47 protein-coding genes and 1 tRNA gene (2 of these 48 cut by a window edge) are annotated in these 57671 nt (G+C 69.5%); 28 read left to right on the forward strand and 20 right to left on the reverse strand.

Translation table 11 applies throughout. The annotated features are described in order from the left end of the window. The 4 genes in view from CA982_RS13525 to CA982_RS13540 are tightly spaced (at most 4 nt apart) and all read left to right on the forward strand, a layout consistent with a single transcriptional unit that may run on beyond the window. Positions 1-1290: the 3' portion of an extracellular solute-binding protein gene (locus CA982_RS13525; RefSeq protein ID WP_208617946.1), read on the forward strand. Its footprint begins 123 nt before the window's first position; 1290 of the gene's 1413 nt are visible here — the last part of the coding sequence; its start codon lies off the left edge, out of view; it ends in the stop codon at positions 1288-1290. Further along, the gene (locus tag CA982_RS13530) at positions 1287-2483 is read left to right on the forward strand and encodes a sugar ABC transporter permease (protein WP_086535832.1); all 1197 of its coding nucleotides are present in this window, start codon (positions 1287-1289) and stop codon (positions 2481-2483) included. Before CA982_RS13525 ends, CA982_RS13530 begins: the two co-directional genes overlap by 4 nt. Before the next feature lie 4 nt (positions 2484-2487). After that, on the forward strand, positions 2488-3318 hold the full coding sequence (locus tag CA982_RS13535; RefSeq protein WP_086535833.1) for a carbohydrate ABC transporter permease: 831 nt from the start codon (positions 2488-2490) through the stop codon (positions 3316-3318). A gap of 3 nt (positions 3319-3321) precedes the next feature. Further along, positions 3322-4497: an ABC transporter ATP-binding protein gene (locus CA982_RS13540; protein ID WP_086535834.1), complete on the forward strand. Its 1176-nt coding sequence runs from the start codon at positions 3322-3324 to the stop codon at positions 4495-4497. A 28-nt stretch (positions 4498-4525) separates the two neighbouring features. Here CA982_RS13540 and CA982_RS13545 read toward each other — a convergent pair whose 3' ends face one another. Together CA982_RS13545 and CA982_RS13550 are read right to left on the reverse strand one after the other, a co-directional pair. After that, positions 4526-5383 carry a chromosome partitioning protein ParB gene (locus CA982_RS13545; RefSeq protein WP_086535835.1) on the reverse strand — a complete coding sequence of 286 codons (858 nt, stop codon included), beginning with the start codon at positions 5381-5383 and terminating at the stop codon, positions 4526-4528. Further along, positions 5373-6062, reverse strand: coding sequence for a metallophosphoesterase family protein (locus tag CA982_RS13550; RefSeq protein WP_086535836.1), 690 nt, complete (start codon positions 6060-6062; stop codon positions 5373-5375). The genes CA982_RS13545 and CA982_RS13550 overlap by 11 nt, the downstream gene beginning before the upstream one ends. A gap of 58 nt (positions 6063-6120) precedes the next feature. On the opposite strand from CA982_RS13550, the gene CA982_RS13555 reads away from it, so the two are divergent. The 3 genes from CA982_RS13555 (at position 6121) to CA982_RS13565 (ending at position 7803) form a co-directional block, all read left to right on the forward strand. Continuing rightward, positions 6121-6705, forward strand: coding sequence for a suppressor of fused domain protein (locus tag CA982_RS13555; RefSeq protein WP_167383358.1), 585 nt, complete (start codon positions 6121-6123; stop codon positions 6703-6705). Positions 6706-6886: 181 nt separating this feature from the next. After that, positions 6887-7603: a HemK2/MTQ2 family protein methyltransferase gene (locus CA982_RS13560; RefSeq protein WP_086535837.1), complete on the forward strand. Its 717-nt coding sequence runs from the start codon at positions 6887-6889 to the stop codon at positions 7601-7603. Then, on the forward strand, positions 7600-7803 hold the full coding sequence (locus CA982_RS13565) for a CDGSH iron-sulfur domain-containing protein (RefSeq protein ID WP_086535838.1): 204 nt from the start codon (positions 7600-7602) through the stop codon (positions 7801-7803). The genes CA982_RS13560 and CA982_RS13565 overlap by 4 nt, the downstream gene beginning before the upstream one ends. 39 nt (positions 7804-7842) lie before the next feature. On the opposite strand, the gene CA982_RS13570 is transcribed toward CA982_RS13565, so the two are convergent. From CA982_RS13570 to CA982_RS13580, 3 genes are all read right to left on the reverse strand, one after another. Next, the gene (locus tag CA982_RS13570; RefSeq protein ID WP_086535839.1) at positions 7843-8865 is read right to left on the reverse strand and encodes an iron-containing redox enzyme family protein; all 1023 of its coding nucleotides are present in this window, start codon (positions 8863-8865) and stop codon (positions 7843-7845) included. A 156-nt stretch (positions 8866-9021) separates the two neighbouring features. After that, the gene (locus CA982_RS13575) at positions 9022-9663 is read right to left on the reverse strand and encodes an HhH-GDP family DNA glycosylase (RefSeq protein WP_086535840.1); all 642 of its coding nucleotides are present in this window, start codon (positions 9661-9663) and stop codon (positions 9022-9024) included. Between the two features lie 64 nt (positions 9664-9727). Further along, entirely contained in the window at positions 9728-10813 is a 1086-nt protein-coding gene (locus CA982_RS13580; RefSeq protein WP_086535841.1) for a magnesium and cobalt transport protein CorA, read from the reverse strand. Between the two features lie 40 nt (positions 10814-10853). Between CA982_RS13580 and CA982_RS13585 the strand changes: the two genes are divergently transcribed. Together CA982_RS13585 and CA982_RS13590 are read left to right on the forward strand one after the other, a co-directional pair. After that, positions 10854-11474, forward strand: coding sequence for a MarC family protein (locus CA982_RS13585; protein ID WP_086535842.1), 621 nt, complete (start codon positions 10854-10856; stop codon positions 11472-11474). Positions 11475-11543: 69 nt separating this feature from the next. Beyond that, positions 11544-12521: a type 2 periplasmic-binding domain-containing protein gene (locus CA982_RS13590; RefSeq protein WP_086535843.1), complete on the forward strand. Its 978-nt coding sequence runs from the start codon at positions 11544-11546 to the stop codon at positions 12519-12521. A gap of 76 nt (positions 12522-12597) precedes the next feature. On the opposite strand, the gene CA982_RS13595 is transcribed toward CA982_RS13590, so the two are convergent. Further along, entirely contained in the window at positions 12598-13428 is an 831-nt protein-coding gene (locus CA982_RS13595) for an SDR family NAD(P)-dependent oxidoreductase (protein WP_086535844.1), read from the reverse strand. A gap of 29 nt (positions 13429-13457) precedes the next feature. Beyond that, positions 13458-15020 carry a flavin-containing monooxygenase gene (locus tag CA982_RS13600; RefSeq protein WP_086535845.1) on the reverse strand — a complete coding sequence of 521 codons (1563 nt, stop codon included), beginning with the start codon at positions 15018-15020 and terminating at the stop codon, positions 13458-13460. A 172-nt stretch (positions 15021-15192) separates the two neighbouring features. On the opposite strand from CA982_RS13600, the gene CA982_RS13605 reads away from it, so the two are divergent. Further along, complete coding sequence (locus CA982_RS13605; protein ID WP_244176258.1) at positions 15193-15792, forward strand: TetR/AcrR family transcriptional regulator; 600 nt, start codon at positions 15193-15195, stop codon at positions 15790-15792. A 15-nt stretch (positions 15793-15807) separates the two neighbouring features. On the opposite strand, the gene CA982_RS13610 is transcribed toward CA982_RS13605, so the two are convergent. The 4 genes from CA982_RS13610 to CA982_RS13625 all read right to left on the reverse strand — a co-directional run bounded on the left by CA982_RS13610 (position 15808) and on the right by CA982_RS13625 (position 20799). Beyond that, complete coding sequence (locus CA982_RS13610) at positions 15808-16287, reverse strand: DUF4383 domain-containing protein (protein WP_086535846.1); 480 nt, start codon at positions 16285-16287, stop codon at positions 15808-15810. Positions 16288-16412: 125 nt separating this feature from the next. Then, positions 16413-17822 (reverse strand): condensation domain-containing protein, encoded by a 1410-nt coding sequence (locus CA982_RS13615; RefSeq protein ID WP_086535847.1) that lies wholly within the window; start codon positions 17820-17822, stop codon positions 16413-16415. A gap of 6 nt (positions 17823-17828) precedes the next feature. Continuing rightward, complete coding sequence (locus CA982_RS13620; protein ID WP_086535848.1) at positions 17829-19325, reverse strand: condensation domain-containing protein; 1497 nt, start codon at positions 19323-19325, stop codon at positions 17829-17831. A gap of 16 nt (positions 19326-19341) precedes the next feature. After that, entirely contained in the window at positions 19342-20799 is a 1458-nt protein-coding gene (locus tag CA982_RS13625) for a condensation domain-containing protein (RefSeq protein ID WP_086535849.1), read from the reverse strand. Positions 20800-21364: 565 nt separating this feature from the next. Here CA982_RS13625 and CA982_RS13630 point away from each other — a divergent pair. The 3 genes from CA982_RS13630 to CA982_RS13640 are packed head-to-tail and all read left to right on the forward strand — an operon-like array spanning position 21365 to position 24114. Then, positions 21365-22366 (forward strand): ATP-binding cassette domain-containing protein, encoded by a 1002-nt coding sequence (locus CA982_RS13630; protein WP_086535850.1) that lies wholly within the window; start codon positions 21365-21367, stop codon positions 22364-22366. After that, positions 22363-23190, forward strand: a complete 828-nt coding sequence (locus tag CA982_RS13635) for an ABC transporter permease (protein WP_086535851.1) — start codon at positions 22363-22365, stop codon at positions 23188-23190. Before CA982_RS13630 ends, CA982_RS13635 begins: the two co-directional genes overlap by 4 nt. Positions 23191-23235: 45 nt before the next feature. Further along, on the forward strand, positions 23236-24114 hold the full coding sequence (locus tag CA982_RS13640; protein ID WP_086535852.1) for a glycosyltransferase family 2 protein: 879 nt from the start codon (positions 23236-23238) through the stop codon (positions 24112-24114). A gap of 25 nt (positions 24115-24139) precedes the next feature. On the opposite strand, the gene CA982_RS13645 is transcribed toward CA982_RS13640, so the two are convergent. After that, positions 24140-25459 (reverse strand): glycosyltransferase, encoded by a 1320-nt coding sequence (locus CA982_RS13645; protein ID WP_244176260.1) that lies wholly within the window; start codon positions 25457-25459, stop codon positions 24140-24142. A gap of 113 nt (positions 25460-25572) precedes the next feature. Between CA982_RS13645 and CA982_RS13650 the strand changes: the two genes are divergently transcribed. Genes CA982_RS13650 through CA982_RS13665 form a run of 4 tightly spaced genes read left to right on the forward strand, consistent with a single transcriptional unit; the run spans position 25573 to position 31137 of the window. Further along, positions 25573-26958, forward strand: a complete 1386-nt coding sequence (locus tag CA982_RS13650; RefSeq protein ID WP_086535854.1) for a glycosyltransferase — start codon at positions 25573-25575, stop codon at positions 26956-26958. Then, a complete protein-coding gene (locus CA982_RS13655) occupies positions 26955-28433 on the forward strand; it encodes a hypothetical protein (RefSeq protein ID WP_086535855.1) in 1479 nt (492 codons plus the stop codon). Before CA982_RS13650 ends, CA982_RS13655 begins: the two co-directional genes overlap by 4 nt. 32 nt (positions 28434-28465) lie before the next feature. Further along, entirely contained in the window at positions 28466-29842 is a 1377-nt protein-coding gene (locus tag CA982_RS13660; protein WP_086535856.1) for a hypothetical protein, read from the forward strand. After that, on the forward strand, positions 29839-31137 hold the full coding sequence (locus tag CA982_RS13665) for a nucleotide disphospho-sugar-binding domain-containing protein (RefSeq protein WP_086535857.1): 1299 nt from the start codon (positions 29839-29841) through the stop codon (positions 31135-31137). Before CA982_RS13660 ends, CA982_RS13665 begins: the two co-directional genes overlap by 4 nt. A 61-nt stretch (positions 31138-31198) precedes the next feature. On the opposite strand, the gene CA982_RS13670 is transcribed toward CA982_RS13665, so the two are convergent. The 4 genes from CA982_RS13670 to CA982_RS13685 all read right to left on the reverse strand — a co-directional run bounded on the left by CA982_RS13670 (position 31199) and on the right by CA982_RS13685 (position 40916). After that, positions 31199-35011 carry a multifunctional oxoglutarate decarboxylase/oxoglutarate dehydrogenase thiamine pyrophosphate-binding subunit/dihydrolipoyllysine-residue succinyltransferase subunit gene (locus tag CA982_RS13670; RefSeq protein ID WP_244176261.1) on the reverse strand — a complete coding sequence of 1271 codons (3813 nt, stop codon included), beginning with the start codon at positions 35009-35011 and terminating at the stop codon, positions 31199-31201. 183 nt (positions 35012-35194) lie between these two features. Further along, on the reverse strand, positions 35195-39004 hold the full coding sequence (locus CA982_RS13675) for an ABC transporter ATP-binding protein (RefSeq protein WP_425269082.1): 3810 nt from the start codon (positions 39002-39004) through the stop codon (positions 35195-35197). A 101-nt stretch (positions 39005-39105) separates the two neighbouring features. Beyond that, the gene (locus CA982_RS13680; RefSeq protein WP_086535859.1) at positions 39106-39864 is read right to left on the reverse strand and encodes a hypothetical protein; all 759 of its coding nucleotides are present in this window, start codon (positions 39862-39864) and stop codon (positions 39106-39108) included. Continuing rightward, complete coding sequence (locus CA982_RS13685) at positions 39861-40916, reverse strand: glutathione S-transferase family protein (protein ID WP_086535860.1); 1056 nt, start codon at positions 40914-40916, stop codon at positions 39861-39863. The genes CA982_RS13680 and CA982_RS13685 overlap by 4 nt, the downstream gene beginning before the upstream one ends. Positions 40917-41035: 119 nt before the next feature. On the opposite strand from CA982_RS13685, the gene CA982_RS13690 reads away from it, so the two are divergent. From CA982_RS13690 to CA982_RS13705, 4 genes are all read left to right on the forward strand, one after another. Further along, the gene (locus tag CA982_RS13690) at positions 41036-42562 is read left to right on the forward strand and encodes an MFS transporter (protein ID WP_086535861.1); all 1527 of its coding nucleotides are present in this window, start codon (positions 41036-41038) and stop codon (positions 42560-42562) included. Positions 42563-42643: 81 nt separating this feature from the next. After that, a complete protein-coding gene (locus CA982_RS13695; protein WP_086535862.1) occupies positions 42644-43834 on the forward strand; it encodes an exonuclease SbcCD subunit D in 1191 nt (396 codons plus the stop codon). Beyond that, positions 43831-46815 carry an AAA family ATPase gene (locus tag CA982_RS13700; protein WP_086535863.1) on the forward strand — a complete coding sequence of 995 codons (2985 nt, stop codon included), beginning with the start codon at positions 43831-43833 and terminating at the stop codon, positions 46813-46815. The genes CA982_RS13695 and CA982_RS13700 overlap by 4 nt, the downstream gene beginning before the upstream one ends. Positions 46816-46871: 56 nt before the next feature. Further along, positions 46872-46947 (forward strand) — tRNA-Arg (locus CA982_RS13705). Between the two features lie 120 nt (positions 46948-47067). Here CA982_RS13705 and CA982_RS13710 read toward each other — a convergent pair. Next, positions 47068-47436: a VOC family protein gene (locus CA982_RS13710; protein ID WP_086535864.1), complete on the reverse strand. Its 369-nt coding sequence runs from the start codon at positions 47434-47436 to the stop codon at positions 47068-47070. Positions 47437-47577: 141 nt separating this feature from the next. On the opposite strand from CA982_RS13710, the gene CA982_RS13715 reads away from it, so the two are divergent. After that, complete coding sequence (locus CA982_RS13715) at positions 47578-48468, forward strand: alpha/beta hydrolase (RefSeq protein ID WP_086535865.1); 891 nt, start codon at positions 47578-47580, stop codon at positions 48466-48468. Positions 48469-48480: 12 nt separating this feature from the next. Here CA982_RS13715 and CA982_RS13720 read toward each other — a convergent pair whose 3' ends face one another. The 3 genes from CA982_RS13720 to CA982_RS13730 form a co-directional block, all read right to left on the reverse strand. Further along, on the reverse strand, positions 48481-48912 hold the full coding sequence (locus CA982_RS13720; RefSeq protein WP_086535866.1) for an SAM-dependent methyltransferase: 432 nt from the start codon (positions 48910-48912) through the stop codon (positions 48481-48483). A gap of 12 nt (positions 48913-48924) precedes the next feature. Continuing rightward, positions 48925-49794 carry a DUF305 domain-containing protein gene (locus CA982_RS13725; RefSeq protein WP_086535867.1) on the reverse strand — a complete coding sequence of 290 codons (870 nt, stop codon included), beginning with the start codon at positions 49792-49794 and terminating at the stop codon, positions 48925-48927. 76 nt (positions 49795-49870) lie between these two features. After that, positions 49871-50695 carry a DUF3105 domain-containing protein gene (locus CA982_RS13730; RefSeq protein ID WP_086535868.1) on the reverse strand — a complete coding sequence of 275 codons (825 nt, stop codon included), beginning with the start codon at positions 50693-50695 and terminating at the stop codon, positions 49871-49873. 150 nt (positions 50696-50845) lie between these two features. Here CA982_RS13730 and argS point away from each other — a divergent pair, with 150 nt between their 5' ends. The 6 genes from argS to rho all read left to right on the forward strand — a co-directional run. Continuing rightward, on the forward strand, positions 50846-52498 hold the full coding sequence (gene argS / locus CA982_RS13735) for an arginine--tRNA ligase (RefSeq protein ID WP_086535869.1): 1653 nt from the start codon (positions 50846-50848) through the stop codon (positions 52496-52498). Further along, positions 52495-53916, forward strand: a complete 1422-nt coding sequence (lysA, locus tag CA982_RS13740; RefSeq protein WP_086535870.1) for a diaminopimelate decarboxylase — start codon at positions 52495-52497, stop codon at positions 53914-53916. The genes argS and lysA overlap by 4 nt, the downstream gene beginning before the upstream one ends. Then, positions 53913-55253 (forward strand): homoserine dehydrogenase, encoded by a 1341-nt coding sequence (locus CA982_RS13745; protein WP_086535871.1) that lies wholly within the window; start codon positions 53913-53915, stop codon positions 55251-55253. The genes lysA and CA982_RS13745 overlap by 4 nt, the downstream gene beginning before the upstream one ends. After that, positions 55246-56331: a threonine synthase gene (gene thrC / locus CA982_RS13750; RefSeq protein WP_086535872.1), complete on the forward strand. Its 1086-nt coding sequence runs from the start codon at positions 55246-55248 to the stop codon at positions 56329-56331. Before CA982_RS13745 ends, thrC begins: the two co-directional genes overlap by 8 nt. Then, the gene (thrB, locus tag CA982_RS13755) at positions 56312-57322 is read left to right on the forward strand and encodes a homoserine kinase (RefSeq protein ID WP_086535873.1); all 1011 of its coding nucleotides are present in this window, start codon (positions 56312-56314) and stop codon (positions 57320-57322) included. Before thrC ends, thrB begins: the two co-directional genes overlap by 20 nt. A 339-nt stretch (positions 57323-57661) precedes the next feature. Beyond that, positions 57662-57671: the beginning of a transcription termination factor Rho gene (rho, locus tag CA982_RS13760; protein ID WP_086535874.1), read on the forward strand. 2048 nt of this gene lie beyond the right edge of the window; 10 of the gene's 2058 nt are visible here — the first part of the coding sequence; it begins with the start codon at positions 57662-57664; its stop codon lies beyond the right edge, outside the window.

Here is a 57671-nt window from a genome sequence, read left to right on the forward strand (position 1 = left end):
ACCTTCGCCGAGATCGGCGACAAGTGCTCGGCCGATTCCGGTGGGGCGTACAAGGTCGTGACCACACCGCTGCCCAAGGGCGCCGATGATCAGCGTCTGCAGCTCGCGCGGCGCCTCGCCGGCAACGACAGCGGCCTGGACCTGATGGGCATGGACGTCGTGTGGACCGCCGAATTCGCCGACGCGGGCTGGATGGTGCCGGTGCCCGAGGACAAGGCCGCGGAGATCTCGGCACGCACACTGGGCGGCCCGCTCGACACCGCGGTGTGGAAGACCGACGACGACGAGCGTGAACGGCTCTACGCCATCCCGTTCTCCACGAACACCCAATTGCTCTGGTACCGGCCGGATGTCCTCGCCGAGGACGTCGACCGACGCCGCCCGGCGTCGACGTGGAACGGCATGCTCGAGGACGCGCTCGTCAGCGGGCGCAACGGCGGCCCGACCTACATCATGGTGCAGGGCAGGCAATACGAGGGCCTGATGGTGTGGTTCAACTCGGTGCTCGCGAGTGCCGGCGGCCAGATCGTCGACCCGCAGGACCCCGACAAGGTCACCCTGAACGACACTCCCGAGCATCGCGCCGCCACGGTGCGCGCGCTGGAGACCCTCAAGCGCGTGGCGACCGCACCGGGTGCCGACCCCTCGCTGACCAACTCCGACGAGGGTGCCGCCCGGCTCGGGATGGAGAGCGGAGAGGCCCTGTATCAGGTCAACTGGCCCTTTGTCTTCGCCGGGATGCGCGAGAACGCGGTGGCCGGAAGCGTCGCCTTCCTCGACCTGACCCAGTACGCGAACCTCTACGCCGACACCGCGAACCCGCCGTCGGCGGCCCAGGTGGTCCCGCTCAACCGGGAGATGCGGCGGGTCTTCGACTTCGCGCCCTACCCGGGCTTCGAGGGACTCCCCACGAAGACGACACTCGGCGGCATCAACATCGCCGTCGCCAGCACGTCGAAGCAGCAGGACCTCGCCTTCCAGGCCGCGGAGTGCATCACCAGCGAGGCGTCGCAGAAGGCGTTCTCGTTCAGCGCCGGACCGCCGCCGGTCATCGAATCCATCTACGACGACGCCGATTTCCGGCTCGCCTACCCGATGGCCGACGAGATCAAGCGGCAGCTCGAACCCGAGCACGCCGCGCTGCGCCCGAAGTCGCCCGACTACCAGGCGATCTCGACGCTGCTGCAGGCCAAGTTGAGTCCGGTCGGCGCCTGGGAGCCGGAGGCTCTCGTCGACGAGCTCGCCGAAGCGGTTCAGAAGGCCATCGACGGGGAAGGGTTGATCCCGTGAGCGACAACACGACACCCGGCGACGAGGAGCGGACCGGCGACGACGCGCGGTTCCGCGCCGGCCGCCATGCCCTGCCGGACGACGCCCCACCGCAGACCGGCCCGATCCCGATCGTCGGTGACACGCCGCCGGTGCAGTCGGATCAGGTGTGGACCCCACCGCCGGGCGGGCGGCACGACGCCGGCTCTCCGGTGAGCGGTTCCGACGCCACCCGGCCCCCCGCGTCGGCACCGGCACCGGCTGCCGCCCCGGGCGCCACGGCGGTCGCCGAGCGTCCGCGTGCCGACGCTGCGCCGGCCGCACCGCGCAAGCGCAGTGAGGGCAAGGCCGCCGAGCGTCGGCTGGCCTTCTGGCTCGTCGCGCCGGCCGCGCTCATGATGATCCTGGTCACCGGTTACCCGATCGTCTACGCGGTCTGGTTGTCGCTGAACAAGATGAGCCTCTCCGCGCCCGGCGAACGGGAGTTCGTGTGGTTCGCCAACTACGCGACCGTTCTCACCGACAACTACTGGTGGACCGCCTTCGGCGTCACGGTCGGGATCACGGTCGTGTCGGTGATCATCGAGCTCGTGCTCGGCATGGCCATCGCGCTCGTGATGCACCGAACGATCTTCGGGCGCGGCACCATTCGCACCGTCGTCCTCATCCCGTACGGCATCGTGACGGTGGCGGCGGCGTTCTCCTGGTACTACGCGTGGACACCGGGCACCGGATACCTCGCGAACCTGCTGCCCGACGGCAGCGCGCCGCTCACCGAGCAGTGGCCGTCGCTGGCGATCATCGTCCTGGCCGAGGTCTGGAAGACGACGCCGTTCATGGCCCTGCTGCTGCTGGCCGGTCTGGCACTCGTGCCGGACGATCTGCTCAAGGCGGCGCAGGTGGACGGAGCCGGGGCGTGGACGAGGCTGTGGCGCATCATCCTCCCGCTGATGAAGCCGGCGATCCTGGTGGCCCTGCTGTTCCGCACCCTCGACGCGTTCCGCGTGTTCGACAACATCTACGTCCTCACCAGCGGGTCCAACAACACCTACTCGGTGTCGATGCTCGGTTACGACAATCTGTTCGGCGCCTTCAACCTCGGCGTCGGTTCGGCGATCTCGATCCTGATCTTCATCTGCGTCGCGATCATCGCGTTCGTGTTCATCAAGGGGTTCGGCACCGCCGCACCGGGTTCCGACGACGAGGGGAGGTAAGCCGTTGAATACGAGCGGAAAGTCCAAGGCCTGGTGGTCGATCGCCAACATCCTGGTGATCCTGTACGCGCTCATCCCACTGCTGTGGATCATCAGCCTGTCGTTCAAACCGGCGGGCAGCGTGACCGACGGGAAATTCTGGCCGAGTGAGTTCACACTCGACAACTACAAGAACATCTTCGAGACGAGCGCGTTCACCTCGGCGCTGATCAACTCCATCGGTGTCGGACTCATCACCACGGTCATCGCGGTGATCCTCGGGACGATGGCGGCGTATGCGGTGGCGCGCCTGGACTTCCCGGGCAAGAAGCTCCTCATCGGTGCCGCCCTGCTGATCGCGATGTTCCCCCAGATCTCGCTGGTGACACCGCTGTTCAACATCGAGCGGCGTCTCGGGTTGTTCGACACCTGGCCCGGCCTGATCCTGCCCTACATCACTTTCGCGCTACCACTGGCGATCTACACCCTCTCCGCGTTCTTCCGGGAGATCCCGTGGGAGCTCGAGAAGGCCGCGAAGATGGACGGCGCCACGCCCTGGCAGGCCTTCCGCAAGGTCATCGCGCCCCTCGCGGCCCCCGGCGTCGTGACCGCGGCGATCCTGGTGTTCATCTTCGCCTGGAACGACCTGCTCCTCGCGTTGTCGCTGACGTCGACCGAACGGGCCATCACCGCGCCGGTGGCGATCGCGAACTTCACCGGCAGTTCGCAATTCGAGGAACCGACCGGGTCGATCTCGGCCGCCGCGGTGGTCATCACCATCCCCATCATCATCTTCGTGCTCTTCTTCCAACGTCGAATCGTGGCCGGCCTGACCTCCGGCGCCGTGAAGGGATAACCCATGGCAGACATCGTTCTGGACAACGTCTCCAAGCAGTATCCCGACGGCTCGACGGCCGTGCACGGGGTCGACATCGAGATCGCCGACGGCGAGTTCGTGATCCTGGTGGGTCCGTCGGGCTGCGGAAAGTCGACGACGCTCAACATGATCGCCGGACTCGAGGACATCTCGGGGGGTGAACTGCGGATCGGCGGCGAGCGGGTCAACGAGCGTGCGCCCAAGGACCGCGACATCGCCATGGTCTTCCAGAGTTACGCGCTCTATCCGCACATGTCGGTGCGCGAGAACATCGCTTTTCCGCTGACCCTTGCGAAGATGCCGAAGGATCAGGTGGCCGCGAAGGTCGACGAGGCCGCTCGCATCCTCGACCTCGGTCAGTACCTCGACCGCAAGCCGGCCAACCTCTCGGGTGGTCAGCGTCAGCGTGTCGCGATGGGACGCGCGATCGTGCGGTCGCCCAAGGCGTTCCTGATGGACGAGCCGCTGTCGAACCTCGACGCGAAGCTGCGTGTGCAGATGCGCACCGAGATCTCGCAGTTGCAGCAGCGTCTGGGCACCACCACGGTCTACGTGACCCACGACCAGACCGAGGCCATGACCCTCGGCGATCGTGTGGTCGTCCTGCGTGGTGGGTACGTGCAGCAGATCGGGACGCCGCAGGAGTTGTACAACAACCCGACCAACGTGTTCGTGGCCGGTTTCATCGGTTCGCCCGCGATGAACTTCCTGTCCGGGCGCCTCGGCTCCGACGGCATCGAGACCGCGATCGGCACGATCTCACTCGAGGATCATCGTGCCGTGGTGTCCCGTGCCGGCGATGTGGGCAGCGGCGGAGACGTGTTGATCGGCATCCGCCCGGAGCACCTCGAGGACGCGTCTCTCGTCGATTCGACGACCCGCGGACAGGGTGCGACGTTCACCGCGAACATCGACGTCCTCGAGTCGATGGGGTCGGACATCTACGCCTACTTCAGCGTCGGCTCGAGCCGGGCGTCGAGCGATGCCCTCGCGGAGCTCTCCGCCGACTCCGGGACCGATCTCGGCGGCAACCAGCTCATCGCACGACTGTCCCCGGACTCGAAGGTCAGCCGCGGCAGTTCGGCCGAACTCTTCTACGACGCCTCGAAGATCGCGGTGTTCGATCAGAGCTCGGGAGCATCCCTGCGCGTTCGCTGAGCGGCGTTCGCGTCCTCCCGGCGGTGGGTCATCGCTTCCGCCGCCGGGAGTGGTCGAGCAGTTCGTCGAAGACGTGCTCGTCCCAGATGTGCCTGCGCACGAGACGATAACGCTCGCAGGCGACCCACATGTACAGCTCGGCGTCGCTCTCGAGGTCGGGCCGGATACCCGCGCGCCGGGCCATCCGAACGACCGGCAGGAACTCCTCACCGAACCAGCGGCGGGCGGTCTCGGTGCGGTTGAGGAACTCGCCGATCTCCTGGCTGAGACGGAATCCCCAGGCTTCGACGTTCTCGGCGAGTTCGGCGTAGTCGAACGGGAAGCTGAGCCGGATGGCCTCGGCCTGGGAGCCCTCGAGCGGCACGCGCGACAGGAACAGTCGTCGGTGGTCCTTGAGAACCAGATCCGATGTCGCGTTGATGCCGTCGGGGGAGATGCGGGTGTGGATGAGGGTGACGTAGGCGTCGATCGTGGCCCAGTTCCGTGCGATCGCGATGGACACGCGGTGGTGACCGTCGATGACGAAGTGCATCGACCCGATCCGATAGAGCTGGACCGGCGGCACCGACTCGCCGCGTCGTTGCGCTGCGGCCAGCCGTTGCCAGCGCTCACGCCCGCGTGACGAGGTGGGCCGGAAGTAGCGGTCGAAGTCCTTCGTCCGGTCGACGCTGCCGACGATCGAGGACACCTCGACCACCTGCAGACCGAGCGAGGTCTCCCCGGTCCGGCCGAGAGCGGCGACCACCTCGTCGAACGGGAGGATGGTGTTCACGTCGGCCGGCTGACGCATGAACCACTGCGCGAGGCGGGCTCGTTCGGCCTGGCGTCGCAGCCGGGCGAAGTCGTTCTCGGCGTCGGCGTCGGGAAAACCGGTGTCACGCGCCATATCTGCGCCTCACGATCTCGACCTCCCGGGTCACGGGATCGATGTCGAACTGACAGAAACCGACGACGTTCATCGACGTCGTCGACGGCCCGATGGGCAGATCCGACGGCCGTTCGCCGTAGGGATGGACATGCCCGTGGATCAGCAGTGCCGGCTGCAGCGAGCGCACCAGCGGATGGAAACAGTCGAAACCCCGGTGGGGGAGATCGTCACGGTCGCCGACGCCGCGGGCCGGGCTGTGGGTCAGGAGGATGTCGGCGCCGCGCGGCGGTGACAGGGCGGCGGTGCACCGCAGGCGGAGCGAGCGGAGCCGCTGCTGGGTGTCGGTGTACTGGTTGGTGCCACCGTTGTAGCGCCGGCTGCCGCCGAGGCCGCTGATGCGGAGCCCGGCGACCGAGACGGTGCGACCGTCGGCGTTGACGGCACCGCAGGGTCCCGGATCCTCGGCCGGAAGGCCCGCGCGTGTCCAACCGGTCCGGCCGCGCCGATAACCGCGCAGGTCGCGGTCGTGGTTGCCGGGTACGAACACGCACGGCGCGTCGCACAGCGACGACAGGATCTCGAGGTACTCGAACGGGAGGTCGCCGGCGCCGAGAATGAGGTCGGGACGGGACTCGATCCCCACGCCGAAGGTGAGGGAATCCACCACCTCGTCGGCGACAGCCAGAACCCGGACCATTGCTCCAGGCTAGAGGAGCACCCCGGACCCTCGCGCCGGAGTCGGTAGCCTGTCGGGTGTGAGCGAAGCCGTGACAGAGGTCGTCGGACGATTCCTGGAAGACCGGCTGGGGACGACGCCGCAGCGAGCGTCGGTGACGTTCCTGGGCGTCGAGCCGATCGACGTCCTGCGGTTCGCGGCCGGCGATCGCCCCACGGTGGTCTACGTGACGTCGGGGTGTGCGCGGCATCCCATGTCGGATCCCACCGACCTGCACGCGGATCCGGTCCGTGGCCCCCGCGCCGAGCTGGTCGTGCGCATGTCGTCGGGGACACCGCTGCCGGGTCTGCACAAGCGGATGGCGACGCTGGCGGCCGCCCCCGCCGTCGAGGGACTGATCATCGCCGCCGACGCACTGGTCGATCTCGGCGAACCCCTGTGGGACGGTTCCCCGTTCACCGCCGTGCTGCTCGAGGCCGACGAACTCGGCATCGTCGAACTGCCCGAGCCGATGGACCCGGTCACCATGCTCCGCGCCATACCGATCACCGCCAACGAAGCCGCCTGGGTGCGGCTCAAAGGGGCCGACGCGTTGCGGGAGGCGTGGCGCGAGGCGGAGATCGACGTGACCAGGCCCGACCGGGCATCGGCGACCCCGGCCTGAGTCGTCTCGCGGATTCCTGGCCTCCTCGCGTGGCAGCGGCGAACACATCCGTTCCGAGGTTTCGGAACGTATGACAGAGGGAACGTCTGAGCATCGAGAGCACGATCGGTCTGAGAAGGTGAGGGTGCATGGAGTCACGGGGAGCAGGGACCATCGGCACGACGGACGGGCGGTGCCCCGCGTGACACTCACATCATCGTCGCTGCCCACGGCGACGGCCCCACGCTCCGATCTCGATGTCTATCTGCCGCAGCAGGACACCCAGTTGCTGATCGACACCCTCCGGTCCCGCGGCGTCGCGGGAGCCCGTGTCCTGGATCTGTGCACCGGCAGCGGCGCCATCGCGATCGCGGCGGCGCGGGCGGGCGCGGCCGAGGTGACAGCGGTGGACGCATCAGCCGATGCGGTCGCCTACGCGCGTCGTGCGGCGGCCGAGGCCGGGGTGCGCATCGAGGTGGCCCACGGCGACCTCCGCCGTCACCGGGGCCGGTACGACGTCGTCACCTGCAATCCTCCGTACGTGCCGACCCCGCCCGAATCCGAAGCGGCCCTGCATCCGGCCGGTCCGTCGCACGCCTGGGACGCCGGCCTCGACGGCCGCGCCGTCCTCGACCCGCTGTGCGCGCACGTTCCGGATCTGCTGGTGCCCGGCGGCATGTTCGTACTCGTGCACTCGGAGTTCGCGGACGAGGACGCCTCGCTGCATGCGCTGCGCGCCGGGGGACTGACCGCCGAGGTGGTGGCCGAGCGGGTCATCCCGTTCGGTCCGGTCCTCTCGGCTCGCGCGGGCTGGATGGAGCAGTGCGGAATGCTCGAACGCAACCGCCGCATCGAGCGACTCGTCGCGATCGTCGCGGTGGCGCCGGGGGAGTCCGGCCCGGCCGGAGGTTCGGTGTGAGCGCAGACGGCAAGCGCAACGCGGTACGGGTGGTCCGCGGGGGTCCGGTGCTCGTCTCCGGACCCGTCGAAATCGAGCTCCCCGACGGCGCCAAGGTCGAATCGGATCGGTTCATGGTCGCGGTGTGCGCGTGTGGCCGCAGCAAGACCTATCCGCTGTGCGACACCAGCCACCGCAAGAAACGCCGCCGGTCGAGCTGACGTCGCACCCGCCGGCGGCTGAGCGTGCCGGCCGGGGTGTCAGATGCCCGGGAAGGCGCTCTCGCCGCTCTCCCATGCGGACAGGACATGCCGATCGAGGGCGTCCTCCACGAACAGGAAGGCGCGGATCCCGAAGATCACGTCGGCCTCGGTGTCCGGCTCGCTCCGGATGAGATCACCGACGACGTCGGTGCGCAGGATCTGCTCGTGGACCGCGTCGGCCTCGACGTGTTCGCGATAGAAACGCCGGCAGGCCTCCGGCGCATCGAGCTGCTCCAGACCCCCGAGCAGGCGCTGGGACCCCGGCGGCGAGGTGATCTCGGTGGCCGCGAGATGGCCCACCGCGGCACCCCGGTACCGGCGATGGAGTCCGAACAGCGACATCAAATTGACCGGTGTGAGGGCGACGCCGGGCACGGTGTCGAGGTAACCGAGATAGTCGGCCCGGAGGTCGGAGGCGCGGAGCAGGTCGGCGAAGAGTTCCTGGTGGACGGCGTCGCCGCGACCACCGCCGAACTCATCGAACTCGACGGCGACGTAGGCGGCCTTGGCGTGGCCCCGCAGACGCGGGATCGCCCACGCGTGCGGGTCGGCCTCTTTCAGGTGATACAGCGAGCGCAGTGCGAAGATCTGCCGATACTGCTCCCACGTCCCGGCGTCGCGGAGTCGGTACGAGGCACCGTCGCCGTCGGGGTTCTCGATGCAGAGCTCGTCCATCTCGTGGTCCGCGGAGTCCCCGGCGGCCGCGGCCGGGACGTCGCGATGCAGGGCCGCGAGGAACGACCGTTCGAGTCCGGCCCGGATCGTGAGCAGGGCGGGATTCCACTCCCATTCGGTGTCGGCGTCGGCGAACCCCACGTAATGCATCTCGTAGCAGAGGTAGAGCGCGAGCTGGAGGTCGTCGCCGTACGGGTCGGCATCCTCGACCGGCAACTCGGGGACCGTCGCCGAGGCGGGATCACCCCGGAGGAGCTCGACGACGATGGCCGACAGGGGGCCGCGCGCACTCGGCAACAGCGGGCGCCGGAAGGTCGTGTCGTGCTCCGTCGAAACGTCGACCATCGGGTCAGCTGACACCTGTGAGTCCTCCTGTCGTCTCCGGACGTCCGGCACGGCCGAGCGCGGACTCTTCCGGATAACCGAATCGGGCACGGTACAAACCTCGAGCGCCGACCGGACGACCGTGATCGTGGTCCCAGCATAGGCCCGGTGCGGAGATCAGCTGATCTCCGCGCGTAGCGACTTGTCCAGTGCGACCCGGACGAGCGCGGCCGCCAGGACCTCCGGACGCCCGTCGGCGAGGTCGGCGAGCCGCGCGGGATCCGCCGGCAGACCGAGGTCGCGGGCGGCGGCCAGCGCGCGTTTGTCGAAATACGGTGTTGCCCAGGTCCACACGGACTGGACCTCGCGCAGGAAGATTTCGGCCCCGACCGGACCGATGCCGGTGAACCCCTGGAGCAGTTCCGCCGCGCGGGACGGGTCGGACCCGGCCTCGTCGGCCAGATGACGCAGATCGCCGTGATACTCGTCGAGGACTTTCTGCGCCGCCTCGCCGAGACGGGTGGCGGTGCTCTCGTCGTAGCGAACATAGTGGCCCCGGCCCAGCGCGTCGACCAGGCTCTGCCACGACGCCCGGGCCATCTTCTCCGGTGTGCGGTAGCCGGCCGCGAACAGTTCGCGAGCGGCCGCCACCGCGATGTCCGCGGAGATCCGGGTGCTCAGGAGCAGGGCGAGCACCAACAGCTCGAACAGCGGCGACGGCGTGTTCTTGAGCGTGATCCCGGCGTCCTCCGCATAGGTGCGGCCGGCGCGGTCGAGCAGGGATCGGACCGTGTCGCGGGCGTGATCGGTGCGGGTCATCGCCCGGGAGTACCCGCCGCGGTGCCTCGGCAATCCTCCGGGTGGACGACGCGTGACGCGACGGTCACAACCAGTGACTACGACGGAAGACCACGAAGAGCGCAGCGCAGAGCGCGACCAGGCAGGCGAGGACCACGGGATAACCCCACTCCTGGTGGAGCTCGGGCATGTGATCGAAGTTCATGCCGTAGATGCCGGCCACCATGGTCGGCACCGCGGCGATCGCGACCCAGGCCGAGATCTTGCGCATGTCGGTGGACTGCTGGATGCCGACCTTGGCGGCCGCGGCCTGCAGGAGCGAGGTGAGTAGTTCGTCGTACTCGAGGACGCGATCGATGACGGTGGTGAGGTGGTCGGCGACATCCCGGAACTGACGCCGGATCTCCTTGGGCACCAGCGGGTTACCGCTCGCCGTCAGGCTCTGCAGCGGCGTCGCGAGCGGCGTCACCGCGCGACGGAGTTCGAGTACCTCCCGGCGTAGGAGGTAGACCGGGTCGATGTCGAGCGAGTGGCCCTGCCGGCCGAAGACGACCTCCTCGATGGCGGCGACGTCGGCGTCCATCCGGTCGGTGACCGCCAGGTAGCTGTCGACGACCTTGTCGGCGACGGCGTGCAAGACCGCCGTCGGGCCGAGGGCGAGGCGGTCGGGATGGGTTTCCAGGTGCCGCCGCAGCTCCGACAGTTCGGTGTGCTCGCCGTGCCGCACGGTGAGGACGAAGTCCGGTCCGGCGAAGACCATGATCTCGCCGGTCTCGACGACCTCACTCGCCTTGGCCATCGTCTCGTGCTCGACGTATTGGACTGTCCGCAGCACCAGGAACTGGGTGTCGTCGTACACCTCGAGTTTCGGTCGTTGGTGCGCGTGGACCGCGTCCTCGACCACGAGCTCGTGCAGCCCGAAGGTGGCACCCACGTCGGCCATCTGCGCGTCGTCGGGGGCATGGAGCCCGACCCACACGAAACCCTTGCCCGCCGCCCGCACCCGGGCGAGACCCTCGGTGTAGCTGACGCGGCCCGGCTGCCGTCGGCCGTCGATGTAGACGGCGCAGTCCACGATCGCCCGCGCGACCGGGACACGGATTTGCGGGAGCGGTCGGCGGTTGCGGCGCGGTGACAACCCGCGCGGACCGGGCCGGGGGAGCGAGGGCACGTGTGCCGATGCTACTCGGGGTCCTCGTACACTCTGGGACGTGTCCTTCGACGTCACGGTGTACACGACGACGTTGATCACGCTGCTCGTCATCATGGACCCGCCTGGTCAGATCCCGCTGTTCCTCAGCCTGGTCGGTCAGCGCTCACCGGAGTACCGCAGGCGTGCAGCCTGGCAGGCGCCGCTCGTCAGTCTCCTGGTGATCAGCGTGTTCGCCGTCGGCGGCAAAGCCATCCTGACCTACCTCCACATCGGGATCCCGGCACTGCAGGGCGCCGGCGGGCTGCTGTTGCTGCTCGTGGCGCTCCAACTGCTCACCGGACTCGGCAATGCCGGCACACCCACGGCGGCCGACGACGTCAACGTCGCGCTCGTCCCGCTCGGCACCCCGCTGCTCGCCGGACCGGGTGCCATCGCCGCGGTCATCGTCGGTGTCAGCAGCGTCGACGCGGGGTCGGGTGGTTACGTGGCGATCGCGGCCGCCATCGTCAGCGTGCACCTGGTGGTGATGCTCGTCCTCCGGTACTCGACGGCGCTGATCCGTGTCCTGGGCATCGGCGGCATCACGCTCCTGGCCAAGATCGCGGGTCTGCTCCTCGCCGCGATCGCCGTCCAGCTGATCGCCGACTCGGTCATGGGATTCGTCGCCGAGGGATCCTGACCGCGGTCCCCGGGGACCCGACTCGGGTCGGCCGCACGCCGTCCGGCGGCGCGGGGATACGGTGGCGGGGTGCCTGAACGTCTTGTCCGCAAACGTCTCGTCACGGTGGCCGGCCTCATCGTCGTCCTCGCGGTGGTGCTCGCCGGCTGCGCCGACGACCCGTCGACCCCGCCACGCGGGCTGGTGATCGGCTCGTCGGACGAACCGGCGATGCGGGTGATGGCCGAGGTGTATGCGGGGGCGCTGCGCAACGCCGGTTCGGTCGTGTCCGCCGACCAGCTCCGTGGCGACATGCCGACCCTGCTGGACGAGATGGACCGCGCCGAACTCGATCTCTTCCCGGGCTTCACCGGGGAATTGTTGACGTTGCTCTCGCCGTCGTCGTCCGCGATCGGTGCCGAAGACGTCTACCGTGACCTCAACCGTTCACTGCCGCAAGGAGTTTCGGTCGGCGATGAGACGCCGGTGTCGGCTGCCCCACAGATCTTCGTGTCGACGACCCTGGCCGGGGACGTCGGCGCCACCGGTCTCGACGACTGTGCGCGGCTGCCGTCGGGTCTGCAGGTCGCGGCCCTCGGGGAACCAGACGAGGCCACCATGCGGGCCTTCGCCGATGCGGGGTGCGCGTTCGGTCCGGTCGAGCTCGCCGCGTCCTCCGAGGACGTACTCCGCCGTGCCGCCGGCGGCACGGCGGTCGGCCTGCTGACGCCGCTCGAGATCGCCGGGGAGGACGCCGACGGCGCGTCCTCCGAGGTGCAGGCGCTGCGGAACTCGCACGGCGGCGGCGACACCGCGGACAGCCCCGCCACCCAGGCCACAGACGCCCGACCAGCGGGCGACGAGCAGGCCGATCAGACCGGTCCGCGTGCGGAGGTACTCGTGCCGGTGTTCCGGTCCGCGGCGCTGAACCGCGACCAGGTCAAGACGATGAACAAGGTGGCGGGCGAGATCACCACCGCCGATCTCGCCACCATGTCCGCCGACGTCCACGGCGGGGCGGACCCCCGCGAGGTGGCCCTCGCCTGGTTGGGCGAACACGGACTGTAGGTCGAGGCGAAACGCCGTGGCGCCAACACGCCCCGACCGCGTGTTGGTGCCACGGCGTCGCCGCGTTCGACTGGTGTCAGCCGGCCTTGGACATCGCCCAACCGGTCAGCTTCGCCGACACCCACTGGTACTTCGACGCGACCAGGCGAACCGCGATATCGAGGATCTTGGCATCGGTGCCGACCAGGATGCGTGCCTTGTTCTTGCGCACACCGTCGATGATCACGTCCGCCGCGTCCTCGCTCGTCATGCGGGCGAGATACCGATCGAACAGTGCGGCCGTGGCCTTCTGGTCATGGTCGCCGGACACCGTCGCGTTGCGGGCGATCGCGGTCTTGATGCCACCGGGGTGCACACAGGACACCTGCACCGGATGCTTGGCGACGATCATCTCCTGGCGCAGCGCCTCGGTGAACCCGCGCACCGCGAACTTCGCTGAGTTGTAGGCGGCCTGTCCCGGCTCGGCGAGCAATCCGAACAGCGACGACGTGTTCACGATGTGCCCGTCGCCGGAGGCGATCACGTGCGGCAGAAAAGCCTTGGTGCCGTTGACGACTCCCCAGTAGTCGACGTCCATCACCCGTTCGATGTCCTTGAACTCGGTGCGCTCGATCTCGCCGTGGTGGGCGATACCCGCGTTGTTGAAGACGACGTTGACCACGCCGAAGTGCTCGGCGACGGTGTCGGCGTAGGTGAGCACGGCTTCGCGCTCGGCGACATTGAGCAGCTGCGAGTGGACCTCTGCGCCCGCCTCTCTCACCAGCTTCTCGGTGACGGCCAGGCCGTCGGGGGTGACGTCGGAGATGGCCAGTCGCGCACCGCGGTGCGCCAGTTTGACCGCGATGTCACGGCCCATTCCCGAACCGGCTCCGGTGATCACGACGACCTTGCCGCGAAAGTCCTTCATTTCTTGTCTCCTGTGATGGGTTCGGTCGGTCAGGCGTTGGCGGTGGCGGGCGACGCGACGTCCTCGCCCGTGGCGGAACCGGCCGGTGCCGCGGGCGCAACGGGTCGCCGGGCACCGCGGGTCACATCGTAGGCGGCGACGTCGAAGGAACGGGTCGTCTGCCGGTAGGCGAAGGTGAACCCGGGCCACAGTGTCGTGATGTTGCCGTTGGCGTCCTTGTACCAGGAGGCGCACCCGCCGTTCACCCACACGCTGTTGCGCAGTTTGTGCTGGATTCCGGCGTTGAACTCCTGCTGGGCGGAGAGCTTCACCTCGGTCCGGGTGATCCCCAGCGCGCGAGAGGTTTTCAGGTAGTCGACCAGGTAGTTGAGCTGCGACTCGATCATGTACACCATCGAGGTGTGGCCCAGCCCGGTCGACGGGCCGACCATCAGCATCATGTTCGGGAAGCCGTGGACGAACGAACCCTTGTATCCCTGCATGCCGATCTCGTTCCACACCTGCGCGAGGCTACGGCCGTCCTTGCCGATGATCTTCTCGAACACGGGGGAGTCGGTGACGTGGAATCCGGTGGCGACGACGATCACGTCCACCTCGCGGACGGTGCCGTCCCGGGAGACGATCCCGCTCGGGGTGATCCGCTCGATCCCGTCGGTGACGAGGTCGACGTTGGGCCGTGCGAGCGCCGGATACCAGTCGTTGGAGCGCAGGATTCGCTTGCATCCCACCTGGAACGTCGGGGTGGCCTTGCGGCGCAGTTCGGCGTCGCGCCCGATCCCGCGCAGGATGTTGGCGCGGCAGAGCAGTTCGACCGGCTTGAGGGCCTTGGGTGAGTAGGTGAGGCCGAACGCGACGACCTCGTTGGCGGCGTAGATCCCGCCGCGGACCGCGGACTGGTATCCCGGGACGTTCTTGTAGGCCCAGTGTTCGACCGAGCTGTAGGCCCGTTCGGTGCGCGGGACGATCCACGGTGCGGTGCGCTGGTAGACGTCCAGCCGGCCGGCGACCTTGGCGACCTCGGGGACCAGCTGGATGGCCGAGGCGCCGGTCCCGATCACCGCGACACGCTGGCCGCCGAAGTCGTGGTCGTTGTCCCAGCGGGCGGAGTGCACGATCTTGCCCTCGAAGGACTCGATGCCCTCGATGTCGGGGAGATTGGGCTCACAGAGGGGGCCGACGCCGCCCACGAGGACCCGCGCACGCACCTGGTCGGTCTTCCCGTCCTGCAGCGTGTCGATGACCCACCGGCCCTCGTCCTCGTTCCACTCGGTCCGGGTCACCTCGGTGCCGAAGCGGGCCTTCGCGGCGATGCCGAACTTGTCGGCGACCCCGTTGATGTAGTCGTGGATCTCGGGCTGATGCGAGTACGACCGCGACCACGTGGGGTTCTTCGCGAACGAGAAGGAGTAGAGCTGCGAGGGCACGTCGCAGGCCGCGCCGGGGTAGGTGTTGTCACGCCAGGTCCCGCCGAAGTCGCGGCCGCGATCGAGGAGGACGAAGTCGTCGAAGCCGTTCTGCTTGAGGCGGACCGCGGCGCCCAGACCCGAGAAGCCGGCACCGATGATGGCGATCTCTACATCGTTCGTTGTCATGGTGTCACCATAGGGTGGTACTGAACACGTGTCAATAGCTATTGAACAAGAATCAATAGGAGTAGGCTGGCCCGGTGGCCAGAGGACGAGGGAGTGCACAGTGTCGGTGATCAACGACAAGTCGATCGACGCCGAGGGCGGTGACCGGCGCACCCCGCACAAGCGGACGCGGATGAGTCCAGAGGCGCGACGCGACCAGCTGATCGAGTACGGCCTCGCCATGGTCGGGGACCGGCCGCTCGAGGAGATCACCATCGACGCGATCGCCGACGCCGCCGGGGTGTCCCGGGCGCTGCTGTTCCACTACTTCGCCTCCAAGCAGGAGTTCCACGTCGCGATCGCGCAGGCCCAGGCCGACCGGATGCTCGCCCGCACCGAGCCGGATGCATCCCTGGGCGATCCGATAGCGATTCTCACGGCCTCGATGGCTGCGTTCGTCGACTATGTGAGCGAGAACCGCACCGCCTACACCGCGCTGATCCGTGGTGCCTCCAGCTCCGACGCGGCGATGCGGGAGGTCTTCGACCGGACCCGAGAGGTGATGGTCGCCCGGGTTCTCGACCACGCGCCGGTGTTCGGGGTCGAGGTGACCCCGGTCGTCGTGATGAGCGTGCACGGCTGGATCGCCTTCGTCGAGGAGACGACGATCCGCTGGCTCACCGCCGAGACCCCCGACGCGGGGACGAGCACCGGCGGGACGCTGACCCGGGACGAACTGCTCGCCCTCATCACGGCAGCGCTTCCCGCCCTCGCGGCGGCGACCATCGGGTAGACGCCGCGCCGCGGATCAGATCCGCTCACCTCCCGCCGGGCCCGCGTGGCGGGTGCCGACCGGCTCCGAGCGGCGTCGCAGGAGCAGGCCGAGACCGATCATCCCGACGCCGAGCACGAAGTGCAGCCAGTTGTCGGCCGTGTTGACCGGGACGAAATTGGCGGCACTGTGGTGGTCGATCAGCAGTCCGTACACCCAGAGGACCAGGTACACGGCACCGCCGGCCACGAGGTACAGGAACGACGAGGACGCTGTGCGGGACATGGCGATGCCCGCGACGCCGAACAACAGGTGGACGATGTTGTGCAGGACCGACACCTGGAAGATGCCCAGCAGTGCCGCCTCGGAATGATGACCGGCGAAGGTGAGGGTGTCGTAGTCGGTGGTGATGCCGGGGATGAATCCCAGGATGCCGACGAGAAGGAACACCACACCGACGGCCAGTGCCGCTGTCCGGATCAGTGACCGGGCGGGTCGCGCGTTCGCAGATGTCATGAGGATCGACCTCCGTGAGATACCTGGTTCGTCGCGGCACGGTCTTCACCACGGCGGGTGGACCACAGGGGAGTATCCACCCGGAGGCGTCCCAAACCCGCGGGAGGTCCCGACACCCGCCCGGGTCAGAGTCCGACGACCCGCGCGGTGTCGCGCCCGCCGGTGGCTTCGACGCCATCGTCGTCTTCGTGGTCGACGCCGTTGCGCATGGTGCGGATCAGTTCGTCGGTGAACGCGCGGATGGTGCGGTGGGCGGTCAGCGTGTCGGGGTGCCGTGCGCGCAGCGCCAGTCCGTCGCCGGTACGCGAGATCCAGAATTGCACATCGTCGGCGGTGGTCGCGTTCGAGATGTGGTGGGCGTCGATCGCCTGATGGCGGTCCGCGCCGGGGAGCAGCCGGTAGTCGACGTAGGACACCATGAAGATGTCCGCCCGGGTGCGGCGTAGTCCGCCCATCGCCTCGATGACCTGCGGAACGGGTACCTCGCCGAGGGTCACGGCCCGGCGCAGCTCGGGTCCGGTGCGCCGGATCGTGTCGATCAGGTCACCGGTGCTCACGACGCGCAGTGGCGCATTGGTGGTGAACCAGCCGACCGCGTTGCGCCACTTCTCTTCCCGACGTGTGTGCATCGGGAACAGCAGCGGTAGTTCGGGTCCGCCGCCGCAGCGGCGGACCGCGTCGGCCATCGCGGCCAGGGTCCCGCCGAACACGCTGGCACCGTTGCGTCGGCACAGCTCGTCGAACCTCTCCGTCGCGGCCGGCCCGAGCAGCGTGCGCACCTCCGTGGCCTGTGCCGCGACGGCGCCGGGTTCGACCCCGAGGTCCAGGGGAAAGGTGGGCAGGACGCCGTCCCGGTCGTCGAAGAAGCGGAGCCAGCCGCGCATTCGGGGATCGGACTGTGCGACCGGGGGTGCATGCGACTCGGCGGCGCAGAAGTCGACGAAGTTCCCGCTCATGACGGTCTCCGACGAATCGAAAGACGTTCCGTGGCAACGGTATCCTTCGTACAGCCGATGCAGGTCGTCGATCACTATGGAGATCGAGTAGGCGTCCACGTGGCAGTGGTCGAAGCCGCAGATGATCGTCGACGCGTCGGCGCGGTCGATCGCGGCGAAGAGGTAGGCGGGGTGGCCGAAGGGGTGACATGCACGATCGAGTGTGTCGCGGAGCCGGTCGCGCAGAACGGTGTCGGAGGATGTGTCGATCACGGTGTCTACGCGGAGCACGAGGTCGTCCGGCTCGTAGGAATGCCGCCGGATCCCCTCGGGACCCGCCGAGAACGACGACCGGAGGGTGCCGTGCCGGGCGACGAGAGCGTGGTAGGCCGACCCGAGCGCAGCGCGGTCCACCCGGCCGCGGACGGTGAACGCGGCGGCCAGCCAGGTGCTCGACTCACCGGCCGAGGCCAGGTGCACGGTCTGGTTGAACGACGGTGGGACATCGGAGATCTCGGACCGGACGTTCGAGGTGTCCACGGACCAGGACAGCAACTCGCCCGCGGACGGGCAGTATCGATCGATGGTGGTGACGTGCACTCGTCCTCACGCTCCTCTGCGTAGGGCCGCGGCCGCGACGGGGTCGGCGGGCCCAGGTGTCGCGGCCGGCCCACGGATCTGCCGGTCGCCGGTGCGCGCGATGTCCGCGACCACGGCGCGCAGATGGTCGTAGTAGTGGCGAGCCACGGACTCCGCGAACGGGGTGCCCGGGATCTGGCTGCCCAGGTAGAGCTCGTCGTGGTCGCGGTTGATCCACGCCGACGCGTTGGCCGTCCGGCCCTCCCCGGTGAACAGCGCGCCACGCCGGAAGGCCTCCCGTGACGTACCGGGGAACCATCGGAAATCGATGTAGGACAGCAGGTTCGGTGCGGTGATGATCGCGTCCGGGGTGGCGCCCGCGGCAGCGATGGCGGCGAGCGCGGCCGCCACCGGCACCGTCGCGAGGTCGCGCGCGCGCCGACGGGCCGTGTGTGCCGCCGGGATCAGCTCGGCGAAGGTCGATGCTGTGGTCAGGGAGAACTCCACCGGTGCGAAGGTGCAGAACCATCCCTGTGACGTCGCGTACCCGTCGAGCGCGGCCCGGGTGTTGAACACCGTCATCCCGTAGTACTCGTCGGCGCCGGCCAGCTCTCGGTCGGTGATCGCGATGGCCGCGTAGATGCCGTCGATGAAGCGACCTCCTGCCCCGCGGCACGCGGCGTCGAAGGCGGCGATCCCGGCGCCGTCGAGCAGTGAGACCTCGACACCGGTCACCTGTGCGGTGTCGCCCGCGGCCAGGCCGAGGTCGAGGGGGAACCGCGGCATCTGCAGGTCGTGCCTGCGGAAGATTTCCTGCCAGGCCCTGGTCTGGGGAGAGCCCGCCAGATGCTGGGCGGTCGACTCGGCCTCGGCCGCGGCGTAGGTGAAGTAGCCCCCGACGGCCGGAGCCGGCTCGGCGTCCGTCGCGTGATCGGGGTCGCCGGCTCCGATCAGTTCCAGGTAGATCTGCGCGATCTCGTCGAGGGCCAGAGCCTGTGACGCGCCGTCGGAGAGGGCGTGATCGCACGCCAGGAAGAGGGCGAACCCGCCGGGCCGGCTGATGGCTCCGAAGGCGAATCCGGGGAAGGCGTCGCTGGGGGTTTCGTGGTCGAAACGATCGATGAGGTACGGGTGCACGTCGTCGGCGGTCTCCAGCCGGCGGTCGACGCGCCCCTCGAAGTCGACGTCGGCGGAATCGACGAGGTGGGCGGTGACGTCCCCGTCTCGGCATTCGAACCAGGTGCGCAGCACCTCGTGACGGCGCACGAAGAGAGTCAGGGCAGCGCCGAGTGCCGCGGTGTCGAGGTCGCCGTCGATCTCGGTGCCCGATCCCAGGTATCCGCGATGGGTGCGCCCCGCGGCCCGGGCGACAGCTGCACCGCGGACGTGGTTCTGGGCCAGGAAGGTGACGGGCGCCGGGTGGTCGGGGGTGCTCGAGGCGGCCTCGCGACAGGCCTCGGTCGGGTCGAAGCGCACGGCCATCCCCGGTTGTGGACGCCAGTTGCCCATTGCCGTGATTCTCATCGGGTTCTCTCCTCGATCATGCGGGGCGGGCGTCGTCCATCGCGGCGGTGCCGGCGAAGGTCGCGCAGGTGTAGGAGGACAGGGGCAGGGCGGTGCCCTCGGTGGCGAGTGCCCCCAAGATGGACGCGTAGGTGGTGATGAGGTCGCGGATGCTCGCGTCGGCCGGATCGTGACCGGGGTGTCGCGTGGAGACGGTGATCCCTCCGGGCACCCGCGCGATCCAGAGGTAGACCTCGCGGTCCGATCGCGACCCGCCGCGCAGGATCTGTGCCCCGGCCGCATCCCACTCACCCGCTCCGGGGACGTGACGGATGTCCAGATACGACACGACGAACTCCGGTTCGCCTCCGGTGCCCAGCAATTCGACGACGCGCTGATAGGGGAACGACGGCAGGTGCCGAACCGCGTCGATCGCGGACGCGGTCGCGGCCAGGGCGTCATCGAAGGTGTCCGCGCCGGCGAGGTCGACCTCGAGGGGGGCGAGCCCGACATACCAGCCCACCGATCCCGCGTACCGTGCCTCCGATCGGGTGTGCATCGGCATGGTCAGTCGTAGCGTGTCGCGGCCGGTGAGGGTGCGGAGGGCGACAGCGAGGGCCGCGAACACCGCTGTCTGGGTTCCGTGTCCGCCCGCTCGGGCCGCCGAGCTCACGAAGGTCGCCAGACTGTCGTCGGCCACGTACTCGGAGATGCCGCGCTGCCGCGGTGTGCGCGCCCGGTCCCGGGTCTCCAGGCGCGGGCGGACCAGAGGGAGACCGACCCCCGGGGCATCCGCGGAACCGTCCAGGAATGCGCGCCATCGCACGACCGCGGGGTGCTCGCCGGTCATGCCGAGGCCCACCGCGCGATCGTGCACGCTGAAGTCGAGATGACTTCCGACGTCTGCCATCTCGGTGGCGGTGCTCGTCCGGGCCGAGGTGTACAGGCGACGGATCTCGCTCATGCTCAACAGGATCGAATACGCATCCATGACCACGTGGTCGGCGGCGAAGGCGACGGTGACGCCGTGCGACGACTCGATGGTCGCCGCGAGGCAGTGTGGCCAGCGCGTCGGCGCGAGTCCGGCGTCGAAGACACCGATGAGGAGGTCGCGGACATCGTCGCCCGAGTCGAAGTCGCCCGCCACCTCGGCATCGACGCCGAGCTGGGCGCCGCGGTAGGTGCGACGCCCGTGATCGGGATCGGCGGTCGTCGGGTCGGATGTCGAGAGGAGCGCTTCGTGGCGCGTGAGCCACCGGCGCAGGCAGGTGTCGAAGTGCTCGGCATCCAGCTTGTCGTCGATCTCGAAAATCGCTCCGAGCCATGAGTGTTCGTCGGAATCGTCGATGGTCGATCGCCGAATCGACGCCGACTGGTCGTAGGTGAACGGTCGCGGATCCGGTTGCCAGCCCGAGGGATCCATACGTGTGGTCGGCGTCCAGATCGTGACCGTCCCGGCCGGTACGGGGTAGTCGGACAGCTCGGTGAACTTCATGCGCGGTGGTCCATGCGTCGGTCATCCGTTCCCGGGCCGCGACACCATGCCATGCCTTCCCCGGCATGGCCCCCCGGCCCATGAGTTCTGATCTGAGACAACAGGAATCGCCCGTACCACGATGCACGCGCGCGGCCCGGTACGACGCACCGGGGGAGTTCCCCGGCCACGAACACGGCGTCGAGGCCGCCTGTGTCTGTAGCGAGCCTAAGTGCTTACGACGGGCACGTGCAGGGGCAGGGGCGCGTGACGTTCATCACCGAGTGGGGTGCACCGGCGCGGGCCGTCAGTCCGACGGAGCATGGAAGTCGGCTGTGTGGCTGAATGTTTCGCGATCCGCCCGGGGCTCGATGTGGTGGACATCCGAGTCCGGTTGCGTTCATGTAAAGAACTGATGACAAGCCGACGCCGCGGACGGGCCGCCGCCCACCGGATTGCGTAGTCAGACGGCATGTCGACGAAATCCGTTGCCGGGCAGCGTCGAATATCGCAATCGGTCACGTTGCGGCTGCCGGGACGCTCACCTACCGTGGGGCCGAAGTCGACCACACGCATCGGGGGTGCCATGTCCACGACCGTCCCGGCCATCGAGGCCCGCGGTCTGACCAAGGAATTCGGCGGCAGACGGGCCGTCGACGCGGTCGATCTCGTCGTTCCGGCCGGCGGCGTCTTCGCCCTCCTGGGGACCAATGGCGCGGGTAAGACCACCACCGTGCGCATGCTGGCGACGCTGCTGCGCCCGGACTCCGGTGACGCCCGCATCTTCGGGCACGACGTCGTCGCGGAGGCCACCGCGGTCCGGTCGCTCATCGGGGTCACCGGCCAATATGCCTCCGTCGACGAGGATCTCACCGCTCGCGAGAACCTGATGATCTTCGGCCGGCTGATCGGCTCGTCGCGCCGCCGGGCACGCATCCGTGCCGACGAACTGCTCGACGAGTTCGGTCTCGGCGCGGTCGCGACCCGGCGCGTGGGTCACTTCTCCGGCGGCATGCGTCGACGACTCGACCTCGCGGCGTCGCTGATCACGCGTCCGCGTCTGCTGTTCCTCGACGAGCCGACCACGGGGCTCGACCCCCGCACGCGGGCACAGATGTGGCAGACGGTGCGCGACATGGTGACCAGTGGGTCGACCGTCCTGCTCACCACGCAGTATCTCGACGAGGCCGATGAACTCGCCGATCACATCGCGGTCATGGACCGGGGCTGCGTGGTCGCCGACGGGACGGCTGACGAACTGAAGGCCGGCGTCGGCGACATGAGTGTGCGACTCGAGCTCGCCGACGCCGACGAATTGGCGGCCGCCGCCGAGGTGTGTGCGCCGTTCACCTCGAGTGGCGAGCCGACGATCGCGCGCCGCGACGGGGTCCTCGTGCTGCCGATGGCCGACATCGACCCGCTCGCCGACATCCTCGGTGCTCTCCGCGCCCGCGGGCTCGCGCTCACGTCGGTCAACGTGGTGCGCCCCACCCTCGACGAGGTGTTCTTCGCGCTGACCGACGGAGGCGACCCCACCCGAACCGCATCGGCCACGGCGGAGATCGATTCGACAGGAGTGCGGGCATGAGCACCGGAGCGCTGCAACCGAGTACACGCGCACCCCAGGCCGCGACCGAGGCCCGGGTCCGGATCCGGCCGACCGCCGCGGTGATGCAGTCCCTCACGATGACGCACCGGGGCCTGCTGAAGATCAAACACAATCCGCAGCAGCTGTTCGACGTCATCGTGCTGCCCATCGTGTTCACGGTCATGTTCTCCTCGATCTTCGGCGGTGCGATCGCCGGGAACGTCGTGGGATATCTCCCGCTGCTGATCCCCGGGGTACTGGTCCAGGTGTGTGTCGCGGCGTCGGTGGTGACCGGCGTCCAGTTGCGCGAGGACCTCGACCGCGGGGTCTTCGACCGGTTCAAGTCGCTGCCGATCGCGCGCATCGCGCCACTGGCCGGTGCGCTGGTGGCCAACACCCTGCGCTACGTCGTGGCGTCGGCCATCACGGTGTGCGTCGGGGTGATCATGGGGTACCGGCCGGCGAGTCCCGTGGGGGTCGCGGTCGCGTGCGTCCTGATCGTGGTGGTGGCGTTCTCGTTGAGCTGGATCTTCGCGCTTCTCGGTGTGCTGCTCGACAAGGCGTCGACCGTCCAGGGCGTCTCGATGCTCGTGCTGATGCCGATCACCTTCGTCTCCAATGCGCTTGTCCCGATCGACACCATGCCCGGGTGGATGCAGGCCTGCGCGTCGGCGAACCCGGTCTCCCATCTCGTGACGGCGGCACGTGGACTGGCCGCCGGCGAGAACGTGGGGACCGACATCGCCTACACGCTCCTGGGTGCGGCGGCGATCCTCGCCGTGGTGGTGCCGGTGACCCTGCGGACCTACATGCGGCGGACCTGAGTGTCCGTGCCGATGACCGACCGATCAGCGCGAGGAGCAGACACCATGAGCACGCCGATCACCTTCTCGGTGGTGGTACCGGTCTACAACGAGGAGGACACGATCGGCGAGTGCCTCGCCCGGTTGTCGGCACAGTCCGACCGGATCACCGAAATCGTGGTGGTGGACAACAATTCGACCGACGGCAGCCGCGCGGTGATCGACGCCTGGCGTTCGGCCCACCCGCGGATCCGCGTGATCGACGAGGCCCGGCAGGGGCTGGTGTACGCGCGCAACGCCGGGCTCGACGCCGCGACGGGTGATCTCGTCGCCCGCATCGACGCCGACACCCGGGTGCCCCCGGACTGGGCGCGCACGATCGTGGAGTTCTTCGCGGCCGACGTGGGGGAGGACTGGGCGGCCCTGTGCGGGCGAGGGGAGGCCTATGACGTGCCCCTGGCCGGGAGGCTCGACCGGTGGAAGACCCGCCTGCACCCGCTGAACGGGTTGCGGCGCGCGAAGCCCGTGACCGAGGTACCCGTGCTCTACGGCTCGAACATGGTGCTGCGGCGCACGACCTGGGCGGCGATCCGGGACCGGGTCAGCATGCGCCGGAACATTTTCGAAGACGTGGACATGGGCCTCTGCGTGGGTGACGCGGGCGGGCGCAACGCCTTTCTCCGCTCGCTGACCGTCGGGGTCTCCCCGCGCCGGATGGAGACCGGCATGGTGCCGTTCGTCCGGTACATGAGTTTCCTCCCGCGAACCTTCCTGCTGCATCGGCGCTTCGGGCTGGCGGCCGGCGCGGCTGCGATCTATGTGCCCGCGATCTCGGTCACGCACGCGATGCGACTCGTCGTGCTGCGGTCCTACGACTCCCGGACGGGTCGGATCGATCCGCGAAACCTGCTGCGGGGCGGTGGTTCCGATCGTGTCCTGCCGTGACCGTCGGAGTCCGGCCGGCCCGGGATCAGCCGGCGCGCCGACGCGTCGCCTGCGTCGCGACCGTCTCTTCGACGATGTCGGACGCCGACCGCACGGCCTCGGCGGGGGGGATGAGCCGGCGGCGGAGATCGGCGGACCGCCGATGGGTGTCCGCGTCCAGGATTCGGTCGAAAGCCGCGGTCAGCGACTCCGCGGTCACCCGCGCCATCGGCAACGTGGCGCCCACCCGCGCGGTGCTCAGGGCCCGTCCCCAGATCGGCTGATCGGCGCCGACCCAGGTGACCAGGGTGGGCAGACCGGCGCGCAGGCCCGCCGCCACCGACCCGGCGCCGCCGTGGTGGACCGCGGCGCGGCACCGCGGCAGTACGGTGTCGTGATCGACGTGCCCGACCACACGTACGGCGTCCGCGGATGTCGATGCGCCCGAGTCGGATTCGCTCGACATGAAACCGCTCCAGCCGCCCGACACCAGCAACCTGATCCCGAGCCGCCGCGCCGCGGTACGGAACGCGTCGGCCAGAGCGTCGGGGTCGGCCGGCAACATGCTGCCGAAACCGACGTACACCGGGGCGTCGCCGGCGTCGAGCCAGTCGGCGAGGCTTCCCGGTCCCGGCTCGTCATCGAGTCCGGCATCACCCACCCCGGCTCGTTGCGGTGCGGCGAGAGTGAAGAATCCGACCAGCGGTCGACGCCGGCCCCACTGCGTGGTGAGACCCCCGAAGAGGGCCGGGTCGTAGGCCTGGATCTCGGGAACCCCGGTGCGGGAGATGAGTTCGGCGTAGGGGCGGGCCAGTGGCGACAATCCCAGGTCGGATCGCAGGGTGTTCTCGGCCGAGCGGGTCGCGAGCCAGAGGGCTCGCTCGGCGACGCGCCAGCTCAGGTCATTGACCGCCGCCGGCGCATCGACACCGAGGTGAGCGAGCAGCGACACCGAGCTGTTGCGCCGAATGGGGCAGTAGTGCAGCGGGATGTGGGGGATCCCGAGAACGGCCGAGACGTTGTGGGCGCGTTCCTGACCGGCGCTGCTCGCGATGAGCGCGTCCGCCCCGTCGACGAGCTCGAGCAGGCGTTGCTGCATCGCGCGGCCGTCGCGCACCGACATCGCCGACACCGCGCGCAACCGGGTGCGCGGGTTCTTCGATCGCATGTCCTCGCGTACCAGATCGGAGCCAAGCAGGTCCCGCGTGCTCGCACCGTAGACCTCGGTGGGAATTCCGGCGCCGCTGCCGAATTCGACCAGATCGGGTGGCGTCGCGAGGGTCACCTCATGCCCCCGTCCCAGGAGTTCGGCGGCGAGGGCGACGGCCGGCTGGACGTCGCCGCGGCTGCCGTTGACCGCGATCACGAACCTCAACGTCGAACCCCTCACGTGTCGGTGTGGTCGGATGGGCGACCGATTCTAAACACGGCCCGCCACCGCGGCGCGCGGCCCGAGACGTGGATCACCGGAGCGGTGTCATGAGGGTCTCGTTCGTCATCAACGGAACACGCGGGGACGTCCAGCCGGCAACGGTACTGGCGAGGGAGCTCGCGCGGCGCGGCCACGACGTGCGTCTCGGGGTCCCGCCCAACATGGTCCCGTCTGCCCGGGCCTGGGCGGACGGTGTCGTGCGGCTGGCGGTCGTGCCGCTCGGCCAGGACACCCGTGCCCACCTCGAGACGGTGGCACAGGTCCGAGCGCAGGCGGGACGTCACCCGCTCCGACGTCTGCGGGTCCTGCTCTCGCTGCGGAACGCCGGATGGGATGACCTCGTCGCCGACATGGCCGTGGTCGTCGACGGCGCCGACGTCATCGTGAGCGGCTTGATCACCGAACAGCCCGCACTCGCCTTCGCCGAATCCGCCGGAGTCCCCCTGGTGTCGATCCATCACGCTCCCGTACGCCGCAACCGCCGGGTCGGCCCGGTGCCCGGCCGGTTTCCGGGTGGCCCCCGCGCCGTCCGGGCGCAATGGGTCGCCTACGACGCCGCGTTCGGCCTGCTCACCAGGCGACGAGAGCGTCGCCTGCGCGCCGGACTGGGGTCGACCGGGGCGTCAGGGCCCTACGCCGCTCGGCTGCGGGCGGCGGCGGGTCTGGAGTTGCAGGCCTACGACCCGTTGTTCGGTGCGCCTCACGCTCGGTCCGGACCGCACGATCGGCTGTGGAGCGACGACACGGCCGCTCGTCCCCGACCGACGGTGGGGTTCCTCGGGTGGCCCGAGGAGCACCCGGTTGCCGGCTCCGACGCACTCGCGTCCTGGCTCGACGCCGGCGACGCCCCCATCTACGTGGGTTTCGGCAGCATGCCGTTGCGGGGCGGGGAGAGCACCCTGCGCGTCGTCACGGAACTCGGCCGCCGGCTCGGCCGTCGTGTGCTGGTGTGTGCCGGCTGGACCGAACTGAGCGAGGAGGTGCGCAGCGGCGTCGAGTCCGACGCGGTGCGGGTCGAGACCCAGGTCGACCACCGCACGGTCGTCGGCCGGTGCGCGGTCGTGGTCCACCACGGCGGCGCCGGGACCACCGCGGCCGTGCTGCGCGCCGGCCGGCCATCGGTGATCTGCTGGTATGGCGCGGATCAGCCGTTCTGGGGAGCCGAACTCGAACGGCTGGGTGTCGGCGTGTCGATGCCGATGGCCCGTGCGGGACGCGACCTGGACGTGGATCGGCTGTGCAAGGCGGTCGCGGCGATGCTCGACCCCGCGGTCGCCGATCGGGCCGCGCGACTGCCGACGGTCTTGGTGAGCGAGGACGTGGCGCTGGCGGATGCCGCGCACGCGGTCGAGAGTTCGGTGACAAGCTCGTGCACGAGGGAACCGTGTTCGCGGGGACCGCAGATGCACAGCGGAACGAAGGTGGACGTATGACGACGATGCAGTCGCACGCGGCGGGACGACCCGAGGACGAGCGGGCGGCCGGGGGAGAGCGGGGCCTGCGTGGTCTCGCGGCACGCGTACGCGCCGAGGGGTCGGCGATCCGGGGCGACCGGCTCACCTCCGAAGACGCCCCGTTCTGGTTCGTCACGCCGGCACTCGGCTGGTCGGTCGTGCTCCAGCTCGTGTGGGTGTTCGACGACGAGGTCTCGATCGAGGCACTCACCGCGATGAACGCGGCACTGGCGCGCGGGCGGTTGAACCGCATGCTCGTCGTGCCGGATGTCGTCGGGGCGCGTCCGCGCTGGGTCGAGGCGCCCGACGCACCCGGACTGGCAGCCGACAGCCGACCGGTGTCGGAGGCGGAGATCGACGAGTGGGCGACCGCGGAGATGTCCGGTGTTCCTCTCGATGCCGAGGGCGGGCGGTGCTGGCGGTTGCGGTCGGTCCCGACCGCCGCCGGCGGCACCGTGGTCTCGCTGTGCGCCCTGCACGTGGTCACCGACGGTCGGGGCATGCTCGCGGCCGCAACCGAGGCCGCCATGGCCTCGGCGGTACCGCTCGACCCCGGGGCCGGTCCCGCAACCGCGGCGGCCCGCGAGGCGCCCCACCCGCCGGTCTCGTGGCGTCGCCGGCGGATCGGCGATGTCGTGGACGCCGGGTCGCAGGCCGTGGCGGTCGTCACCGGACTCGCCCGGGCGGCACTCGAACAGCGCAAGGCCGGCGGGCCCGAACCCGACCCGCGCCCGGCTCGCACCCCGATCGCCGAACGTTCGCCCGCCGCCGAGTTCACGTGGGCCACCGCGACCGTGCCGGCAGCGGACTTCGACCGGGTCGCCGCCGAACACGACGGCACCGCCAACACTTTGTTCATCGCCGTGGTCAGCGGCCTGCTCCGCTCGAGTGGCCATGCGCCGCTGCCGAATCCGATCAAGGTCGGAGTTCCGGTCGACCGTCGCGAGAGCGAGGCGGACACCAGATCCAATCCGATCGCGGGCGTATCGGTGTATCTCACCGACGAGCCGGTCGCCGGCGGCGACCTCGGCGGCATCCGGTCCGCGTGCAAGGCGGCTTTCGTCCGCCTGTCCGAGGGCCGACGGGCCCCGCACATCCATCTGCGACCGCTGGCGTGGTTCCTGCCGCCGGCCGTGATCGTCAAGATCGTCAGCGCCGGCAACGGGATCCCCGACGCGGTGATCTCCAACCTCGGTGACGTGCGACCCGCGGCGACGGTGCTGGGGGGTAGGCCGGCGCGCAAGATCGCCTTCCGCGGAATGGCGCAGGGCGTCGACGCCTCGGCGGGACAGCGGTTCGGCGACGGGGTCCAATCGTGGCTCGTCCGCACGCGGGACCAGGTCACGTTCACCGTGCTCGGCTGCGACGAGACGAGTTTCTCCTCCGACGCCGTCGTCGCGGACCTGCTCGACCGAGAACTGACGGCGTGGGGGCTGCCCCACGAGATCTGGTGACCCATCGAACCCGTTGATGCTGAGGAGAACACGTGACCGTGACGGCGACCGACAGCCCACCCGCCCAGGTGCTCCGTGTGACCGGCCCCGATGAGTCCTACCTGCTCGTCGCGGAGCTGTTCGGGATGGGTGCCCCCATCCAGATCACGTGGGTCTTCGACGACGACCCGGGGGATGAGGCGATCGACTCGCTGCGGACCGGACTCGCGGCCGGACCGCTGCACCGTGCCGTGTCCCGCCGTCGGGTCCCGTTCGCCCGCCACCGTTGGGTTCGGTCGCCGCGAACGGTGCACGCCGGGCGGGTACAGGTCATCGATGCCGACGGCGTCGGCGAATGGGCCGATGCGGTGCTCCGCGCGAGTCGTCTCGATCCCGTGCGTGGGTCCGGCTGGCAGCTCGACTCGGCGCGGATCGCCGGCGGTGGCCGTGCGGTGTCATTGCTCGCCTCCCACATGATCACCGACGGCCACGGACTGTATCGACTGGTGGCCGACGCGGCAGCGGGCCGGACCGCGAGCCTCCCCGCGCCCGGCAGCGGACGCTCGTGGGGGGCCGTACGCGCCGATGCGGCCGACGCGGCCGCGTCGGTACGGGCGGCCGCGCGATCCGTGCGGATCCTGGTCCGCGAGGCGCTCACGGCGCGGGCCGCCGGCACCGGCGACTCCCGAACAGCTGTGCGTTCGTCGCGTGCGACGCCCCCGAGGGCGGCCGGGTCCGTGTCCGACCCGGACACGACGCTGGCGACGGTCGACGTCTCGGCAAGCGAGTGGGCCGCTCGTGCCGCCGAGCACGGCGGCACCCAGAACTCGCTGTTCACCGCGCTCCTCGCCGGGATCGTGCACCGTTCGGGTCGTCCGCTCGACGGTCCGATGAAGGTGTGCATCGCGGTCAGCACGAGAGACGGCGACGACGACCACCGCGCCAACGCATCGGGCGGGGTGTGGATTCGGATCGCCGATCCCGTCGAACCGGGCGCCGACCTCACCACCATCCGGTCGTCGAGCAAGCGTGCCTTCGTCGACTACGCCGAGTCCGGTGGCGATCAGACCGCCGACAACCTCCAGCCGATCGTCCGGATGCTCCCGAAACGACTCATCGGGCGGCTGATGCGCGGCATCCCCGGACCCGACACGACCGTGTCGAACCTCGGCTCGACGCCGGAGTCGGCGTTGCGCATCGGCGACCGCACCGCGTCCCGGTTCGCCATCCGCGCGGTCATGCAGGGGATGCCCGCGGAGGAGCGGCGGGTACGCGGTCCGGCGATCGCTGCCTGGGCGGTCACCTACGGCGACACGATCACGCTCACGTTCTTCGGCATCGACCCCGACGACTTCGGCGACCCCGGGCGGTTGCGCACACTGATCGCCGACGAACTGACCGCCTGGCGGATCGGACACCGGTTCTGGTGACGGCGCACCACATCTCGATCGTCCTGTACGGCAGTCGGGGCGACATCCAGCCGGGTGTCTGTCTGGCTCTCGAACTGCAGGCGCGCGGCCATCGCGTCAGCGTCCTCGCCCCGCCGAACCTCTCGGGCCTCGCGCGGGCCGTCGGGGTGCGGGAGGTCCACGAGATCGGCCTCGACTCCGATGCGGCGTGGTCGTCGGACGGCGCGCGGTCGGCGCGCGGCAGTCGTAACCCGTTGGCGCGGATCGCATTCGCCCTCCGCACCGTCCGAGGCGGCTTCGACGCGCTCGACGCCGACCTCGAGCGTCTCTTCGTCCCGGAGTCGGCGCCGCTGCACGACACCGGCCTCCTCGTCGCCGCACCGCTGTGCCAAGACCGCATCGTCGCCCTGGCCGAGCGTCTGGGCGTCCCGCTGACCGTGCTGCGGTACGGTCCGATGTCGGAGAACGGACTCATCGGCGCCGTGCCCGGACTCACCGAGCGATGGTCACCGGCAGCCAAGCGCCGATCCTGGCGCGTCGCCGACCGGCTGACCTGGGTCGCGACCGGGTGGAACGAGAATCGCTTCCGGCGCCGGATCGGACTCGCCCCGAGTCGCGGGCCGCTGCCGCGGCGCCTGGTCGCCGACGGGATCCCGCAGATCCAGGCCTACGACGCGGAGATGGTGCCGGGTCTCGCCGCGGAGTGGGACGACCGCAAACCCCTCGTCGGCTTCTTCGACCTCCCGGCCGCGAGCCGACCGGGCATCGCCGAGATCGGCGCGGACACCACCGAACTCGCCGGCTGGTTGGACGCAGGCGAGCCGCCGCTGTTCCTCACCTTCGGCAGCATGCCCATCCTCGACACGCCGACGCTGATCACACGCTGGCGGTCCGCCGCGCGTGCCCACGGGGTGCGCTGCCTCATCGCGATGGGAGACGCGACCGGAATCGACCCCGACGACCCGGATGTCTTCCACACCGCAGGCGTGGACCACGCGTCGGTGCTGCCGCGGTGTGTCGCGACGGTCCATCACGGCGGCGCCGGGACCACTGCGGCCGGCCTACGGGCCGGACTCCCGAGCCTTGTCTGTGCGGTCACCGCCGATCAGCCCTTCTGGGGCGAGCGGGTCCGGGCGCTCGGGGTGGGGGAGGCCCTCCGGCTGTCGACGTTCACCGACGAGGATGCACTCGCCGGCCTGAAAACGGTGCTCGCCGACGAGACCCGTTCGGCGGCCGCCGCATTCGCGCGCCGGATGACATCCCCGGACAAGGCCGTCGCCGCGGCGGCAGACATCTGCGAAGCCCGGCTGAGATAGCGGCACCGACGACCGCGGCCACCAACCCCGAGGGGCTGGTGGCCGCGGTGCGACGGGCGTCTTACTCGCCGAAGGCCTCGTCGAGGATCTCCTGCTGCTCGACCGCGTGGACCTTGCTCGATCCCGAGGACGGTGCGGACATCGCACGGCGCGACACCCGGCGTAGTCCGCCGAGCACGTCCGGCAGCACCTCGGGCAGCCAGAGACCGAGGAACGGCCACGGGCCCTGGTTGGCGGGTTCTTCCTGAACCCAACGGAATTCGCTCGCGTTGCCGTACTGCTCGAGCGTCTTGCGGAGCCGGCGGTGCGGAACCGGGTAGAGCTGCTCGATGCGCACGACGGCGATGTCCTCGCGCTTCTCCTTGTCGCGGCGGGCGGCCAGCTCGTAGTAGAGCTTGCCGCTCACCAGCAGGACGCGGTTGACCTTGCTGCGGTCGGCGCCGTCCTTCTCGAAGTGCGGATCGTCGATCACCGAGCGGAACTTGTCCTCGGTGAAGTCCTCGACCGGGCTCACCGCGGCCTTGTTGCGCAGCATCGACTTCGGAGTGAAGACGATCAGCGGGCGGCTGATGCCGTCGAGCACGTGGCGGCGCAACAGATGGAAGTAGCTCGCCGGCGTCGACGGCAGGGCCACCGTCATCGAACCCTCGGCACACAGCTGCAGGAACCGCTCGATGCGGCCCGAGGTGTGGTCGGGTCCCTGGCCCTCGTGTCCGTGCGGCAGCAGCAGCACGACGTCGGAGAGCTGGCCCCACTTGGCCTCACCCGACGAGATGAACTCGTCGATGATGGACTGCGCGCCGTTGACGAAGTCGCCGAACTGCGCTTCCCAGACCACGAGAGCGTCCGGGTTGCCGACCGAGTAGCCGTATTCGAACCCGACGACCGCGAACTCCGAGAGCGGGGAGTCGTAGACCATGAACCGGCCGCCGTTGCTCTCCTCGTCCGCGGGCTGCAGATGGTTGAGCGGGGTGTACTCCGAGCCGGAGCTGCGGTCGATGAGCACCGAGTGACGCTGGGTGAACGTACCGCGACGCGAATCCTGGCCGGACAGACGCACGGTGCGTCCCTCCATGACCAGTGATCCGAACGCCAGCAACTCGGCGAACGCCCAGTCGATGTTGCCCTTGCGTGCAGCCTCGGCCCGACGCTCCAGGACCGGCTTCACGCGCGGGTGCGGGGTGAAGCCGTCGGGGACGTTGACGAAGGCATCGCCGATGAGCTCGAGCGTCTTGCTGTCGACCGCGGTCACCAGCTTCGTCGGCAGCGTCTGGTCGGACTCGACGGACGGCGACGGCTCGACACTGAACTTCTCGAGTTCCTTGACCTCGTTGAAGACGCGCTCGAGCTGACCCTGATAGTCGCGCAGTGCGTCCTCGGCCTCCTTGGTCGAGATGTCACCGCGGCCGATCAGGGCTTCGGTGTAGCTCTTGCGGACGCCGCGCTTGGTGTCGATCACCTCGTACATCGCCGGCTGCGTCATCGAGGGGTCGTCGCCCTCGTTGTGACCGCGGCGGCGGAAGCACACGAGGTCGATGACGACGTCCTTGCTGTACGCCTGGCGGTAGTCCACGGCGAGCTTGGCGGCCCAGACACAGGCCTCGGGGTCGTCGCTGTTGACGTGGAAGATCGGCGCACCGATCATCTTCGCCACGTCGGTGCAGTATTCGGTCGACCGCGAGTGCTCGGGTGCGGTGGTGAAGCCGACCTGGTTGTTCACCACGATGTGCACGGTGCCGCCGGTGCGGTAGCCGGGCAGCATCGCCATGTTGAGCGTCTCGGCGACCACTCCCTGGCCGGCGAATGCGGCATCGCCGTGCAGCATCAGCGGCAGGATCGGGAACCGATCGTCGTCGTCCATGAGGTCCTGCTTGGCGCGCACCAGACCCTCGAGCACGGGGTCGACGGCCTCGAGGTGACTCGGGTTGGCCGTGAGCGACACGTTGATCTCGTTGTCGCCGAACATCTGGTAGTACTTGCCCTCGGCGCCGAGGTGGTACTTCACGTCGCCCGACCCGTGCGCCTGCGACGGGTTCAGGTTGCCCTCGAACTCGGTGAAGATCTTCGAGTACGGCTTGCCGACGATGTTGGCGAGCACGTTCAGGCGGCCGCGGTGCGGCATGCCGATGACGACCTCCGAGAGGTTGTGCTCGGCGCTCTGGTCGATCACCGCGTCCATCATCGGGATGACCGACTCGGCGCCCTCGAGCGAGAAACGCTTCTGCCCGACGTACTTGGTCTGCAGGAACGTCTCGAACGCCTCGGCGGCGTTGAGCTTGCTCAGGATGTACTTCTGCTCGCCGACCGGCGGCTTGACGTGCTTGATCTCGACACGTTCCTGCAGCCACTTCTGCTGCTCGGGCTCGAGGATGTGGGTGTACTCGACACCGACGTGCCGGCAGTACGCGTCGCGCAGGATGGACAGCACGTCCCGCAGCTTCATCTTCTCCTGGCCGTGGAACCCACCGACCTTGAAGCTGCGGTCGAGGTCCCAGAGGGTCAGACCGTAGTTCTGGATGTCGAGATCGGGATGGCTGCTGCGCGCATCGCTGTCCATCATGAGCGGATCGATGTCGGCCATCAGGTGTCCGCGGCTGCGGTAGGCCGCGATCAGCTCGAGGACCCGGGTGCTCTTGTCGACGAGGCCTGCGGGCAGGTCGCGACGCCAGCGGATCGGCTCGTACGGCACATGGAACGCGGTGAAGATCTCGTCGTAGAACGCGTCGTTGATCAGGAGTTCGTGGATCGTGCGCAGGAAGTCTCCCGACTCCGCGCCCTGGATGATCCGGTGATCGTAGGTCGACGTGAGGGTCATGAGCTTGCCGACGCCGAGCTCGGCGATCTGCTCCTCGCTCGCGCCCTGGAACTCGGCCGGGTACTCCATCGCGCCGGCGCCGATGATCGCGCCCTGGCCCTTCATCAGTCGCGGGACCGAGTGCACGGTGCCGATGGTGCCCGGGTTGGTCAGCGAGATGGTGACGCCGGAGAAGTCGTCGGCGCCGAGCTTGCCGTCACGGGCGCGGCGGACGATGTCCTGGTAAGCCGTGTAGAACTCGGCGAAACCCATCGTCTCGCACTGCTTGATCGCGGCGACGACGAGCGTGCGGTTGCCGTCCTTGCCGACGAGGTCGATGGCCAGACCGAGGTTGGTGTGCGCGGGCGTGACGACGTTGGGCTTCCCGTCGATCTCGGCGAAGTGCCGGTTCATGTTCGGGAACGCCTTGATGGCCTGCACGATCGCGTAACCCAGGATGTGGGTGAAGCTGATCTTGCCGCCGCGGGTGCGCGCGAGGTGGTTGTTGACGACGATCCGGTTGTCGATCATCGCCTTGGCGGGCACGGCCCGGACACTGGTGGCCGTCGGGATCTCCAACGACAGCGCCATGTTCTTCGCGATGGCCGCGGCGGGACCGCGCAGCACCTTGTTGCCATCGGCGTTCTCGGACTTCTGGCCCTCGGACTTCCCGGCGTCGGCCGCGCTCGCCTTACCCGCCTCCGGCTTGGTGGGCTTGGGCTGCGATCGCGCCGAACCGTCGCGACTGGCGACGCTGTGGCCGGATGCGGCCTTCGTCGCGGTGGACTCCTTGGCGGGGGCGGGCTTGCGCGGCGCGGTCCGGGCGGGCGTCTGATCCAGGGTGACCTGCTTGCGAGGTGCGGCCTCGGTGGACGCGCTGCGCGCGGACCCGTTGGTCGACGAACTCGACGTCGAGGACGAGGTGGTGGTGGAAGTCGTTGTGGCGGAGGACTTTGCGGAATTCGAGGGCGGTGAGGCGGCCGCGGCGGAGCCGCCGTTGTCGCCGGGCTCGTAGTTCTTCAGTAGTTCGTGCCAACTCGGGTCGACCGAGTTCGGGTCTTCTTTGTACTGCTGGTACATTTCCTCGACCAGCCACGTGTTCTGTCCGAAGTCTGAAATCGAACTGCTGCTCACAGCGGTATCTCGCCTCAATTCCCTGAAGGTGCCGGGTTCTCTGCCACGCGTCGTCTCTTGTGGAGACTATCGGTGAACCACCTGACGATGCTACGCGTCGTCGACTCGCTCGCGCTGACCGACCTGTTACTACCGAGTCAGTTCCGAGGCGGCCCTCGTGACCGTCGTGGCGGCGGTCCGTGCGCTGGTCGGAGCGGGTGGATCGTTGTCGGGCACCGCCGGCTCGTCGGGATCGACACCGGCATCCCAGAAGCCGCGGTACCTCTCTCCCAACGCGAGCAACTCCTCGTGTGTTCCGAGCTCGACGATCCGCCCGCCGTCGACCACCGCGATGGCATCGGCGCGGGCGGCGGTCGCCAGCCGGTGCGCGACGATCACCGACGTGCGGTGCCGGGTGACCGCGCGACCGGCGGCGAGCACCTGCGCCTCGGTCGCCTGATCGAGGGTCGCGGTCGCCTCGTCGAGCAGGAGCAGGTCGGGTTCGACGAGTTCGGCTCGCGCCAGCGCGATGAGCTGGCGCTGTCCCGAACTCAGTCCCTGTCCGCGCTCGCCGATCGGGTGATTCATCCGACCGGGGAGCGCGGCGATCATGCGCAGCGCGCCGACCGCGGCCGCGGCGTCGACGATCGCGGCGCGATCGGCACCGGGCCGGCCGTAGGCGATGTTCTCGGCGACCGTGCCGGTGAACAGGTGCGGCTCCTGCGGGACGAGACCGAGTCGCCGCCGGTATCCGGCGAGGTCGTAGTCGCCGATGTCGGTGCCGTCGACGACGACGCGGCCGGTGGTCGGATCGTAGAAGCGGGCCAGGAGTTTGACGATGGTGGACTTGCCGGCGCCCGTCCGGCCGACGAGTGCCAGCGACGATCCGGCCGGGATGTGCAGGTCGACCCCGGTCAGCGCGTCCGTCGAGGAGCCCTGATAGCGGAACCCCACCCGCTCGAAGTCGACGACGCCGTCGAATCCGCCGTCCGGTGGGGACAGGGCCCGCGCCGAGGTGCGCAACGAGCTCGGTGTGCGCAGCAGGTCGCCGATGCGCTTGAGACCCACCGCCGCCTGCTGGTAGCCGTCGAAGACCTGCGACAGCTGCTGGACCGGACCGAACAGCATCGTCAGGTAGAGGACGAAGGCGACCAGGGTGCCCGCCGAGAGCGACCCCGAGGCCACCTGACCGGCGCCGACTCCGAGCGCGATCGCGGTGGCGATGTCGGACATGAGCTGGATCAGCGGGAAGTAGGCGGCGATCGCCCGCTGCGACACCATCCGCGCCTCGACCCACTCCGCCGAGCGCTGCGCGAACCGCGCCTGGGCACTGTCGGTGCGGAGGTAGGTCTGGGTGGTCTTGATGCCGGCGATGTTCTCCTGGAAGTCGGCGTTGACGACACTGATCAGTTCGCGCGAGCGGGTGTACGCGCGACTCGCGACGCGCCGGAAGACGATCGTGGCGCCGATGAGCAACGGGAAGACGGGCAGCACCAGCAGCCCGAGCGCAGGACCGGTGACCAGCAACGCGACCCCGACGCCGACGAGGGTCAGGACCGCCACGATCGCCGAGGTGAGCCCCGTCTGCAGGAACGTCGACAACGCATCGATGTCGGTCGTCATGCGGGTCATGATCCGACCCGAGAGCTCGCGCTCGTAGTAGTCGAGTCCGAGTCGCTGGATGTGGGCGTAGCTACGGATGCGCAGGCCGAACAGCACGCGTTCGCCGGCCCGGGTCGAGGTGATGGTCATCGACTTCGCGGCGATCCAGCCGATGGCGACCAGCGTGACGCCGCCGAGCGCTGCCCACAGCAGTGTCGACCGTTCGGTGTGGCCCGTCGCATCGATGACCGCCCGCGCGATGCTCGGGAAGGCCAGACCGACGAGTGTGTCGACCGCGATGGCGAGCAGCGCGGCGGCGAGCAGCCATCGAACCGGTGCGAGGAGGCCGCGCAGGGTGAAGACCGGGTTTTCGCGTCGAGCGGCGTCGACGTCGACCTCGGGACGCTCCGCCGCAGGCGGGAGGGCGTCCACGGACGCCTGGAGTTCGGGGGTGGCCGGCATGGAACCGAGTGCGCTGGCGACGCCACCGCCGCGACCGGTTCGCGAGCCCGCCCCGGCCGCGGGCGACGTTCGTGCCGAGGCGTCGACGGAATCGGATTCGATTGTCGGCCAGAGGTTCTCGATATCGGACTCGGTCGGGCCGCGCAGCGGCGGCGCGGTGTCGACGACCGCGGCCCCACCGGGTGTTCCGGCGGGGCTCGCAGTGCTCGACATCAGTTCACGGAAGCGCGGCGAGGTCGCCTCGAGTTCGGCGAGCGTGCCCAGTGCCGTGATCCGGCCGTCGTCGAGCACGGCGACGCGGTCGGCGAGGACGAGCGTCGACCGACGATGGGCGAGGACCAGCATCGTGGCCCGTCGGGTCCGCAGTCCGCCCAGGATGCGGGACTCGGTGGTCGCGTCGACCGCGGACGTCGCGTCGTCGAGCACGAGGATGCGGGGATCGGCGAAGAGCGCGCGCGCCAGTGCGATGCGCTGGCGCTGACCGCCCGACAGGGTGAGCCCGCGCTCACCGATGACGGTGTCGTACCCGTCGGGCAGCGCGTCGATGAACTCGGCGGCGTCGGCGGCCGCGGCCGCCGCCCGCACCCGGTCGGCGGCATTCGGTGCGGTCGCGGCCGGGCCCATCGCGATGTTGGCGGTGATGGTGTCCGAGAACAGGAACGGCTCGTCGAAGACCACGGCGACGGCGCGGTGCAGGGCCTCGGGCGCCAGGTCGTCGATCCGGTGGCGGGGGCGGTCCGCGTCGGCTCCGGTGCTCTGGCCGAGCAGCGAGATCGTCCCGGTGTCGGGTCGTTCGAACCTGCTGACCAGATCGGCGATGGTCGACTTCCCGGAGCCGGGGGGACCCACGATCGCCACGCATTCGCCCGGTTCGATCCGGAGGTCGATCCCGGACAGCACTGCGGGCGGGTCGTCGGCGTCGTGCGTGTGGTGGGCGAACCCCACTCCCGCCAGTTCGACGCCGAGGGGGCCGTCGGGGAGTGAGCCGGTCGCCGTGTCGCCCGGATCGTGGGGGTGGTCGATGACGTCGTAGACGCGCTCGACCGCGGCACGTGCGAGTTGTGCGTTGACGATGAGGTTCGTCAGCAGCCGCGCGATACCCGTCATCGTGGCGACGTAGGTGCTGAACGCGAGGAAGGCGCCCGCGGTGATCGCGCCGGTCATCGTGAGATAGCCACCCACCACGATCACCCCGACCATGCCCAGCTGCGGGATCGCGGCGAGCGTCGGGGCGAACCGCGAGTTGATCCGCGCGGCCCGCAGTCGGCGCGCGAACACCGTCCGGCAGCGGGTGACGAGGTCGTCGACGGCGCGCTCCTCCTGCCCGAAGCCCTTCACGACCCGGACGCCGGTGACGGTCTCCTCCACGTGCTGGGCGACGTCGGCGGCCGACTGCTGGGCCGACCATGTCGCGGCGAACAGGCGACGCCGCGTCCGCCACACCTCGACGGCGATCAACGGGACGATCAGCAGCGCCACACCGGTCAGGAGCGGTGACAGATAGGCCATGATCGCCAGGGCCACGACCATCTGCACGGCGGCGCCCAGGGACAACGGTGCCATGGCGAGCAGGCTCTGCACGACCTGGATGTCGGTGATGGACCGGGACACGATCTGCCCGGTGCGGATCTGGTGCTGGCTGCGACCGTCGAGGTGCAGCAGGGTGTCGAGCAGCCGCAGTCGCAGTGAGTTCTGCACGCTCACCGCCAGTCGCCCGGCGAACACCCGCCGGCCCAGATGGCAGGCGTAGCGCACCACGGCGAAGGCGACCAGCGCGACGATGACGGTGCGCAGGGACAGGCCGTCGTCGACGACGCCGGTGGCATGGTCGACCGCCGCCTTGGTCAGCAACGGCATGAGCACGTCGACCCCGACCGCGATCAGGGTGACGGTCATCGTGATCACCACGACGCGCCGGTATCGCCACGATTCGCCGACGAGCCGGCGAATCCAACCGGGCGCGGGCGCGGGCGGAGTGGGCAGTGGAGGTGCCGTGATCACCAGGAACCGGGCGGGAGCGGATCCGGGGTGGGTGACTCGGTGAAGTCGACATCGATGACCCACGCCCGCGGAGCCGGTCCGAAGGCCGCTCGGGCGTTGTGCACCACCTTGCGGCCGAGGGCGCGACTGCCCGCCCCGCCGATGACCGCGCCGATCCCCGCGGGCATCAGCTTGCCGAAGATCAGCGGCGCCCGGCGGATCGCGTACTTGCGGACGAGTTTGTTCACCAGGGTCTTGTTCAGCTTGGTGATCGCCCCGGACGGCAGAGCGGCGCCGCCGAGCCTGCGCAGGGCACCGCCGCCGGTGCCGACCACCCGCCCGAGCGCCAGCACACCCTCTTCGCCCAGTGCGACGGTCATGACGAGTGCCTTGCGACGTTCGGACTCGTGCACCGGGATGCCGTGCACCTCGGCGATCGACAGCGCGAGCAACGCCGAGGCCTCGAGGAAGAAGGCCGTGTCCCCGGTCATCACGCCGAAGGCGGTCATCGTGCCGACTCCGGGCACCGCGGCGGCCGCGCCGACCGCTCCGCCGGAACCGGTGACCGCGTTCAGATAGCGCTTCTCGAGCCGCTCGATGATCTGCGCGGGGGAGTCGTCGGGGTACTTCCGCCGCAGCGAGTCCACGTACTTCTTCACCGCGGGCGCCTGCAGGCGCTGCGCCCGATCGAGGAGACCGCCGGTCACCTCGACGGCCTTGCCCGGCGGCGTGCGGCCCTTGTCCGTCGACAGCGGCTGTGTCGTCTTGTCCTTCATGACGCGGGTACCCAATCCTGTTCGGGCACGACCTCGGCGGGTCGTGGGGGGCCGGGGGGCGTGCCGTCGCCGAACGGCCGGCCGCCGAGGTCGGCACGATGGTGTTCGGTGAGCCAGCCACGCAGATCCGGACCCTTGGGCACGATCTGGGTGGGGTTCACATCGGTGTGGACGATGTAGTAGTGCTGCTTGATCTGCGTGAAATCGGTGGTGTCGCCGAAGCCGGGCGTCTGGAACAGGTCGCGGGCATAGGCCCACAGGACCGGCATCTCGCTCAGCTTGCTGCGATTGCATTTGAAGTGACCGTGGTAGACCGCGTCGAACCGCGCCAGGGTGGTGAACAGACGCACATCGGCCTCGGTGATGGTGTCGCCGACGAGGTAGCGCTGCGTCGACAGTCGGTCCGACAGCTCGTCGAGCTTGGCGAACAGGCGGTCGTAGGCCGCGTCGTAGGCCTCCTGGCTGCCGGCGAACCCGCAGCGGTACACGCCGTTGTTGACCTCGGTGTAGATGCCGTGACTCACCTCGTCGATCTCGTCGCGGAGGCGTTCCGGATAGAGCTCCGGTGCGCCGTCGCGGTGGAAGGCGGTCCATTCCAGGGAGAAGTCGATGGTGATCTGCGGGAAGTCGTTGGTGACGACCTCACCGGTCGGCACGTCGACGATCGCCGGCACGGTGATCCCCTTCGGATAACCGGGAATCCGCTTCTCGTAGGCGTCCTTGAGCCGGGGGATCTGCAGGACCGGGTCCACTCCGCCGGGGTCGAGATCGAACGTCCAGGAGTTCTTGTCGTGCGTGGGGCCGCACAGTCCGAGCGAGATGGCGTCCTCGAGCCCGAGGAGCCGCCGGACGATCAGGGTCCGGTTGGCCCACGGGCACGCGCGAGCGGCCACGAGCCGGTAGCGGCCCGCCTCGACCGGGTAGCCGTCCCGGCCGTCGGCGGTGATGCGGGTCTCGATGTACTTCGTGTCCCGGACGAACTCCTCGCCGGTCATCACGTACGAACCCTGTTCGTCCTCGGATGCGGTGCTCTGGTCGGACTCGGTGGTCATGGGTTCCACAGTAATGATGTCCGGCGACAATGACGTCCGGCGACTGACGAGCCCGGCCACGATCGAACCCCGCGATCGCGCGGGTCGGCGGCGAATCGGACAGGTCTAGCATCGGGGAAATGCGATCGAGCGACGCCACCCGCGGCGAGAACGCGGGTACCGACGAGATGGTCACCACCCGGCCGTGGGCCGCGATGCTGGCGCTCTGTGTGGGCTTCTTCATGATCCTCGTCGACATGACGATCGTGGCCGTGGCGCAACCGCGCATCCAGGCCGATCTCGACACGAACGTCAATGGCGTCGTCTGGGTCACGAGCGCGTACCTGCTCACCTACGCGGTGCCGCTGTTGATCACCGGCCGGCTGGGCGACAAGTTCGGTCCCAAGACGATGTACCAGATCGGTCTCGCGGTCTTCACCCTGGCGAGTCTCTGGTGCGGGTTGTCGTCGTCGATCGGCGAGCTGATCGGCGCACGCGCACTGCAGGGTGTCGGCGCGGCCCTCATCACACCCCAGACGATGGCGCTGATCACGCGCATCTTCCCGGCCGAGAAGCGCGGCGCGGCAATGGGTGTGTGGGGCACCGTCGCCGGCGTGGCGACTCTCGTCGGACCGCTGCTCGGCGGTGTGCTGACCGACGCGTTCGGCTGGGAATGGATCTTCTTCGTCAACCTGCCGGTCGGCATCGTCGGTCTCGTCCTCGCCGCGATCCTCGTCCCCCGCGTCGGGACCAACGACCACCAGTTCGACTGGATAGGCGTGGCGCTGTCCGCCGTCGGTCTGACCGCGCTGGTCTTCGGCATCCAGGAGGGGGAGACCTTCGACTGGGACGCCTGGATCTGGCTGCTCATCGTCGGCGGCCTGGCGGTTCTCGTGGTCTTCATCTACTGGCAGTCCCGGATCCGCACGGAGCCCTTGGTCCCGTTGTCGCTGTTCCGCGACCGCAACTTCTCGCTGTCGACCATCGGCATCGCCTCGATGGGTTTCGCGGTGTCCGGGATGATGATCCCGCTGACCTTCTTCCTCCAGCTCGTCGGCGGGATGTCGCCGACCCAGTCGGCGGTCGTCCTGGTGCCGATGGCCGTGCTGACCGGGGTCCTGGCCCCGATCGTCGGGCGGATGGTCGACCGCGTCCACCCGCGCACGATCGTCTCCTCGGCCTTGCTGCTGAACGCGATCGCGATCGCCTGGCTGGGCTTCGTGGCGCGTCCGGAGACCCCGGTCTGGCTGATCGTCGTCCCGCTGTGCCTGATGGGTGTGGCCTCGGCCGGCATCTGGGCTCCGCTGGCGGCGACGGCCACACGCAACCTGCCGTGGCACCAGGCCGGTGCCGGTGCGGGCGTGTACAACACCCTGCGGGTCATCGGCTCGGTGTTGGGTTCGGCGATGATCGGTGCGCTCCTGCAGACCCGGCTCGCGGCCGAGCTGCCCGGGGTCGACGCCGAGAACGCGCAGGACGGCGCGGCAGGTCAGCTACCGGAATTCCTCCGCGAGGGTTTCGCCGCCGCGATGGGACAGTCGCTGTACCTACCCGCTGCCGCGCTGCTGATCGGCGTCGTCGCGACGTTCTTCTTCGTCCGCCCCGCGCACCAGACCGTCCCACCCCAGGTCGTCGACCCGCACGCGGTGGCCACCGACGCCCGGTAGCCGAACCGCCGTCCCGGGGTCCCGGGCGCGGGAGAGCGCGCGTCCCACGATCTGTCGGGACCCGACCGTAAGGTTGCGCCCATGCGGATCGTGCACACCTCCGACTGGCACCTGGGCCGGACGTTCCACGGGGTCGAGCTGCTCGCCGACCAGCGCCGCGCGCTGACCCACCTGGCCGAGCTTGTCGCGGCGGAGTCGGCCGACGCCGTGATCGTCGCCGGGGATGTCTACGACCGGTCGGTTCCGTCCGCGGACGCGGTCCGGGTGTACGACGAGGGCCTGGCCGAGATCGCCGCTGCGGGAGCGCAGATCGTCGTCACCTCGGGCAATCACGATTCGCCCACCCGGCTCGGCGCCGGGTCCGGGTTCGCGGCCGCCGGCGGCCTGCACCTGCGGACGTCGATCGCCGACATCGACCGTCCGGTCGTGCTCTCCGACGCCCACGGCGACGTCGCGATCTACGGCATCCCGTATCTCGAACCCGACACCGCGCGCCGCCACCTGGGGGTCGAGTCGGTCGGCGGCCACACCGCCGTGCTCGGCGCCGCCATGACGCGGGTCCGCACCGACCTCGCCGCGCGCCGGACCCGATCCGTGGTGGTGGCGCACGCCTTCGTCAGCGGGGCCGCCGCCTCCGGATCGGAGCGCTCGATCAGCGTCGGCGGTGTCGAAACCGTTCCCGCCGAGACGTTCTCGGGGGCAGACTACGTCGCACTCGGTCATCTGCACTCGCCGCAGCGCGTCACCGACACCGTCCGCTACAGCGGGTCGTTGCTGCCGTACTCGTTCGGCGAGCGAACCCATCGCAAGGCGGCCCTGGTGATCGACCTCGACGCCGACGGCGTCAGCGCGGTCCGTGCGCACGAGCTGCCCGTCGTTCGCGAATTGAGCTCGCTCACCGGCGTTCTCGGCGATCTGCTGACCGATGAGCAGTATGATGCGGCGCAGGACCACTACGTCGAGGTGACGCTGACCGACCCGGTCCGCCCCACCGATGCCATGCGACGCCTGCGTGAGCGCTTCCCGTTCGCCGTCCACGTGCAGTGGGAGCGTCCGCATTCCGGCTCCGGGGTCGACTATCGGTCCCGTGTGCGCGGACGGACCGATGCCGAGATCGTCGCCTCGTTCATCGCCGACGTGCGCGATGAACCGACGAAGGGAGAGCGGGTGCTCCTCGAGCGCGCGCTCCGCGCCGTGGTCGGCGAGCCCGAATCCGACGCCGCCGAACTGACCCTGTTCGACATCGAGGCGATCGTCGCGGAGTCCGCATGAGGTTGCACCGATTGCGCATCCGCGCGTTCGGTCCGTTCGCCGAGGAGATGACCGTCGACTTCGACGACCTCGGCGGCGACGGACTGTTCCTCTTGCACGGGCAGACCGGCGCGGGTAAGACGACGGTGCTCGATGCCGTCGCCTTCGCGTTGTTCGGGCGGGTTCCCGGCGTTCGCGACGTCAACCGGCGGCTGCATTCGGACCACGCGGCGGCCGAGGAGATCCCGGAGGTCGAGCTCGAGGCGACCATCGCATCCCGCCGTCTGCGGATCACGCGGTCGCCCGAGCACGAGCGACCCAAGAAGCGCGGGGACGGTACGCGCAAGGTCAACGCCAGGGCGACGCTGATGTGGATGGACGGGTCAGGTCCCGACCTCACCCGTATCCCTGAGATCGGTGACGCGGTGGTCCGGTTGCTCGGGATGAGTGCCGACCAGTTCTTCCAGGTGGTGCTGCTGCCCCAGGGCGACTTTGCACGGTTCCTGCGCGCGCACTCCGATGAGCGGGAAGCGTTGCTGGAGCGGTTGTTCGACACCGAGCGTTTCGGTGACCTCGAGGAGTGGCTGCGCGAGCGAGCACGAGAGAGTGCGGCGAGGCTGACCGAGCAGACCGCGGTGCTCGACCGGATCGCGGGCCAGATCGTGGCGGTCGGCGGTGCCGAACCGGCCGCCGAGCCCGACTTCGAGTGGGCGCACGAATGTCTGGAGCGTTCGCGGGCGGCCGCAGAGCGCACCCTCGCAGAATCCGGTGCGGCGCAGGCTGCGGCGGACCAGGCGCAGGCCGCATACGAGGGCGGGAGCCGGGTCGCCGAGCTGCGACGCCGGGGGCGTGCGGCCACCGAGCGTCTCGCCCGGCTCGCCGAGGGGGAGCAGTCCCTGGCGGCTGCGGCGCACGCTCGCCGGCTCGCGCTGCGGGCGGCGCCGATCGTGCCGCTCGCCGACGACTCCGACCGGGTGGCGCGCGAACTCTCGGCCGCCGAACAGGCCGTGACCGCTGCGCGTGCCGAACTGTGCCGGCTGCCCGAGGGCGAGATCCTGTGTGCCGTCGAGCCGGACGAGGACCTCGACACGCGCCTGGACGCGGCGATCGACCGCTGGACCGAGGAATCGGGTCGATGGGAACCACTCGCCCAGCGGGTCGCGCAGCGGCCGGCGCTGGTCGCCGAGATCGACGCGCTCGACACGGCCCTCGCCGAGGCCGACCGCCGGGTCGCCAAGACGCGGGAGTCGCTCGAGAGCGCACCGGGTCGGCGTGCCGAGGCTGCCGACGCGCTCCAGACGGCCGGCGACCTACGCGTGCAGGCCCCGAAGCTGCGGGCCGAGCGTGACGGACTCCGGCGGGTCCGCGACGCGCTGACCGACCGGGCCGAGGTCCTCGTGCGGTTCGCCGCCGCGGAAAAGGACCTTCTCGACGCACGCGATGCACATGCCGCCGCCCGGGAGCGGGTGCTCGACGCCCGGGAGCGTCGCCTCGCCGGGATGGCGGTGGAACTGGCTGGCGAGCTCGTCGACGGAGAGCCGTGCGTCGTGTGCGGTTCGGTTGCGCACCCGAAGCCGGCCACGGACGTCGCCGACTCGGTCGAGACGGTCACCGACGAAGAGGAGGCGGCCGCGGCCGAGGAGCGGGCGAGTGCGATCAAGGCCATCGCACAATCCGCAGTGGCCGCGCTCGGCGAACGCCGCGCGCATCTCGACGCCGTCATCGACGGTGCCGACGCCGCGACCGTCGATGCCGACCTCACCCGCGTGAGTGCCGAACTCGCGGCGGCGGAGCGTGCCGCTTCTCGTGTGCCCGCACTGCAGAAGGCCGTCGACCGGATCGACGCCGAGGTCGACGCGTGGCGCACCGTCATCGCCGACACCGAGGCGGGCCAGTCGGCGCGTCGCGAGCGCGTGAACTCGTTGCGCGAGAACCTCACCGAGCTCGATGCGGCAGTCCGCGAAGCGACCGGTGGGCGCGGCGGGGTCGCCGAGCGGCGCCGTGAACTCGCCGACCTGGTCCGCCGTGCACGTCGGTTGCGCGACGCCCGCCAGGAGGTCGCGCGGACACGGGATCGGGTCGCCGAGGCGACCGACCGGCTGTCCGCGGCCTGCGCCGACGCCGGATTCGACGATCTCGCCGCGGTCCGGGCGGCGTTCGCCCCGGACACCCGCATCGCCGCGTGGGACACGATGCTGCAGGAGGCGGCGAGTCTACGCGCCGCCGCGGAGGAGACCCTCGCCGACGAGGACGTGCGGGCTGCGATGTCGGCTCCCGAGCCGGACCTGGAACGGCTCGTCGTCGATCGTGACGCCGCTCGAGGCCGCCTCGACACCGCGTCGAAGGAACATGCCGTGGCCGGTCGGCAGGCGGCGGGCCTCGAGGAGTACGTCACCCAGTTCTGGGCCGCGCTCGACGCCCTGGCGCCGATGCAGGACCGGCACGCCGAACTGCAGGGACTGGCCGAACTCGTCAGTGGCCGAGGTCAGAATGCGCGCCGGATGTCGTTGCGGTCGTACGTGCTGGCCGCGCGCCTCGACGAAGTGCTCGTTGCGGCGTCCGGTCGTCTCCGCGAGATGTCCTCGGGTCGTTACGAGTTCGTGCACACCGACGCGGCGGGTGTCCGGGGCCGGCGCGGTGGCCTGGGTATCGAGGTCCGCGACGAGTACACCGGGGCGCTCCGTCCGACGACGACGCTCTCCGGTGGGGAGACCTTCTTCGCATCGCTCGCTCTCGCACTCGGACTCGCCGACGTCGTCTCCGCGGAGTCGGGCGGACGCGTCCTCGACACCATCTTCATCGACGAGGGATTCGGCACCCTCGACCCCGAGGCACTCGACCTGGTGATGGGTGTCCTCGACGACCTCCGGACCGGTGGGCGTGTCGTCGGCGTGGTCAGTCACGTCGACGAACTCCGGGCACGAATCCCCGCCCAGCTGCACGTCCTGCGCGGTGAGCACGGGTCGTCGGTGCGGGTGCAGAGCCCGCTCGGCGTGTCGTGAGCTGCCCGATTGGGTCGCCGGTGGAACAGTGCGCTAGGCTGAGTCCCGCCCGATGAGCCCCCGTAGCTCAGGGGATAGAGCGTCTGCCTCCGGAGCAGAAGGCCGCAGGTTCGAATCCTGCCGGGGGCACCATTGCCGCAGAAGCGCCACTTAAGATCAGAAAGCGCCGGTGAGAACCGGAGCAACTGGCCGCAAGTGGCGCTTCTGCTTTCGCCGGGGTGGTCGACTATTGCTGAACACCCGACGAGCAACTCACAGATACGGCTCGGTGAGCATCTCCAGCATCTGCCCGGACGGGTCCTTGAAGTACACCCGCCGGCCCTCCTCGGTCGAGATCTCGCCGGGGCGTCGCATCTGCGGATCGGCCCAGTGGTCGACGCCCCGACGACACAGGGCGTCGTACCCGCGATCGAAGTCGGCGTCGTCCATGAGGAAGGCCATGTGCACCGGCTCGGCGACCGGTGCCGGTGCGAACTGCAACAGCGTGTCGTCGTCGAGGAGGATGTTGACGAACGGGCCCCAACCGGGAGCCGGCCGAGCACCGAGTACGTCGAGGTAGAAGTCGGCGGATCGCCGCGGATCGTGTGCGCCGATGATGATGTGATTGAAACTGACTGACATGACGAAGCTTTCGTCCCGGCGCCTCCATGCCTGACGCGGTCCGCCACCGGCACGCGACGCTGGGGCAGAGCTTGCCACAGTCTCATCGAATCGCCACGATCTCCGCACACAGGTGGGCGTCGTCCGAATAGTGTGCAACGTGTGCTGAACCGCTGGAGACAACGTGACGACTTCGCACCGGATCTGCGCACGATCGCACTGATCGCGCCGGGGCAACTCGTGTCACGTCGGACGCTCCCCGTCGTCCGACGGCTCTACCGCGTGCGCAATGGACGCGCGCCGGTCACCACCGCGACCACACCGAGCGGTGTCGAGGTGCGTGTGTTCCGGCCGGCGCACTCTTCGGGACACTTGCCCGCGCTCTTGTGGATTCACGGCGGTGGTTACGTCATCGGCAGTGCGGCCCAGGACGACAGATGGGCGCGGGCCATGGCGGAACGCGTCGGCATCGAGGTGGTGACCGTGGATTACCGCTTGGCCCCGGAACATCCGTATCCGGCGGCGATCGAGGACTGCCTCGACGCGCTGCGCTGGATGACCGACCAGGCGGACATCGACCCGACCCGGATCGCGATAGGCGGCAACAGTGCCGGCGGGGGACTCGCAGCGGCGCTGGCCTTTCGGGCACGCGACGAAGGGGTGGGGCTCCGGCTGCAGCTGTTGACCTACCCCATGCTCGACGACCGCACGCGCGAGCCCGATCCGCACCATCGCCTCTGGAACGCCTCGGCCAACGTCTTCGGATGGTCCAGTTATCTGGGCGGCGCCGACGCCCAGGAGGCGGTCCCGGCGCGCCGTGCCGACCTCGCCGGGTTGCCGCCCGCGTGGATCGGGGTCGGCACCCTCGACCTGTTCGCCACCGAGGACCGCGGCTACGCCGACCGCCTTCGCGCGGCGGGGGTCGAGTGCCAGGTCGACGAGGTGCCCGGCGCATTTCACGGATTCGACATCGTCGCGCCCCGAACATCGATCGCACAGGACTTCTTCGCCAGGCAGTGCGACGCCGTCCGACGCGCGCTCGCGCACGACTGACCGCACGCGATATCAGTGATCTGTCGGTAATTCGATACGTCGCAACGGATCACCGCCGTCGACCAACAACACTCCGCCCGGACGCAGCGCCCGCGTGACGGCGCGCACGGCCGCGTCGTAGAGACCGGGGTGTCGCCCGTCGAGGGCACCGACCCGCAGCGCGAACGCCACGTCGAACGGCACACGCTCGCCGAGTTCGAACTCCTCGACCGCGCTGCAGTCGAAGTCGAGCCGGTGCGAGCCGATCCCGTCGGCGTCAGCCGCCCGACGGGCGGCGCTCACCGCCCGTGACGAGCGGTCGACGCCCAGCACGAAGCCGTCGGGTCCCACGCGTCGAGCCACCTCGCGCGCGGCCGCGCCCGGCCCGCAGCCGATCTCGAGCACGCGCAGACCGGGCCGAAGCCCGAGTGCGTCGACCGCGGCGGCCAGACGTCGCGAGAGCATGTGTTCGAGCGGTCAGTTCATCGGAAGCGGTTGGGCGCCACGCAGTGCCAGCATCTGGGTGATGATCGCGATTTCCTTGTCCTGGGTTCGCTTCATGCTCGACGCCAGGTCGCGGACATAGTCCTGGTCGACGTTGGCCGGGTCGGCGGCGTACTCCATCATGTGCAGACCGCCCTCGTGGTGGCGCAGCATCAGCTGTAGGAACCTGACGTCGACCTCGGGACCCCGCATCGCGCGGAACTGTTCCATCTCCGTCGACGTCGCCATACCCGGCATCGCGGGCTGTTCTGCAGCAGAGTCCGCGCCACCTGCTGCGGGCGCTTCGGACGCCGGCATCGACATGTCACCGTGGTCCATGCTGCTGTGGTCGCCGTCCCCGTGGTCCATGTCCCCGTGATCATGACCGCCGTCGGTGTGATCCGCGGGATCCGAATGGTCATGTCCGGTGTCCGAACCCGGGTGGCCCATCCACGCCATGGTCGCGCCGGGATTGGTGACGGGCTGCCCCCAGCGCGACAGCCACGACTGCATCTGGCCGATCTCGTTGCTCTGGGCGGTGAGGATGTCGAACGCCATGCTCCGCACCTCGGGGTCGGTGCCGTGTTCGAGTTCGATCGCCGCCAGTTCCACACCCTGCTCGTGATGACGGGTCATGTCCTGGGCGAAACCGACGGCCGCCGAGTTCGCCGCGGGCGCGTCCTCACTCGTGGAGTCGTCGGCGAGGCTGGCCTGGATGAGAAGGCCGAGACCGACGCCGAAGAGCAGAAGTGCGGCACCACCCAGAGCCAGCAGGATCCGTGGGCGCGACGACGTCTCGTGCTCGGGAGCCTCGGGAGTCGTTGTCTCGTCCGGGGTGTGGGGGCGATCGCTGCTGTCGGTCATCGCTGGGTCCTCGTCGTCTCATCGGGCCATCGGACCCGGGAAAGTTGCCTGGACTGCCGTTCGGGTGTGAACCGCGTCAGCCCGCGGGCATCGGGTTGGCGCTGCCGCCGTTCATCGGAACCGCGTCGGGGCCGGGCTCACCCTGGTCTGCCGGCGGGGGATTCGACGGGTCGAACCCCGGGATGGCCGTACAGGTGGCCTGGGTCTCCGGGTAGGCGGCGGTCTGCGGGTTCTCCGGGTAGACACCGGGCATCATGTTGCGGCGCAACGCGGTGATGAACTGGTTCACGCGCGGATCGCGGGCGGAGTCCAGCTTGAGCTGGTGTCCCCAGCTCTGCAGCGACAGCGGCTTGTCGAGCCCGGGATAGGGCGACAGGAACAGGTACTGCTCACCGCGGACGAGTTGCTTGAGGTAGTCGAGGTCTTCCGGCGAGATGGTGTCCGGGTTGTAGGTGATCCACACCGCGCCGTGTTCGAGAGCGTGGACGGCATTCTCCGAACGCAGCGGGTTCGGGTACACCACGCCGGTGCAGGTCGCCCAGATCTCGTCGTGGGGACCGCCGAACGGTGGCGACTGGTCGTAGGCGACGCGCTGCGTGGCGGTGACGTGGCGGGCGGCCTCGTAGTACCGCTTCGTCACACCCGGGATGTTGGCCGCCGGGTCCGGGTTCTGCGGCGTGGGCACGAACTCCGACACCGATTCGACGGCGACGTCGTCCTTCTGCTCGGCGCGCTGCTCGTTGAACTTGGGGACGAGATAGATCGCGAGACCCGCGATGAGACCGATGACCACCACGACGGCGCCGATCAGCATCCAGTCGACCTGCCGTCCCGTCGCCGAGGGAACGGATCCTGCTCGTTTGCGGGACTTGGGGACGTTCGCCCCTGGTTTGCGCGCCATTGACTTCTTTCCTCATCCGACTGCGGGCGCCGGCGGGCGGGCGGAATGGCCCGGCGCGCGCTCGGCGCCCACGAGTGTACTGGTGGGCCCGGTGGGTCGAGCGGGGTGCGATTGTCGGTGATCAGGCCACGGCCAATAGGATGGTGTCCTGTGACTCCCGCCGACCTGGCCGCGCTGCTGCGCGCCGTGACCCTGACCGTGGTCCGCGACCGCGGACTGGACGAGAACCTGGTGCCCGACTCCATCGTCGTCGAGCGCCCCCGTCACGCTGACCACGGCGACTACTCCACCAACGTCGCCCTGCAGATGGGCAAGCGACTCGGCGTGAACCCGCGGGAGCTCGCAGGCTGGCTGGCCGACGCCTTCGCCGCCGCCGAGGGGATCTCGAAGACCGAGGTCGCGGGTCCGGGGTTCGTCAACATCTGGCTCGGCGCCGCCGCACAGAACACCGTCGTCGCCGCCGTGCTCGCGCGGGGTGCGGACTACGGGCGCGGGAACGAACTCGCCGGGTCGGTCATCAACCTCGAATTCGTCTCGGCGAACCCGACCGGACCCATCCATCTCGGCGGTACGCGTTGGGCGGCCGTCGGGGATGCGCTCGGACGCGTCCTCGCCGCCCGCGGCGGGGCGGTCACGCGGGAGTACTACTTCAACGACCACGGCGCCCAGATCGACCGGTTCGCCCGGTCGCTGGAGGCCGCCGCACTGGGCAACCCGACCCCGGAGGACGGCTACGCGGGGGATTACATCGCCGACATCGCAGCGCAGGTCGTCCAGACGGCCCCCGACGTCCTGTCGCAGCCCGAGGCCGACCGGCTCGAGACCTTCCGCTCGGTCGGCGTGGACCTGATGTTCAGCCACATCAAGCAGAGCCTGCACGATTTCGGTACCGACTTCGACGTGTTCACCCACGAGGACAAGATGTTCGCGACCGGCCTGGTCGACGAGTGCATCGCCGAGCTGAAGGCCAACGGCAACCTCTACGAGAAGGACGGCGCGTGGTGGCTGCGGTCCACCGAGTTCGGAGACGACAAGGATCGCGTCGTCCTCAAGAGCGACGGCAACGCGGCCTACATCGCGGGCGACATCGCCTACTACCGGGACAAGCGCAACCGCGGGTTCAACCTGTGCATCTACATGCTCGGCGCCGACCACCACGGTTACATCAGCCGGCTCAAGGCGGCCGCGGCGGCGCTCGGAGACGACCCGGCCACCGTCGAGGTGCTGATCGGCCAGATGGTCAACCTCGTCCGCGACGGCAAGCCGGTGCGCATGAGCAAGCGCGCGGGCACCGTCATCACCCTCGACGATCTGGTCGACGCGGTGGGAGTGGACGGCGCGCGCTACTCCCTCATCCGCTCGTCCGTGGACGTCAACATCGACATCGACCTGGACCTGCTGACCAAACAGTCCAACGACAACCCGGTGTACTACGTGCAGTACGCCCACGCACGGATGTCGGCGCTGGCCCGCAACGCCGCCGACCTCGGCGTCGTGTCCTCGCTCGACCATCTGGACCTCCTCGACGACCCCGCCGAGGGTGAACTGATCCGCACCATCGGTGATTTCGACGATGTCGTCGCCACGGCGGCCACCCTGCGCGAGCCACACCGGGTGTGTCGCTACCTCGAGGTGCTCGCCGGTACCTACCACCGCTTCTACGCGAAGTGCCGCGTCCTGCCCCAGGGTGACGAGAAGCCGGCCGACATCCACCGCGCCCGGCTGGCCCTGTGCGAGGCCACCCGTCAGGTCCTGGCCAACGGGCTCGGCCTGGTCGGCGTCACCGCGCCGGAGCAGATGTGAACGCCCACCCGGCCGGACCCCGGCACGCCGAACTGCTGGGCGCACCGCATCTCGCCGAGCGTCCGAACGATCCGGCAGTGCTCGCCGAGATACCGGCGCAGGTGTGGCCGCGCAACGCGTCCCGCGACGACACGGGTGAACTGCGGCTCGCCGGCGTGCCGGTGAGTGAACTCGCCGAGGAGTTCGGCACGCCCGCGTTCTTCGTCGACGAGGCCGACTTCCGGTCGCGGTGCCGCGACATGATGGCCGCGTTCGGCCCGTACGGACGAGTGCACTACGCGTCGAAGGCGTTCCTGTGCACCGAGATCGCCCGCTGGGTCGACGACGAGGGTCTGTCCCTCGACGTCTGCAGCGGCGGCGAGCTCGCGATCGCGTTGCGCGCCGGGTTCCCGCCGGAGCGCATCGCGTTGCACGGCAACAACAAGAGCGTCGACGAGCTGCGCGCGGCGGTCGACGCCGGGATCGGGCACGTCGTCCTCGACTCGATGGTCGAGATCGAGCGACTCGACGCGGTCGCCCGCGAGCGAGGTGTCGTCGCCGATGTGCTGGTGCGCGTGACCGTCGGTGTCGAGGCGCACACCCACGAGTTCATTTCCACCGCACACGAAGACCAGAAGTTCGGGTTCTCCCTCGCCGGCGGCGTCGCGATGGAGGCGATCCGGCGCGTGTTCGCCACCGACCACCTGAGGCTCGTCGGCCTGCACAGCCACATCGGTTCCCAGATCTTCGACATGGACGGCTTCGAACTGGCCGCCCACCGTGTGCTCGGACTGCTCCGCGACGTCGTGGGCGAGTTCGGCGTCGAGAAGACCTCCCAGATGTCGATCGTCGATCTCGGTGGGGGACTGGGGATCTCGTACCTCCCCGAGGAGCGTCCGCTGCCGGTCCAGCAGGTGGCGGAGAGTCTGGCCGCGATCGTCGAACGCGAGTCGGCGGCCGTCGGCCTGCCGATGCCGATCATCGCGGTCGAACCCGGCCGCGCGATCGCCGGTCCGGGTACGGTCACCCTGTACCGCGTCGGCACCGTCAAGGACGTTGCCCTCGGCGGCGGGGCCGTCCGGCGCTACGTCTCGGTCGACGGCGGCATGAGTGACAACATCCGCACCGTCCTCTACGACGCCGAATACGACGTTCGGCTCGTGTCCCGGGTGTCGCAGGCGCGCGCGGTCGTCTGTCGCGTCGTCGGAAAGCATTGCGAGAGCGGCGACATCGTGATCAAGGACTGCTGGCTCCCCGAGGACCTCGGACCGGGCGACCTGATCGCGGTGGCGGCCACCGGCGCGTACTGCTACTCGATGTCGAGCCGCTACAACATGACCATGAGACCGCCCGTGGTGGCGGTGGCCGACGGGAACGCTCGGCTGCTGCTGCGCCGGGAGACCATCGACGACTTCCTCAGCCTGGAGGTGGGCCTGTGACCCGATCAATGGAGAACACCAGCGGCGCAACCGAGGTCGACCCGCGCACCATCGGTGTCGCGGTGCTCGGCATGGGCAACGTCGGCGCCGAGGTGGTGCGCATCATCACCGACAACGCCGACGATCTGCGTGCGCGCGTCGGGGCGCCGGTGGAGATCCGCGGGGTCGCGGTGCGCGATCTGGGACGCCCGCGCAAGATCGCGCAGGAACTGCTGACCGACGATCCGGCGTCGCTCGTCGCCCGCGACGACGTCGACATCGTCGTCGAGCTGATGGGTGGCATCGACCCGGCCCGCGGTCTGATCCGGTCCGCGCTCGAGAGCGGCAAGTCCGTGGTCACCGCCAACAAGGCGCTGCTCGCCGAGTACACCGGCGAACTCGCGACCGCCGCGGCCGAGGCCAAGGTGGACCTCTACTTCGAGGCCGCCGTCGCCGGCGCCATCCCGGTGATCCGGCCGCTGATGCAGTCGCTGGCCGGTGACACCGTCGAGCGGGTCAACGGAATCGTCAACGGCACCACCAACTTCATCCTCTCGGCGATGGACGAGACCGGTGCCGACTACGCCGACACCCTCGCCGAGGCCGGTCGGCTCGGGTACGCCGAAGCCGACCCCACGGCCGATGTCGAGGGATACGACGCCGCGGCCAAGGCGGCCATCCTCGCCTCGATCGCGTTCCACACCCGGGTGACGGCGGCCGACGTCCACCGTGAGGGCATCTCGTCGGTCACCGCCGCCGACCTGGTCGCGGCCAAGAAGTTCGACTGCACGATCAAACTGCTCTCGATCTGCGAGCGGGTCCGCGATGCCAGTGGCGCGCAGCGGATCTCGGCGCGCGTGTATCCCGCGCTCATCCCGCTGACCCATCCGCTGGCAACGGTCAACGGCGCGTTCAACGCCGTCGTCGTCGAGGCCGAGAACGCCGGCCGGTTGATGTTCTACGGCCAGGGTGCCGGTGGTTCGCCGACGGCGTCGGCCGTTCTCGGCGACATGGTCATGGCCGCCCGCAACCGCGTCCACGGTGGCCGGGGACCGCTCGAGTCGACGTACGCCTCGCTGCCCGTCGCCCCGATCGACGACGTCTTCACCCGCTACTACATCTCGATGCGGGTGGCGGACCGGCCGGGGGTACTCGCCCAGGTCGCCGGTGAATTCACGAAGCGGTCGGTGAGCATCGCCGCGGTGCGTCAGGAGGGTGCGGGCGACGACGCCCGGCTGATCGTGGTGACCCACCGCGCGCCCGACCGTGCGCAATCGGATTGTGTTGCGGCGCTTGAAGACATGGACGCCGTCATCAAGGTGTCGAGTGTGTTGCGATTGGAAGGTACCGATGACTGAAGCGACTTCTACGCCCGTGCACCGCGCGTGGCCGGGCCTGATCGAGGCATACCGGTCGCGGCTGCCGGTCCGTGACGACTGGAAGGTCGTCACCCTGCTCGAGGGCGGCACCCCGCTGATCAGCGCGCCCCACCTGTCGTCGTTGACCGGGTGTGAGGTGTACCTGAAGGTCGAGGGCCTCAACCCGACCGGGTCGTTCAAGGACCGCGGCATGACGATGGCCGTCAGCAATGCGGTCAACAACGGCAAGACCGCCGTCCTGTGCGCCTCGACGGGCAACACCTCGGCGTCGGCCGCCGCGTACGCCACCCGGGCCGGCATCACCTGCGCCGTGCTGATCCCGCAGGGCAAGATCGCGATGGGCAAGCTCGCGCAGGCGGTCATGCACGGCGCCAAGATCATCCAGGTAGAGGGCAACTTCGACGACTGTCTCGAGCTCGCGCGCAAGGCGACCGCGGAGTTCACCGAGATCGAGCTCGTGAACTCGGTGAACCCGGCGCGGATCGAGGGGCAGAAGACCGCCGCATTCGAGATCGTCGACGTCCTCGGGCGCGCGCCCGACGTCCACGCGCTGCCGGTCGGGAACGCGGGCAACATCACCGCGTACTGGAAGGGCTACACCGAGTATCACGCGGACGGCGTCTCGTCGTCGGTGCCGCGCATGCTCGGTGTGCAGGCCGCGGGCGCCGCGCCACTGGTGAACGGTGCGCCGGTGAAGGAGCCGGAGACCATCGCCACCGCCATCCGCATCGGATCACCGGCGAGCTGGAACCAGGCGGTCGCGGCGAAGGACGAGTCGAACGGCCAGTTCCGGGCGGCGACCGACGAGAAGTTGCTCGAGGCCTACCGTCTCGTCGCAGGCAAGGAAGGCGTCTTCGTCGAGCCGGCCTCGGCAGCCAGCGTCGCGGGTCTGCTCGCGGCCAGTGCCGACGGCTGGATCGAGCCGGGATCGACCGTGGTGTGCACGGTGACCGGCAACGGGTTGAAGGATCCCGACACCGCGCTGGCGGGCATCCCGGCGGTCGAGGCCATTCCGGTGGATCCGGTGGCGGTCGCGAATGCTCTCGGTGTCGGCTGACGGGGCCGGGCGTCCGGTTGTCGGGTCGGACGCCGACGGTGACGTGAGCGGAGCGTCGCCGTCCGCACGTATTCTGCCGGTCGGGCTGTCGACGAGGGTCCGGGTGCCGGCCTCGAGTGCCAACCTGGGGCCCGGATTCGATTGTCTCGGTATGGCTCTGGGGATCTACGACGAGGTGATCGTCGAGACCGTGCCGGCGGGTGTCGCCCTCGAGGTCGAGGGTGAGGGCGCCGAGGACGTGCCGCGTGACGACTCGCATCTGGTCGTGCGCGCCCTGCGTCGGGGACTGGCACACGCAGGTCTCCGGGCGCCCGGCCTGACGCTGCGCTGCGTCAACCGGATCCCGCATTCGCGAGGACTGGGCTCGTCGGCCGCCGCCGCGGTGTCGGGGTTGGCCGCAGCGTCGGGTCTGATCTCGGCCGCCGGTCTCGGGTCCGGCCTGTCGCACGACGAACTGGTGCAGCTGTCCAGCGAGTTCGAGGGACATCCCGACAACGCCGCCGCGAGCGTGCTCGGCTCGGCCGTCGTCACCTGGACCGAATCGGCCGACGGGGTCGCGTCGTATCACGCACACCGGCTCACTGTGCATCCGGACATCTGCGCGACGGTCTTCGTCCCGGACACCGAGTCGTCGACTTCCTTCACCCGCGGACTGCTGCCGGATGCGGTTCCGCGCGCCGATGCGGTGTTCAACCTGAGCCGTTCGGCACTCGCCGTGGTCGCGCTGACGGCCGACCCGCGCGCCCTCATGGCCGCATCGCAGGATCGGCTCCACCAGCCCTACCGCGCCACGGCGATGGCGCCGACCAGTGGCCTCGTCACCGCGCTGCGGGCGCGGGGACACGCCGCGACGGTGTCCGGGGCCGGACCGACCGTCCTCGTCCTCGGAACCTCGCCGGTGCCGGCGGACGTCCGTCAGCTGGCGCAGGGCCTCGGATTCGATGCCCGGTCGGTGGCCGTCGCCGGCGGAGTCGAGATCTCCGTCGGCTGACCGGCCTCCCCAGCCGGTGAATCTGCCGGTCGTCGTGCACTCGTTTGGCGGTTCCGGCGTGTTGCCCCTATCATGCGAACGGGGTTACCATATTCTGGTCTAGCCGCGCAGGCTTGTCCTGCCGCTTCTCATCCTTCACCGATCGGAGATGACCGGCTGTGTATCCGGGCCGGGGTCATGGATCTCTGTCGACGGTGCCGAAGCGCAGGTGTTTCCGAGCACGCTCGCAGCGGACCGCACATTCTCACCGTCCACCGCGGACGGACTCCCTAGCGCACAGAAGCAGGGAAACGTAGACCTCACGCAGTTCTCGTCTGTGGGAGGAACGAAAGGACTTCCGTGACCGATA

It is taken from the genome of Gordonia lacunae, from assembly GCF_002149015.1.
GTDB lineage: Bacteria > Actinomycetota > Actinomycetes > Mycobacteriales > Mycobacteriaceae > Gordonia > Gordonia lacunae.

What these genes read in the sequence shown, in the direction of transcription:
- CA982_RS13540 (WP_086535834.1), top strand. Translation starts at nt 3,322, where the DNA reads ATGGCAGACATCGTTCTGGACAACGTCTCCAAGCAGTATCCCGACGGC.
- CA982_RS13545 (WP_086535835.1), bottom strand. Translation starts at nt 5,383, where the DNA reads ATGGCGCGTGACACCGGTTTTCCCGACGCCGACGCCGAGAACGACTTC.
- CA982_RS13550 (WP_086535836.1), bottom strand. Translation starts at nt 6,062, where the DNA reads ATGGTCCGGGTTCTGGCTGTCGCCGACGAGGTGGTGGATTCCCTCACC.
- CA982_RS13570 (WP_086535839.1), bottom strand. Translation starts at nt 8,865, where the DNA reads ATGGTCGACGTTTCGACGGAGCACGACACGACCTTCCGGCGCCCGCTG.
- CA982_RS13575 (WP_086535840.1), bottom strand. Translation starts at nt 9,663, where the DNA reads ATGACCCGCACCGATCACGCCCGCGACACGGTCCGATCCCTGCTCGAC.
- CA982_RS13595 (WP_086535844.1), bottom strand. Translation starts at nt 13,428, where the DNA reads ATGAAGGACTTTCGCGGCAAGGTCGTCGTGATCACCGGAGCCGGTTCG.
- CA982_RS13600 (WP_086535845.1), bottom strand. Translation starts at nt 15,020, where the DNA reads ATGACAACGAACGATGTAGAGATCGCCATCATCGGTGCCGGCTTCTCG.
- CA982_RS13605 (WP_244176258.1), top strand. Translation starts at nt 15,193, where the DNA reads ATGAGTCCAGAGGCGCGACGCGACCAGCTGATCGAGTACGGCCTCGCC.
- CA982_RS13610 (WP_086535846.1), bottom strand. Translation starts at nt 16,287, where the DNA reads ATGACATCTGCGAACGCGCGACCCGCCCGGTCACTGATCCGGACAGCG.
- CA982_RS13620 (WP_086535848.1), bottom strand. Translation starts at nt 19,325, where the DNA reads ATGAGAATCACGGCAATGGGCAACTGGCGTCCACAACCGGGGATGGCC.
- CA982_RS13625 (WP_086535849.1), bottom strand. Translation starts at nt 20,799, where the DNA reads ATGAAGTTCACCGAGCTGTCCGACTACCCCGTACCGGCCGGGACGGTC.
- CA982_RS13630 (WP_086535850.1), top strand. Translation starts at nt 21,365, where the DNA reads ATGTCCACGACCGTCCCGGCCATCGAGGCCCGCGGTCTGACCAAGGAA.
- CA982_RS13635 (WP_086535851.1), top strand. Translation starts at nt 22,363, where the DNA reads ATGAGCACCGGAGCGCTGCAACCGAGTACACGCGCACCCCAGGCCGCG.
- CA982_RS13640 (WP_086535852.1), top strand. Translation starts at nt 23,236, where the DNA reads ATGAGCACGCCGATCACCTTCTCGGTGGTGGTACCGGTCTACAACGAG.
- CA982_RS13650 (WP_086535854.1), top strand. Translation starts at nt 25,573, where the DNA reads ATGAGGGTCTCGTTCGTCATCAACGGAACACGCGGGGACGTCCAGCCG.
- CA982_RS13655 (WP_086535855.1), top strand. Translation starts at nt 26,955, where the DNA reads ATGACGACGATGCAGTCGCACGCGGCGGGACGACCCGAGGACGAGCGG.
- CA982_RS13670 (WP_244176261.1), bottom strand. Translation starts at nt 35,011, where the DNA reads ATGTACCAGCAGTACAAAGAAGACCCGAACTCGGTCGACCCGAGTTGG.
- CA982_RS13675 (WP_425269082.1), bottom strand. Translation starts at nt 39,004, where the DNA reads ATGACCGTCACCCTGATCGCGGTCGGGGTCGACGTGCTCATGCCGTTG.
- CA982_RS13680 (WP_086535859.1), bottom strand. Translation starts at nt 39,864, where the DNA reads ATGAAGGACAAGACGACACAGCCGCTGTCGACGGACAAGGGCCGCACG.
- CA982_RS13685 (WP_086535860.1), bottom strand. Translation starts at nt 40,916, where the DNA reads ATGACCACCGAGTCCGACCAGAGCACCGCATCCGAGGACGAACAGGGT.
- CA982_RS13690 (WP_086535861.1), top strand. Translation starts at nt 41,036, where the DNA reads ATGCGATCGAGCGACGCCACCCGCGGCGAGAACGCGGGTACCGACGAG.
- CA982_RS13695 (WP_086535862.1), top strand. Translation starts at nt 42,644, where the DNA reads ATGCGGATCGTGCACACCTCCGACTGGCACCTGGGCCGGACGTTCCAC.
- CA982_RS13700 (WP_086535863.1), top strand. Translation starts at nt 43,831, where the DNA reads ATGAGGTTGCACCGATTGCGCATCCGCGCGTTCGGTCCGTTCGCCGAG.
- CA982_RS13710 (WP_086535864.1), bottom strand. Translation starts at nt 47,436, where the DNA reads ATGTCAGTCAGTTTCAATCACATCATCATCGGCGCACACGATCCGCGG.
- CA982_RS13720 (WP_086535866.1), bottom strand. Translation starts at nt 48,912, where the DNA reads ATGCTCTCGCGACGTCTGGCCGCCGCGGTCGACGCACTCGGGCTTCGG.
- CA982_RS13725 (WP_086535867.1), bottom strand. Translation starts at nt 49,794, where the DNA reads ATGACCGACAGCAGCGATCGCCCCCACACCCCGGACGAGACAACGACT.
- CA982_RS13730 (WP_086535868.1), bottom strand. Translation starts at nt 50,695, where the DNA reads ATGGCGCGCAAACCAGGGGCGAACGTCCCCAAGTCCCGCAAACGAGCA.
- thrC (WP_086535872.1), top strand. Translation starts at nt 55,246, where the DNA reads ATGACTGAAGCGACTTCTACGCCCGTGCACCGCGCGTGGCCGGGCCTG.
- thrB (WP_086535873.1), top strand. Translation starts at nt 56,312, where the DNA reads ATGCTCTCGGTGTCGGCTGACGGGGCCGGGCGTCCGGTTGTCGGGTCG.